This window comes from Pseudomonas sp. RA_15y_Pfl2_54 (assembly GCF_963971015.1).
Classification (GTDB): domain Bacteria; phylum Pseudomonadota; class Gammaproteobacteria; order Pseudomonadales; family Pseudomonadaceae; genus Aquipseudomonas; species Aquipseudomonas baetica_A.
Map to the genome: position 1 here is coordinate 1 of NZ_CAXAPN010000029.1, position 57,671 is coordinate 57,671.

The 57,671-nt window shown below is 56.3% G+C and carries 50 protein-coding genes, 2 tRNA genes and 1 other RNA gene (1 of these 53 running past the window's edge); 17 read left to right on the forward strand and 36 right to left on the reverse strand.

The window, feature by feature from the left end:
- On the forward strand, positions 1 to 96 hold a 96-nt coding region (locus AACY50_RS20090), incomplete at its 5' end, for a transposase domain-containing protein (protein ID WP_221733679.1).
- 137 nt (positions 97 to 233) lie between these two features.
- Here AACY50_RS20090 and pnp read toward each other — a convergent pair.
- The 15 genes from pnp to rlmE form a co-directional block, all read right to left on the reverse strand.
- On the reverse strand, positions 234 to 2,339 hold the full coding sequence (gene pnp, locus AACY50_RS20095) for a polyribonucleotide nucleotidyltransferase (protein WP_221730616.1): 2,106 nt from the start codon (positions 2,337 to 2,339) through the stop codon (positions 234 to 236).
- 195 nt (positions 2,340 to 2,534) lie between these two features.
- Positions 2,535 to 2,804: a 30S ribosomal protein S15 gene (gene rpsO, locus AACY50_RS20100; protein ID WP_003177875.1), complete on the reverse strand. Its 270-nt coding sequence runs from the start codon at positions 2,802 to 2,804 to the stop codon at positions 2,535 to 2,537.
- A gap of 142 nt (positions 2,805 to 2,946) precedes the next feature.
- A complete protein-coding gene (gene truB / locus AACY50_RS20105) occupies positions 2,947 to 3,864 on the reverse strand; it encodes a tRNA pseudouridine(55) synthase TruB (protein WP_339431698.1) in 918 nt (305 codons plus the stop codon).
- A 4-nt stretch (positions 3,865 to 3,868) separates the two neighbouring features.
- Complete coding sequence (gene rbfA / locus AACY50_RS20110) at positions 3,869 to 4,270, reverse strand: 30S ribosome-binding factor RbfA (RefSeq protein WP_095191053.1); 402 nt, start codon at positions 4,268 to 4,270, stop codon at positions 3,869 to 3,871.
- Between the two features lie 159 nt (positions 4,271 to 4,429).
- Entirely contained in the window at positions 4,430 to 6,961 is a 2,532-nt protein-coding gene (gene infB / locus AACY50_RS20115) for a translation initiation factor IF-2 (protein ID WP_339431697.1), read from the reverse strand.
- 27 nt (positions 6,962 to 6,988) lie between these two features.
- Positions 6,989 to 8,470: a transcription termination factor NusA gene (gene nusA / locus AACY50_RS20120; protein ID WP_221730613.1), complete on the reverse strand. Its 1,482-nt coding sequence runs from the start codon at positions 8,468 to 8,470 to the stop codon at positions 6,989 to 6,991.
- 47 nt (positions 8,471 to 8,517) lie between these two features.
- Positions 8,518 to 8,976: a ribosome maturation factor RimP gene (gene rimP, locus AACY50_RS20125; protein ID WP_007915250.1), complete on the reverse strand. Its 459-nt coding sequence runs from the start codon at positions 8,974 to 8,976 to the stop codon at positions 8,518 to 8,520.
- Between the two features lie 139 nt (positions 8,977 to 9,115).
- A tRNA-Met gene (locus AACY50_RS20130) sits at positions 9,116 to 9,192 on the reverse strand.
- Between the two features lie 97 nt (positions 9,193 to 9,289).
- Positions 9,290 to 9,375 (reverse strand) — tRNA-Leu (locus AACY50_RS20135).
- 22 nt (positions 9,376 to 9,397) lie between these two features.
- Positions 9,398 to 9,784 (reverse strand): preprotein translocase subunit SecG, encoded by a 387-nt coding sequence (gene secG / locus AACY50_RS20140; RefSeq protein ID WP_095191056.1) that lies wholly within the window; start codon positions 9,782 to 9,784, stop codon positions 9,398 to 9,400.
- Between the two features lie 4 nt (positions 9,785 to 9,788).
- Complete coding sequence (gene tpiA / locus AACY50_RS20145; RefSeq protein ID WP_339539049.1) at positions 9,789 to 10,544, reverse strand: triose-phosphate isomerase; 756 nt, start codon at positions 10,542 to 10,544, stop codon at positions 9,789 to 9,791.
- Between the two features lie 65 nt (positions 10,545 to 10,609).
- Positions 10,610 to 11,947: a phosphoglucosamine mutase gene (glmM, locus tag AACY50_RS20150; protein WP_339539050.1), complete on the reverse strand. Its 1,338-nt coding sequence runs from the start codon at positions 11,945 to 11,947 to the stop codon at positions 10,610 to 10,612.
- 16 nt (positions 11,948 to 11,963) lie between these two features.
- Positions 11,964 to 12,815 (reverse strand): dihydropteroate synthase, encoded by an 852-nt coding sequence (gene folP, locus AACY50_RS20155; RefSeq protein WP_339465472.1) that lies wholly within the window; start codon positions 12,813 to 12,815, stop codon positions 11,964 to 11,966.
- An 8-nt stretch (positions 12,816 to 12,823) separates the two neighbouring features.
- Positions 12,824 to 14,731, reverse strand: a complete 1,908-nt coding sequence (ftsH, locus tag AACY50_RS20160) for an ATP-dependent zinc metalloprotease FtsH (protein ID WP_221730609.1) — start codon at positions 14,729 to 14,731, stop codon at positions 12,824 to 12,826.
- A gap of 203 nt (positions 14,732 to 14,934) precedes the next feature.
- On the reverse strand, positions 14,935 to 15,564 hold the full coding sequence (gene rlmE / locus AACY50_RS20165) for a 23S rRNA (uridine(2552)-2'-O)-methyltransferase RlmE (protein ID WP_150617091.1): 630 nt from the start codon (positions 15,562 to 15,564) through the stop codon (positions 14,935 to 14,937).
- Positions 15,565 to 15,665: 101 nt separating this feature from the next.
- On the opposite strand from rlmE, the gene AACY50_RS20170 reads away from it, so the two are divergent.
- Positions 15,666 to 15,974 (forward strand): YhbY family RNA-binding protein, encoded by a 309-nt coding sequence (locus AACY50_RS20170; protein ID WP_339431694.1) that lies wholly within the window; start codon positions 15,666 to 15,668, stop codon positions 15,972 to 15,974.
- Positions 15,975 to 15,983: 9 nt separating this feature from the next.
- Here AACY50_RS20170 and AACY50_RS20175 read toward each other — a convergent pair whose 3' ends face one another.
- From AACY50_RS20175 to grpE, 8 genes are all read right to left on the reverse strand, one after another.
- Complete coding sequence (locus tag AACY50_RS20175) at positions 15,984 to 16,388, reverse strand: MFS transporter (RefSeq protein WP_339431693.1); 405 nt, start codon at positions 16,386 to 16,388, stop codon at positions 15,984 to 15,986.
- Positions 16,389 to 16,416: 28 nt separating this feature from the next.
- Positions 16,417 to 16,893, reverse strand: a complete 477-nt coding sequence (gene greA / locus AACY50_RS20180) for a transcription elongation factor GreA (RefSeq protein WP_339431773.1) — start codon at positions 16,891 to 16,893, stop codon at positions 16,417 to 16,419.
- 2 nt (positions 16,894 to 16,895) lie between these two features.
- Entirely contained in the window at positions 16,896 to 20,117 is a 3,222-nt protein-coding gene (gene carB, locus AACY50_RS20185; RefSeq protein WP_339431692.1) for a carbamoyl-phosphate synthase large subunit, read from the reverse strand.
- Positions 20,118 to 20,243: 126 nt separating this feature from the next.
- Positions 20,244 to 21,380, reverse strand: coding sequence for a glutamine-hydrolyzing carbamoyl-phosphate synthase small subunit (gene carA / locus AACY50_RS20190; RefSeq protein WP_339431691.1), 1,137 nt, complete (start codon positions 21,378 to 21,380; stop codon positions 20,244 to 20,246).
- 258 nt (positions 21,381 to 21,638) lie between these two features.
- Entirely contained in the window at positions 21,639 to 22,445 is an 807-nt protein-coding gene (dapB, locus tag AACY50_RS20195) for a 4-hydroxy-tetrahydrodipicolinate reductase (RefSeq protein ID WP_339431690.1), read from the reverse strand.
- A 9-nt stretch (positions 22,446 to 22,454) separates the two neighbouring features.
- Complete coding sequence (gene dnaJ / locus AACY50_RS20200; RefSeq protein WP_221730603.1) at positions 22,455 to 23,579, reverse strand: molecular chaperone DnaJ; 1,125 nt, start codon at positions 23,577 to 23,579, stop codon at positions 22,455 to 22,457.
- Between the two features lie 296 nt (positions 23,580 to 23,875).
- Positions 23,876 to 25,792, reverse strand: a complete 1,917-nt coding sequence (dnaK, locus tag AACY50_RS20205; protein ID WP_339431689.1) for a molecular chaperone DnaK — start codon at positions 25,790 to 25,792, stop codon at positions 23,876 to 23,878.
- A gap of 102 nt (positions 25,793 to 25,894) precedes the next feature.
- A complete protein-coding gene (gene grpE / locus AACY50_RS20210; RefSeq protein WP_339494049.1) occupies positions 25,895 to 26,461 on the reverse strand; it encodes a nucleotide exchange factor GrpE in 567 nt (188 codons plus the stop codon).
- 240 nt (positions 26,462 to 26,701) lie between these two features.
- On the opposite strand from grpE, the gene recN reads away from it, so the two are divergent.
- Positions 26,702 to 28,375 (forward strand): DNA repair protein RecN, encoded by a 1,674-nt coding sequence (gene recN / locus AACY50_RS20215; RefSeq protein ID WP_339539051.1) that lies wholly within the window; start codon positions 26,702 to 26,704, stop codon positions 28,373 to 28,375.
- 75 nt (positions 28,376 to 28,450) lie between these two features.
- Here recN and fur read toward each other — a convergent pair whose 3' ends face one another.
- Positions 28,451 to 28,855, reverse strand: a complete 405-nt coding sequence (fur, locus tag AACY50_RS20220) for a ferric iron uptake transcriptional regulator (RefSeq protein ID WP_339431686.1) — start codon at positions 28,853 to 28,855, stop codon at positions 28,451 to 28,453.
- Between the two features lie 97 nt (positions 28,856 to 28,952).
- Between fur and AACY50_RS20225 the strand changes: the two genes are divergently transcribed.
- A complete protein-coding gene (locus AACY50_RS20225; protein ID WP_339431685.1) occupies positions 28,953 to 29,480 on the forward strand; it encodes an outer membrane protein assembly factor BamE in 528 nt (175 codons plus the stop codon).
- A 61-nt stretch (positions 29,481 to 29,541) separates the two neighbouring features.
- Here AACY50_RS20225 and AACY50_RS20230 read toward each other — a convergent pair whose 3' ends face one another.
- The 3 genes from AACY50_RS20230 to AACY50_RS20240 are packed head-to-tail and all read right to left on the reverse strand — an operon-like array spanning position 29,542 to position 31,694.
- On the reverse strand, positions 29,542 to 29,856 hold the full coding sequence (locus AACY50_RS20230; protein ID WP_339507709.1) for an RnfH family protein: 315 nt from the start codon (positions 29,854 to 29,856) through the stop codon (positions 29,542 to 29,544).
- Entirely contained in the window at positions 29,849 to 30,283 is a 435-nt protein-coding gene (locus AACY50_RS20235; RefSeq protein ID WP_016986510.1) for a type II toxin-antitoxin system RatA family toxin, read from the reverse strand. The genes AACY50_RS20230 and AACY50_RS20235 overlap by 8 nt, the downstream gene beginning before the upstream one ends.
- A 7-nt stretch (positions 30,284 to 30,290) precedes the next feature.
- Positions 30,291 to 31,694, reverse strand: a complete 1,404-nt coding sequence (locus AACY50_RS20240) for a sodium-dependent transporter (RefSeq protein ID WP_339431683.1) — start codon at positions 31,692 to 31,694, stop codon at positions 30,291 to 30,293.
- A gap of 119 nt (positions 31,695 to 31,813) precedes the next feature.
- Between AACY50_RS20240 and smpB the strand changes: the two genes are divergently transcribed.
- Positions 31,814 to 32,296, forward strand: a complete 483-nt coding sequence (smpB, locus tag AACY50_RS20245) for an SsrA-binding protein SmpB (RefSeq protein WP_007915208.1) — start codon at positions 31,814 to 31,816, stop codon at positions 32,294 to 32,296.
- Positions 32,297 to 32,400: 104 nt separating this feature from the next.
- On the opposite strand, the gene AACY50_RS20250 is transcribed toward smpB, so the two are convergent.
- The gene (locus AACY50_RS20250) at positions 32,401 to 33,168 is read right to left on the reverse strand and encodes an FCD domain-containing protein (RefSeq protein ID WP_339431682.1); all 768 of its coding nucleotides are present in this window, start codon (positions 33,166 to 33,168) and stop codon (positions 32,401 to 32,403) included.
- Between the two features lie 262 nt (positions 33,169 to 33,430).
- Here AACY50_RS20250 and AACY50_RS20255 point away from each other — a divergent pair, with 262 nt between their 5' ends.
- From AACY50_RS20255 to AACY50_RS20290, 8 genes are all read left to right on the forward strand, one after another.
- Positions 33,431 to 35,125: a lactate permease LctP family transporter gene (locus AACY50_RS20255; RefSeq protein WP_339431681.1), complete on the forward strand. Its 1,695-nt coding sequence runs from the start codon at positions 33,431 to 33,433 to the stop codon at positions 35,123 to 35,125.
- 162 nt (positions 35,126 to 35,287) lie between these two features.
- The gene (locus AACY50_RS20260; RefSeq protein ID WP_339465469.1) at positions 35,288 to 36,112 is read left to right on the forward strand and encodes a (Fe-S)-binding protein; all 825 of its coding nucleotides are present in this window, start codon (positions 35,288 to 35,290) and stop codon (positions 36,110 to 36,112) included.
- Complete coding sequence (locus tag AACY50_RS20265; protein ID WP_339465468.1) at positions 36,109 to 37,563, forward strand: LutB/LldF family L-lactate oxidation iron-sulfur protein; 1,455 nt, start codon at positions 36,109 to 36,111, stop codon at positions 37,561 to 37,563. The genes AACY50_RS20260 and AACY50_RS20265 overlap by 4 nt, the downstream gene beginning before the upstream one ends.
- Positions 37,563 to 38,234, forward strand: a complete 672-nt coding sequence (locus AACY50_RS20270) for a LutC/YkgG family protein (protein WP_339431678.1) — start codon at positions 37,563 to 37,565, stop codon at positions 38,232 to 38,234. Before AACY50_RS20265 ends, AACY50_RS20270 begins: the two co-directional genes overlap by 1 nt.
- Positions 38,231 to 41,041 (forward strand): FAD-binding and (Fe-S)-binding domain-containing protein, encoded by a 2,811-nt coding sequence (locus AACY50_RS20275; RefSeq protein ID WP_339539052.1) that lies wholly within the window; start codon positions 38,231 to 38,233, stop codon positions 41,039 to 41,041. The genes AACY50_RS20270 and AACY50_RS20275 overlap by 4 nt, the downstream gene beginning before the upstream one ends.
- Positions 41,042 to 41,252: 211 nt before the next feature.
- Entirely contained in the window at positions 41,253 to 41,531 is a 279-nt protein-coding gene (locus AACY50_RS20280; RefSeq protein WP_221730590.1) for a hypothetical protein, read from the forward strand.
- A gap of 96 nt (positions 41,532 to 41,627) precedes the next feature.
- Positions 41,628 to 42,020: a transfer-messenger RNA gene (ssrA, locus tag AACY50_RS20285) on the forward strand.
- 187 nt (positions 42,021 to 42,207) lie between these two features.
- On the forward strand, positions 42,208 to 43,464 hold the full coding sequence (locus AACY50_RS20290; protein WP_339539053.1) for an integrase domain-containing protein: 1,257 nt from the start codon (positions 42,208 to 42,210) through the stop codon (positions 43,462 to 43,464).
- Between the two features lie 167 nt (positions 43,465 to 43,631).
- Here the strand turns inward: AACY50_RS20290 and AACY50_RS20295 are convergent, their stop codons facing one another.
- Genes AACY50_RS20295 through AACY50_RS20310 form a run of 4 tightly spaced genes read right to left on the reverse strand, consistent with a single transcriptional unit; the run spans position 43,632 to position 46,608 of the window.
- Positions 43,632 to 43,901: a hypothetical protein gene (locus AACY50_RS20295; RefSeq protein ID WP_186574449.1), complete on the reverse strand. Its 270-nt coding sequence runs from the start codon at positions 43,899 to 43,901 to the stop codon at positions 43,632 to 43,634.
- On the reverse strand, positions 43,898 to 44,878 hold the full coding sequence (locus AACY50_RS20300; RefSeq protein ID WP_186574447.1) for an integrase domain-containing protein: 981 nt from the start codon (positions 44,876 to 44,878) through the stop codon (positions 43,898 to 43,900). The genes AACY50_RS20295 and AACY50_RS20300 overlap by 4 nt, the downstream gene beginning before the upstream one ends.
- Positions 44,862 to 45,215 (reverse strand): hypothetical protein, encoded by a 354-nt coding sequence (locus AACY50_RS20305; RefSeq protein ID WP_186574445.1) that lies wholly within the window; start codon positions 45,213 to 45,215, stop codon positions 44,862 to 44,864. The genes AACY50_RS20300 and AACY50_RS20305 overlap by 17 nt, the downstream gene beginning before the upstream one ends.
- Positions 45,202 to 46,608, reverse strand: a complete 1,407-nt coding sequence (locus AACY50_RS20310) for a YfjI family protein (protein ID WP_186574443.1) — start codon at positions 46,606 to 46,608, stop codon at positions 45,202 to 45,204. Before AACY50_RS20310 ends, AACY50_RS20305 begins: the two co-directional genes overlap by 14 nt.
- Before the next feature lie 1,170 nt (positions 46,609 to 47,778).
- On the opposite strand from AACY50_RS20310, the gene AACY50_RS20315 reads away from it, so the two are divergent.
- From AACY50_RS20315 to AACY50_RS20325, 3 genes are all read left to right on the forward strand, one after another.
- Complete coding sequence (locus AACY50_RS20315) at positions 47,779 to 48,633, forward strand: deaminase (protein WP_186574441.1); 855 nt, start codon at positions 47,779 to 47,781, stop codon at positions 48,631 to 48,633.
- Between the two features lie 512 nt (positions 48,634 to 49,145).
- Positions 49,146 to 50,339: a hypothetical protein gene (locus AACY50_RS20320; protein WP_186574439.1), complete on the forward strand. Its 1,194-nt coding sequence runs from the start codon at positions 49,146 to 49,148 to the stop codon at positions 50,337 to 50,339.
- A complete protein-coding gene (locus AACY50_RS20325) occupies positions 50,336 to 52,498 on the forward strand; it encodes a hypothetical protein (protein WP_186574437.1) in 2,163 nt (720 codons plus the stop codon). The genes AACY50_RS20320 and AACY50_RS20325 overlap by 4 nt, the downstream gene beginning before the upstream one ends.
- A 260-nt stretch (positions 52,499 to 52,758) precedes the next feature.
- Here AACY50_RS20325 and AACY50_RS20330 read toward each other — a convergent pair whose 3' ends face one another.
- The 4 genes from AACY50_RS20330 to AACY50_RS20345 form a co-directional block, all read right to left on the reverse strand.
- On the reverse strand, positions 52,759 to 53,430 hold the full coding sequence (locus AACY50_RS20330; RefSeq protein ID WP_186574435.1) for a uracil-DNA glycosylase: 672 nt from the start codon (positions 53,428 to 53,430) through the stop codon (positions 52,759 to 52,761).
- Between the two features lie 510 nt (positions 53,431 to 53,940).
- Positions 53,941 to 54,552, reverse strand: a complete 612-nt coding sequence (locus AACY50_RS20335) for an Nmad2 family putative nucleotide modification protein (protein ID WP_186574433.1) — start codon at positions 54,550 to 54,552, stop codon at positions 53,941 to 53,943.
- Positions 54,549 to 54,998 carry a hypothetical protein gene (locus AACY50_RS20340; protein WP_133634532.1) on the reverse strand — a complete coding sequence of 150 codons (450 nt, stop codon included), beginning with the start codon at positions 54,996 to 54,998 and terminating at the stop codon, positions 54,549 to 54,551. The genes AACY50_RS20335 and AACY50_RS20340 overlap by 4 nt, the downstream gene beginning before the upstream one ends.
- Before the next feature lie 148 nt (positions 54,999 to 55,146).
- Positions 55,147 to 56,400, reverse strand: a complete 1,254-nt coding sequence (locus AACY50_RS20345) for a nucleoside triphosphate pyrophosphohydrolase family protein (protein ID WP_186574431.1) — start codon at positions 56,398 to 56,400, stop codon at positions 55,147 to 55,149.
- Positions 56,401 to 57,059: 659 nt separating this feature from the next.
- On the opposite strand from AACY50_RS20345, the gene AACY50_RS20350 reads away from it, so the two are divergent.
- Positions 57,060 to 57,671 carry the 5' portion of a hypothetical protein gene (locus AACY50_RS20350; protein ID WP_339539054.1) on the forward strand. It continues 315 nt past the right edge of the window, so the window shows 612 of its 927 coding nt (coding positions 1-612); its start codon is at positions 57,060 to 57,062; its stop codon lies beyond the right edge, outside the window.

Sequence of the window (57,671 nt, forward strand, 5' to 3'; positions counted from 1 at the left end):
CCGTATGCCTATCTCAAAGATGTGCTGACGCGGTTGCCGACGCAACGGGCGAGTGAGATCGACCAACTGCTGCCGCATCAGTGGGTATCTGTCTGACTTACGCAACGTGAGTTGGGCAGACGCTTACTGAGGTCCGGCAACTCGGGACTTGGTACGGTTGATTTCAACAGACAAAAAAATGCCCCGCCGTTTTCACGGCGGGGCATTTTTATTGCGCTAACGCTGCGGGGTGTTTAAACGCCCGAAGCCTTGGCCGCTGCCACGTCTTTGATGGACAGCTTGATACGGCCGCGGTTATCCACGTCCAGTACCAGCACTTCCACTTCCTGACCTTCTTTCAGAATGTCAGTCACTTTCTCAACACGAGCATCGCTCAGCATCGAGATGTGAACCAGACCATCCTTGCCCGGCAGGATGTTGACGAATGCGCCGAAGTCGACGATGCGCTCAACCTTGCCAACGTAGATCTTGCCAATCTCGGCTTCAGCGGTGATACCCAGAACGCGCTGACGAGCTGCTTCAGCCGCTTCCTTGGTTTCGCCGAAGATCTTGATCGAACCGTCGTCTTCGATGTCGATCGAAGCCTTGGTTTCTTCGCAGATCGCACGGATGGTGGCGCCACCTTTACCGATAACGTCACGGATCTTGTCGGTGTCGATCTTCATCGCAATCATGGTCGGAGCGTTGGCCGACAGTTCGGTACGCGACTGACCGATGATCTGGTTCATCTGACCGAGGATGTTCAGGCGCGCTTCCAGGGCTTGGCCCAGAGCGATTTCCATGATCTCTTCGGTGATGCCCTTGATCTTGATGTCCATCTGCAGTGCGGTAACGCCTTTGGCAGTACCGGCTACTTTGAAGTCCATGTCGCCCAAGTGGTCTTCGTCGCCCAGGATGTCGGTCAGGACTGCGAATTTCTCGCCTTCCTTAACCAGACCCATGGCGATACCGGCAACCGGTGCCTTCATCGGCACACCAGCGTCCATCAGGGCCAGGGAAGCGCCGCAAACGGAAGCCATCGAGCTCGAACCGTTGGATTCAGTGATTTCCGAAACCACGCGAATGGTGTACGGGAACACGTCAGCGGCAGGCAGCATGGCCGAAATCGAACGACGGGCCAGACGGCCGTGACCGATTTCACGACGACCAGCGCCACCCATGCGACCACACTCGCCCACCGAGAACGGAGGGAAGTTGTAGTGCAGCATGAACGGGTCTTTTTTCTCGCCTTCCAGGGTATCCAGCAGCTGTGCGTCACGGGCGGTGCCCAACGTCGCGACGACCAGAGCCTGGGTTTCGCCACGGGTGAACAGAGCCGAACCGTGGGTCTTCGGCAGAACGCCGACTTCGATGTTCAGCGGACGTACGGTACGGGTGTCACGGCCGTCGATACGTGGCTTGCCGTTTACGATGTTTTCGCGAACGGTGCGGTATTCGATTTCACCGAAAGCCGCTTTGACTTCGCTGGCAGAAGGCTGGCCTTCTTCGCCGGACAGCTTGGCAACAACCTGGTCTTTCAGCTCGCCCAGACGTGCGTAGCGGTCAGCCTTGATGGTGATGGTGTAAGCCTGGGAGATCGCTTCGCCGAATTCGGCACGGATCGCGCCCAGCAACTCGGTGGCTTCTAGAGCAGGCGCCCAGGTCCAGGTTGGCTTGGCAGCTTCGGCAGCCAGCTCTTTAACGGCGTTGATCACAACCTGGAACTCGTCTTGAGCAAACAGTACCGCGCCCAGCATCTGGTCTTCGGTCAGCTCTTTGGCTTCCGACTCAACCATCAGCACAGCGTCCGAAGTACCGGCAACGACCATGTCCAGGCTCGAAGCAGCTTGTTGCTCGTAAGTCGGGTTCAGCAGGTAGCCGGTGCTTTCGTGGAAAGCTACACGAGCGGCGCCGATCGGGCCGTCAAACGGGATACCCGAAATGGCCAGGGCAGCCGAGGTACCGATCATCGCAGCGATGTCCGGATCGGTCTTCTTGCTGGTGGAAACGACGGTGCAGACAACCTGCACTTCGTTCATGAAACCTTCTGGGAACAGCGGACGGATCGGACGGTCGATCAGTCGGGAAGTCAGGGTTTCTTTCTCGGAAGGACGGCCTTCACGCTTGAAGAAACCGCCAGGGATCTTACCGGCAGCGTAAGTCTTTTCCTGGTAGTGAACGGACAGAGGGAAGAAGCCCTTGCCCGGATCGGCTTGCTTGGCACCAACAACAGTCACCAATACGCTGACGTCGTCGTCAACGGTGACCAATACTGCGCCGGAGGCCTGACGGGCGATACGGCCAGTCTCGAGGGTAACGGTCGACTGACCGAACTGGAATTTTTTGATTACCGGGTTCACGGTGTCCTACCTTCTTTTGTGGCTCTTGGGGGAACTGGTTTCTTGCGAAATTCTTGGGCAATGTCGGGAGTCGGCCCAACGCCTGTCCAGGGTAAAACGTGTATCCAGATAAAACTTGAGGCTGGGAGCCTGCAAGGCGCCAGCGGTAAACCGCTGACGCCTGACAGACAACCAACCTCATAGCGCAATCGCTGATTAGCGACGCAGACCCAGGCGACCGATCAGAGTCTGGTAACGACCCAGATCCTTGCCTTTCAGGTAGTCCAGCAGCTTGCGGCGCTGGTTAACCATGCGGATCAGACCACGACGGGAGTGGTGATCTTTACCGTTGGCCTTGAAGTGACCTTGCAGTTTGTTGATGTTGTGGGTCAGCAGTGCAACTTGCACTTCTGGCGAACCAGTGTCACCAACAGCTTGCTGGTAGTCAGCAACGATTTGAGCTTTTTCTTGAACGTCGAGAGCCATGAGGCAATCCTTTTATCAGGAAACTGTTTCAAGGAAACAGCTTCAACAGGCCAGGGACAAATCCCTGTATCTATAAATGAGTCGTGACCGTGCCTGTTAACAGCCACACTCGCCGACCTGCTGTTACACAGGCCGGTTCCGGTCATTCTGACCGAATCAAGCGACGTGGCGCGATGCGCCCGTCTTCGCTCACTTCACCGATACCGATGAAGCGACCATTGTGATCCTGTACCCGCACCATGCCGAACTTCGGAGCATCCGGAGCACGAACCGGCTGGCCGTTAAGCCAGTAGAACGCACTCGCTTGCGAGAACTGCAGCAACGGCCAATCCAGCAGGCCGCTGTCCGATGGCATCAGGAAACGGTCGACCGCTTCGTTGCCGCCTTCGGCATGTACTGCTTCCAGCTCTTCGAGAGTCACGGTCTGCGCCAGGGTGAAAGGCCCGGCCTGGGTACGGCGCAATTCTGCGACGTACGCACCACAACCGAGTTGCTCACCGATATCCTCCACCAGGGTGCGAATATAGGTGCCCTTGCTGCAATCCACCGCAAGGCGCGCAGTATCGCCCTCGAAGGCCAGTAATTCCAAGCGCGCAATAGTAACAGAACGCGGTTCGCGCTCCACTACTTCGCCTGCACGAGCCAGCTTGTACAGCGGCTGACCATCTCGCTTGAGCGCCGAGTACATCGGCGGTATCTGACTGATTTGACCGCGAAATTTCGGCAGAACCGCCTCGACATCGGTGCGACCAACGGTCACCGGACGCTCCTGCAAAACCTCACCTTCGGCGTCTGCCGTGGTGGTGGTCTTGCCCAGTTGCGCCAGGGTTTCGTAACCCTTGTCGGAATCGAGCAGATATTGCGAAAACTTGGTGGCCTCGCCGAAGCACAGCGGCAAAACGCCAGTGGCCAGCGGATCGAGACTGCCGGTATGCCCAGCCTTTTCGGCGTTGAGCAACCAGCGAACCTTCTGCAACGCGGCGTTGGAGGTGAACCCCAGCGGCTTGTCGAGCAGGATGATACCGCTGACGTTACGACGGATACGTTTGACCTGAGCCACCGAATTACTCCTTGGTGTCTTCAGGTTCAGCAACTGCCGGGTGCTGATTGTCTTCAGCCACGGCGCGCTCGATCAGGGCCGACAGGTGCGCACCACGCACGACGCTTTCGTCGTAGTGGAAGTGCAATTGCGGCACGCTGCGCAACTTCATTTCGCGGGCCAATTGCATACGCAGGAAACCTGCGGCGGCATTCAGTACCTTGATGCTTTGCGCGATGTCTTCGGCATTGTCCTGCCCCATCACGGTGATGAAGATCTTCGCGTGACCGACGTCACGGCTGACTTCCACAGCGGTAATGGTGACCAGGCCGACGCGCGGATCTTTGACTTCACGACGGATCAGTTGGGCCAGCTCACGCTGCATCTGATCGCCGATACGTTGGGTGCGGCTGTATTCTTTTGCCATGATTTGTTACCTGTTACTGCCCTACGGTGAAACCCGCAAGGTCTGAAAGCGGCAAACGCCCGGCCTGACAGAAGCCAGACCGGGCGTTGCGTTTAGAGTCCGAGTGATGCGCCACACATTGCAGTGCGGCCGACCATCACGGCTCCTGAAGTGCGCGAGTTAGAGGCTGCGAGCAACCTGAACCTTCTCGTAAACTTCGATCTTGTCGCCAGCTTTGACGTCGTTGTAGCTCTTGACGCCAATACCGCATTCCATGCCGGCACGTACTTCGGAAGCGTCATCCTTGAAGCGGCGCAGGGATTCCAGCTCGCCTTCGAAGATAACGATGTCTTCACGCAGTACACGGATCGGACGGTTACGGTGCACAACACCTTCGATCACCATGCAACCAGCGATCGCGCCAAACTTCGGCGAACGGAACACGTCACGCACCTCGGCAACACCCAGGATGTTCTCGCGAACATCGCTGCCGAGCATACCGGTCAGGGCTTTCTTGACGTCTTCGATGATGTCGTAGATCACGTTGTAGTAACGCATATCCAGACCTTCCTGCTCGACGATCTTCCGTGCGCCAGCATCGGCACGCACGTTGAAGCCGAACAGTACAGCGTTGGAGGCCAGTGCCAGGTTGGCGTCGGATTCAGTGATACCACCGACACCGCCGCCGACTACGCGCACTTGCACTTCGTCGTTGCCTAGGCCATTCAAGGCACCGTTCAACGCTTCCAGCGAACCACGGACGTCGGATTTGAGGACGATGTTGAGCGTCTTCTTCTCGGCCTGACCCATGTTTTCAAAGATGTTTTCCAGCTTGCCGGCGTGAGCGCGAGCCAGTTTGACTTCGCGGAACTTGCCTTGACGGAACAGAGCCACTTCACGGGCTTTCTTCTCGTCAGCCACTACGCTCATCTCGTCGCCAGCGTCCGGGGTACCGTCCAGGCCGAGAATCTCGACAGGGATGGAAGGACCGGCTTCCTTGATTGGCTTGCCGTTCTCGTCGAGCATGGCGCGAACGCGACCATAGTTCGAACCGACCAGCACCATGTCGCCTTGGCGCAGGGTACCGTCTTGGACCAGCACGGTTGCAACCGGGCCACGACCTTTGTCGAGACGCGATTCAACCACGACACCACGGCCTGGAGCCGAAGGAGTCGCTTTCAGTTCGAGAACTTCAGCCTGCAGCAATACGGCTTCGAGCAGTTCGTCCACGCCAGTACCGACTTTCGCCGAAACCGGTACGAACGGCGTATCACCGCCCCACTCTTCCGACGTCACACCGTGAACCGACAGTTCGCTACGGATGCGATCAAGATCAGCACCCGGCTTATCGATCTTGTTCACTGCAACCACCAGTGGAACGCCAGCCGCTACAGCGTGCTGAACAGCTTCAATGGTCTGCGGCATTACGCCGTCGTCGGCTGCAACCACCAGAATCACGATATCGGTCGCCTTGGCACCACGGGCACGCATTGCGGTAAACGCGGCGTGACCTGGGGTATCAAGGAAGGTGACCATGCCGCGTTCGGTTTCAACGTGGTACGCACCGATGTGCTGGGTGATACCGCCGGCTTCGCCCGCAGCAACCTTGGCACGACGAATGTAGTCGAGCAGCGAGGTCTTACCGTGGTCAACGTGGCCCATTACGGTCACGACTGGCGCACGGGAGAACGACTCACCTTCAAACTTCAGGGACTCGGCCAGGGAATCTTCCAGAGCGGTGTCGCTGACCAGGGTCACTTTGTGGCCCAGTTCTTCGGCTACCAGTTGAGCAGTTTCCTGATCAAGCACCTGGTTGATGGTCGCTGGAGTACCCAGTTTGAACATGAACTTGATGATTTCAGCAGCCTTGACCGACATCTGATTGGCGAGATCGCCAACGGTGATGGTCTCGCCGATCTGCACATCGCGCACGACAGGGCCGGTTGGGCTCTGGAAACCGTGAGCGTTGCGCTTCTTCAGCTTGGACTTGCCGCGACCACCACGACGGAAGCCATCGCTCTCTTCGTCGGTAGTACGTGGCGCGACACGTGGTGCTGGCGCTTTCTCTTTGACCGATGCGCGATGCGGAGCGTTTTTACGCTCGCCGTCACCACCGCCACTGCGACGATTGTTGTCGTCGGCACGTGGTTTGTCCGGACGGCGCTGTTCGTTCTGCTTGTTACGAACGTCAGCAGACGGTGCTGGAGCAGCGGCGGCCACCGGTGCGCTTTCGCGTACTGGCTGGGCAGCTGCAGCCGGCGCCGAAACGGCGTCGTTGGTAGCGGTTTTGGCAGCAGCAGGCTGGCGACGCGCTTCTTCTTCGGCGCGTTGCTTGGCTTCTTCTTCAGCCTTCTGACGCGCAGCATTTTCTACTGCGCGACGTTCATCCAGTTCACGCTTGCGCTCGGCTTCGATTTCTTCCGGGCTACGCTGTACGAAAACTTTCTTTTTGCGAACTTCAACGCTGATGCTCTTGCTACCAGCCACACGCAGGGTGCTGGTGGTTTTACGCTGCAGCGTGATCTTGCGTGGTTCTTCCACTTTCGCCTTGTGGCTGCTCTTCAAGTGAGTCAGCAAAGATTGCTTCTCACTGTCAGTCACATGTTCTTCGGCGGCGGTGTGCGGCAGACCTGCCTCACGCATCTGCTGCAACAGGCGCTCTACCGGTGTTTTGACCTCATCGGCCAGTTGTTTCACCGTGACTTGCGTCATGCACTTCTCTCCTCAGGCCGCGCCTAATTACTCGAACCAGTGGGCTCGGGCGGCCATGATCAACTTGCCGGCACGATCATCGTCAATGCCGTCGATGTCGAGCAGGTCGTCAATAGACTGCTCGGCCAGGTCTTCGCGGGTAATTACGCCGCGCACCGCCAGTTCCATCGCCAAATCCTTGTCCATACCCTCAAGCGAGAGCAGGTCTTCGGCCGGATGGGCGTCTGCCAGCTTTTCCTCAGTAGCGATGGCTTTGGTCAACAAGCGATCCTTGGCACGAGCGCGAAGCTCGTTGACGATGTCCTCGTCAAAGCCGTCGATGTTGAGCATTTCTTCCAACGGTACGTAGGCAATCTCTTCCAGGCTGGTGAAGCCTTCATCAACCAGCACCTGAGCCAGCTCTTCGTCGACTTCCAGCTCGTCGATGAAGTTGCGCAGGATGTCGCCGGTTTCTGCTTGCTGCTTAGCCTGGATGTCCGATTCGGTCATCACGTTCAGGGTCCAGCCAGTCAACTGGCTCGCCAGACGCACGTTCTGACCACCGCGACCGATGGCCTGAGCCAGATTGTCTGCGCCAACGGCGATGTCCATGGCGTGGGCATCTTCGTCAACGATAATTGCCGCAACCTCGGCCGGGGACATGGCGTTGATCACGAACTGAGCCGGGTTGTCGTCCCACAGGACGATATCAACACGCTCACCGCCCAACTCACCCGACACTGCCTGGACGCGCGAACCGCGCATACCAATGCAAGCGCCCTGCGGGTCGATGCGTTTGTCCTTGGAGCGGACGGCGATCTTGGCACGCGAACCCGGATCACGGGACGCAGCCATGACTTCGATCAGACCTTCGGCAATTTCCGGCACTTCGATACGGAACAGCTCGATCAGCATTTCCGGCGCGGTACGCGACAGGATCAACTGCGGGCCACGGTTCTCGGTGCGGATTTCCTTGAGCAGCGCGCGCAAACGCACGCCGACGCGGAAAGTTTCGCGAGAGATGATGTCTTCACGGGCCAGCAACGCTTCAGCGTTATTGCCCAGGTCGACGATCACGTTATCGCGGGTGACTTTTTTCACGGTGCCGGAGATGATTTCTCCCAGGCGCTCGCGATAGGCGTCGACCACTTGAGCACGCTCGGCTTCGCGCACTTTCTGCACGATGACTTGCTTGGCAGTCTGTGCAGCAATGCGGCCGAACTCGATGGACTCGATCTTTTCTTCAACAACGTCGCCGACATTGGCGCCAGGATGCGTTTCAGCAACCTTGCTCGGCCAAGTTTCGATAGCCGGATCGTCGAGATCGTTTTCTTCGACGACCGTCCAGCGACGGAAAGTTTCGTAAGAACCGGTGTGGCGGTTAATTTCCACACGCAGGTCAACTTCGTCTTCAAAACGCTTTTTGGTAGCAGTGGCCAGAGCCAGCTCCAGCGCTTCAAAAATTACGCTTGCCGGTACGCCCTTTTCATTGGATACCGACTCAACAACCAGCAGTACTTCTTTGCTCATCGTACGCCTCGCCTTTCGCAAGCCATTGGATCCGCGGGATCCGCGTCTCAGTCAAAACTGGGAATAATGTTGGCCTTGTCGATCATATCGATCGGCAACAGGAATTCGTGGTCATCTACCTGCACCACGACATCCTGCTCTTCTACACCGCGCAGAAGGCCCTGAAAGTTGCGTCGACCTTCAAAAGGCGAGCGCAGCTTGATCTTCACTTGTTCACCGGCAAATTTTGCAAACTGCTCAAGAGTGAACAGTGGGCGCTCCATGCCAGGCGAGGAAACTTCGAGGGTGTATTCAACGGAGATTGGATCTTCAACATCCAGTACACCGCTGATCTGACGGCTGACAATGGCGCAATCGTCCACCAGCACGCCACCCTCTTTATCGATATAAACGCGCAACATCGAGTGACGACCTTGAGCCGAAAACTCAATACCCCAGCATTCATAGCCTAGGGCCACGACCACCGGGGCCAGCAAGGCCTGCAACTCTTCTAGCTTGCTCGACACCTGAACCCCCTAGTGCATGATATGTGCATGCTATGCAAAATAAAAAAATGGGCCTAACGCCCATCCTTGAAACGCCGCCGAACAGCGGCGTCGAAAGTATCCAGCTAACAAAAAGCCCCTTAAAAGGGGCTCCTTAAACTGGTTGCGGGGGCCGGATTTGAACCGACGACCTTCGGGTTATGAGCCCGACGAGCTACCAGACTGCTCCACCCCGCGACAAAGCTGGGGCGGAAGTATACGACCGATCCCTTGCAGGGTCAATGTAACCTTCCACCTGCAAGAAAGCCCGCAACAGCGGGCTCTCTTGACTAATTGGTACCGAGAAGGGGACTCGAACCCCTACACCCTATGGGCACAACCACCTCAAGGTTGCGTGTCTACCAATTCCACCACCTCGGCAAAACTACGTTTGAAACCCTTCTTACTTCTGCTCTTGAGCTGGAGGTACGTCAGTCGCTGGAGTAGCCGACTTTTGCTCTTGAAGCACCGGTACATCATCAGAAGCCGGTTGTTGCTGCTTAGGCACTTCCAACACTGCTGGATCTGGCAAACCTGCTTGAGTCAGCTCATGAGCTTTCTCTTTAGCAAAGTAACCTAACCCCAAGCTGGTTATGAAGAAACCGGCGGCAAGTATAGCAGTAAACTTACTAAGAAAGGTAGAGGAACCTTGGCTTCCGAACACAGTATTTGAAGCACCTGCTCCGAAAGACGCACCAGCGTCCGCACCCTTACCCTGCTGCAGCAAAACCAGAGCAACTACGCCCAATGCACCCAGCAGATGAAAAACGACTACGACTGTTTCCAGCATTTTTTCAGTTTCCCGCGGCGCGACAAATCGCACCGAACTCATCTGCATTCAGGGAAGCCCCACCAATGAGCCCCCCATCGATATCCGGCATGCCGAACAGTTCGACCGCATTGGCCGCCTTCACGCTGCCGCCGTATAGAAGCCGCACACCTCGTGCGACCTCAGAATTCTCTGCCGCCAACTGTTCGCGAATGGCTTTATGCACATCCTGAGCCTGTTGCGGCGTTGCAGTCAGTCCGGTACCAATGGCCCAGACAGGCTCGTAAGCGATGACTGCCTTGGCAAAAGCACCTACACCCAGCTCCTCGATGATGCTGCCCAGCTGACGCCCGACAACCTCAAGAGTTTTTCCAGCTTCGCGCTGCTCCAGGGTTTCCCCTATACACAACACCGGAATCAAGCCACATGCCTGTGCCGCTGCGAACTTGCGATTCAGCATCCCGTCTCGCTCGCCCATTATCTGGCGGCGTTCGGAGTGCCCGACAAGCACAAGGAAACAACCTGCATCCACCAACTGACTCGGTGCAATCTCACCGGTCAATGCACCTTGCATGGATTCCACCGCAGAATTCTGCGCACCGACCGAAATCGATTTGCCTTTCAAGCCATCAATCACTTGATTGATATACAAGCAAGGCGGGAATACCGCGACATCAACACCGCTTGGCAAGGCCAGATGACGAAGCCCGTTGATCAGCTCAGCGACGCTGGCGCGGGTACCGTGCATCTTCCAGTTACCAGCTACCATAGGGCGACGCATGCTGTACCTCGTCGGTCAAAGTGGGCGCAGATGTTACCCAACACAATCATGGCTGGCAAGCCGAATCAGGCAGAAACTTCAGTTACCAGTTTTGCCAGCTCTTCGGCATAGCTGCGAACCTGGGTTGCATCCTCCCCTTCAACCATCACACGCACCAAAGGCTCTGTGCCGGACTTGCGCAAAAGCACACGTCCGCGACCGGCCATTGCCTGAGTGACGCGCGCGCTGGCCTCCTTGACAGCCGGATGTTCCAGCGGACTTTCACCTCCACCGAAACGCACATTGATCAGCACCTGAGGACACTTGCGCAAAGCTTGTCGAGCTAACGCCAGACCTTCGTTACGCGTTTTGAGCGCCATCAGCACTTGCAGAGCAGCAATGATCGCGTCACCGGTCGTGGTGTGATTGAAACAGACGATATGCCCTGAGTTCTCACCACCGACCAACCAGTTACGCTCAAGCAACTCAGCAATCACATAACGGTCGCCGACATTGGCGCGAACAAACGGAATCGAAAGATCGGCAAGGGCCAGCTCCAGACCGAGATTACTCATCAGGGTGCCTACCACTCCTCCTTGCAGCTTTCCACGCTCCTGCAGATCGCGAGCAATGATGAACAGCAGGTCATCACCGTCAACAATCGCCCCCGTGTGGTCAACCATCAGGACGCGATCACCATCCCCGTCAAAAGCAATACCCAGATCAGCGTGCTCAGCCAGCACCGCCGCCTGCAACTGCCCCATATGAGTGGAGCCGCAATTGTCGTTGATGTTCAGACCATTTGGCTGGGCTGACAGCACCACGACCTCGGCGCCCAGCTCACGAAAAACACTCGGCGCAACTTTATAGGTCGCACCGTGAGCGCAGTCGATGACGATCTTGAGACCGGCGAAATTGGTACCGGTTGGCACACTGCTTTTGCAGAATTCAATGTAACGACCAGAGGCGTCATTGATCCGCGACACCTTGCCGATCTTGCTCGACTCGACCACGGTCATTGGTGTGTCGAGCAACTCTTCGATCATCAATTCCAGCTCATCCGGCAACTTGGTGCCTTTACCTGAGAAGAATTTGATGCCGTTATCATCATGCGGGTTGTGCGAAGCACTGATCACGATGCCGGCTTCAGCCTGGAACGTGCGCGACAGATAGGCAATGGCCGGCGTCGGCATCGGACCAAGCAGCATTACATCCGCCCCCGCCGAAGTCAGTCCAGCTTCAAGCGCCGATTCAAACATATAACCGGAGATGCGCGTGTCTTTGCCAACCAGCACTTTGCAGGCGCCCATCCTGCGGAACGCCATGCCAGCAGCCCAGCCGAGCTTGAGCATGAAGTCAGGAGTAATCGGATATTCCCCGACTCGACCACGAATGCCGTCAGTACCGAAGTATTTCTTGCTCATAACTGCTCCATCGTTCTTATTCAGCCGACTCAACGGCCGCGATCATCCGCACCACGTCTACCGTTTCCGCCACATCATGGACGCGCAATATACGTGCGCCCTTGATTGACGCGAGCGCAGCCAGTGCGAGACCACCATGCAGACGCTCGCCCACAGGACGATTCAAGGCGTGACCAATCATGCTTTTCCGAGATACACCAACCAACAAAGGTCGACCTAGCTTATGCAGAGCCTCCATATGCTTGAACAAGCTTAGGTTGTGCTCCAGGGTTTTGGCGAATCCGAAACCAGGATCAAGTATGACACGCTCGGCAGCAATACCTGCCAACGCGCATTGAGCCATCCGCTCAGCGAGAAATTCGCTCACTTCCCGAGTGACATTCTGATAGCGCGGATCATCCTGCATATCACCAGGCTCACCCAGCATATGCATCAGACACACCGGCAACCCCGTAGCCGCCGCCGCATCCAATGCACCATCGCGCCGCAGTGACCGCACATCATTGATCAATCCGGCACCCAGTCTCGCAGTTTCGCGCATCACCGCCGGAGTCGACGTATCGACCGAGATGATGACATCAAGTTCGCGATTGATCAGCTCGACGATTGGCGCCACGCGCTCAAGCTCTTCCAGCGGCGAAACCGTACGAGCGCCAGGACGGGTGGACTCGCCACCCACATCGATCAGCGTCGCACCTGCGGCGACCATGGCTTCAGCGTGGCGCAAGGCCGCGTCGAGCTGGCTGTAACGGCCACCGTCAGAGAAGGAATCGGGAGTTACATTGAGAATACCCATGACATGCGTCTGGGAAAAATCAAGAACCCGGTTGCCGCAAGGCAACCGGGTCAGGGACTGTACAGAAGTCATTTCAAACCTTAAACATCAGCAGCCGGACCGCCAATCGGTTTTTCCGGACGCTCATCCTGAACGACAGGAGGCGGCGGCGTACCCGCACCACCCGACCAATCGCGAGGCTCGCGAGGCGTGCGACCGGCCATGATGTCGTCGATCTGCTCAGCATCAATCGTTTCATACTTCATCAGCGCGTCAGCCATTGCATCCAGCTTGTCACGATTATCCGTGAGGATCTGCTTGGCCGTGCCGTAGCACTGATCAATGATGCTGCGCACTTCGGAATCGATAAGCTTCGCAGTCTCACCAGAGAAACTGGCGCCCTGACCGCCACCACCACGCCCGAGGAACACTTCACCCTCTTCTTCGGCGTACATCAACGGACCGAGTTTTTCCGAAAGACCCCACTTGGTCACCATGTTCCGTGCAATCTGACTGGCACGCATGATGTCGTTGGAAGCACCAGTGGTTACACCGTCGAAGCCCAAGGTCATTTCTTCAGCGATACGGCCACCGTACAGCGAGCAAATCTGGCTGATCAGCGCACGCTTGGACAGACTGTAACGATCTTCTTCCGGCAGGAACATGGTCACACCCAACGCACGACCGCGCGGGATAATCGAAACCTTGTAGACCGGGTCATGCTCAGGCACAACACGACCGACAATGGCGTGGCCAGCTTCGTGATAAGCAGTGTTCTGCTTTTCTTTCTCGGACATGACCATCGATTTTCGCTCGGCGCCCATCATGATCTTGTCTTTGGCCAGCTCGAACTCTTTCATCTCGACGATGCGTTTGCCGCTACGAGCAGCGAACAGCGACGCTTCGTTGACCAGGTTGGCCAAGTCGGCACCGGAGAAGCCCGGAGTACCGCGAGCGATAACGGCCGGAGCAACGTCGTCACCCATTGGCACTTTGCGCATGTGAACCTTGAGAATCTGCTCGCGACCACGAATATCTGGCAGGCCGACCACAACCTGACGGTCGAAACGGCCCGGACGCAGCAATGCCGGATCGAGTACGTCAGGACGGTTGGTTGCAGCAATCACAATGATGCCGTCATTCATTTCGAAGCCGTCCATCTCAACCAGCAACTGGTTGAGGGTCTGCTCACGCTCGTCGTGACCACCCCCCATGCCGGCGCCACGGTGGCGACCGACAGCGTCGATTTCGTCGATGAAAATGATGCAAGGCGCATGTTTCTTCGCCTGCTCGAACATGTCACGCACACGGCTTGCACCGACACCGACGAACATTTCGACGAAGTCAGAACCGGAAATGGTGAAGAAAGGCACTTTGGCTTCGCCAGCGATAGCCTTGGCCAGCAAAGTCTTACCGGTACCCGGAGGCCCCACCATCAGCACGCCACGAGGGATACGACCACCCAGACGCTGGAACTTGCCCGGATCACGCAGGAACTCTACCAACTCACCCACTTCTTCCTTGGCTTCGTCGCAACCGGCAACGTCAGCCAAAGTAGTCTTGACCTGATCTTCGGAGAGCAGGCGCGCCTTGCTCTTGCCGAAGCTCATCGGTCCGCCCTTGCCGCCAGCGCCGCCCTGCATCTGGCGCATGAAGAACATGAACACCGCGATAATCACCAGGATCGGGAAGCTGGCTACCAGAAGCTGGGTCCAGATGCTCTGCTGCTCAGGTTGCTTGCCCTCAACCACAACGTGGTTATCGACCAGATCACCGATCAGGCCATTGTCCTGAATAGCGGGACGAATGGTCTTGAAGCTGTCGCCGTCGTTGCGCTTGCCGGTAATCACATAGCCATCAACCGCTACGCGCTCGACCTTGCCATCCTTGACCTGCTGGATGAAGTCGGAATAGTTGAGGGTCTGCGGCTCGTTAGGGCTGGAGAAGTTGTTCATCACCGTCACCAGGACAGCCGCGATGATCAACCACAGGATCAAATTCTTTGCCATATCGTTCAATTAACTACCCTCTGAAGCAAGCTCCGCTACTGGCGCGCGCTTCGCATGATATTCACCGGCCTAACTTACTACATTACCTACAACTCTGGCAGGCGCCGTCTGTAACCCTTTGTGAAACACTTTCTACACAATATTCGCTAAAGCGCTCGGGGCAAAATACGAAAAACCTATCACCCCCGTGAAAAAAACCCGTTTTACTCACTACGCCCGCGATAACCCCAAGCCAGCATGTACTGCTCGCGGGAGCTGCCACGAGAAGAATCCGGTTTGATCATCTGGATCTTGTCGAACTTCTTGCGGGCATCCTTCAGGTAAACATCAAACCCTTCGCCCTGAAAAATCTTGATTACGAAATTACCACCCGGCTTGAGTATCCGCTCCGCCAGATCAAGCGCCAACTCGCAAAGGAACATGGCTTTGGGCATGTCCACTTCAGGTGTACCACTCATATTGGGGGCCATATCGGAAATCACAAGGTCTACCTGCGAATTACCGACGGCATCCAGGATCTGCGCGAGTACTGCGTCCTCGGTGAAGTCGCCCTGAATGAAGGTCACGTCCGGAATACTGTCCATTTCCAGGATGTCCGAGGCAATCAGACGCCCCTGACCACCGATCAGCCGGCTAGTAACCTGCGACCAGCCACCAGGCGCAGCCCCCAGATCGACAACACTCATGCCCGGACGGATCAGCTTGTATTTCTCTTGAACCTCCAGAAGCTTGTAACTCGCACGCGAGCGGTAGCCATCCTTCTGCGCTTGCTTCACATAGGGATCATTGACATGTCTTTTCAGCCAACCAAGGCTTGTCTTGGAACGCGCCATTGGGCACCTCGATGATAAGGGTCGTGATTAATTGGGCGGATCCACGAACCCTCGGGTAAAATGGCCGCCATTTTACAGAATCCAGACGAAAGGGTCAGATTATGCCGCTCACTCAAGAGCAGAAGAAACAGTACAAATCCATTGGCCACCATCTGAAACCAGTCTTGACTGTGGCTGACAACGGTTTGACTGAAGGTGTTATAGCCGAACTTGAACGCGCATTGGCGGATCACGAGCTGATCAAAATCAAGCTCAACATCCTTGATCGCGAGTCGCGCCTGGCGCACATCGCAGAACTGTGCAAGGTCGGCAAGGCTGACCTGGTACAGGTCATCGGCAAGATGGCACTGGTTTACCGCAAGAACTTCAGCGTCAACAAGCAGCTGTCGAACGTTCATCGCTTCAAGTGATGACAAGGGTCAAGGGTGTGCTTCGCGCACCCTGCCACTCCATCCAGGTACCGGCTGCAGCACCAGCACCAACCCGGAAAACCCCAGAACCAGATAACTGAATACCTGCCAGCGCTGAGCATCCGGCCAGCCGATACGCACGGCGACAAACATCGCACACGCATTCAACGCCATCAACAGCACCTGCCCGCGAAAATCTTGCCATAGACTGCCAAGGCCCTCGGCCTGCACCAGCACCAAGGCCTGAAAAATCAAGCATGCGGCGGAAAAGCCCACCACCAGCACTTCAAATGCACTGGCGATTTCATCAATCAGCAACTGCGCCAGGCCAATCTGGCCCAACGCCGGCTGCAAACCAAAATGAATCAACCAAAGACCACCGACCCACAACATCTGGGTCAGCTGCCAAAGCATGGCGCCCGCGCGTAGCGGGCGCCCGGTTTCAGATGTGACGGACTTCGACAATCTCATACTCGATAACGCCACCTGGCGTTTTCACAGCAACCACATCACCCTCTTCCTTGCCGATCAAAGCACGAGCAAGAGGAGAACCGACTGAAATCTTGCCGAGTTTGAAGTCAGCCTCATCCTCACCCACGATGTGGTAAGTGACGCTTTCATCAGTTTCGACATTAGCGATTTCAACGGTGGTGCCGAAAATCACTTTACCGGTATGGGGAATCGTCGTGACATCGATGATCACCTGATTCTGAATCCGGCCCTCAATATCACGAATCCGCGCTTCGACCATGCCTTGCTGTTCACGAGCGGCATGGTATTCAGCGTTTTCCTTCAAGTCACCCAACTCGCGGGCCGTACCGATGTCCTGGCTAAGCTTTGGACGAACGACCTTGGTCAGGTGAGTGTGCTCTTCTTCCAGGGCGCGAGCGCCCTGAACAGTCATTGGGTACTTGATTATGCTCATGCCTTCAATCCTGCGTGTAGATCCTGCAAGCGGCGCACGGTTTTTTCAGGACCGAATTTCAGCGCTTCACAGATAGCTTCGCCAGCAGCAATGGTGGTGGTGCAGTAAATCTTGTGCTGCAAGGCATTACGACGAATGGAGTAGGAGTCGGCGATCGACTGACGACCTTCAGTGGTGTTGATGATCAGAGTGACTTCGTCATTCTTGATCATGTCGACCACGTGCGGACGCCCCTCGGTCACCTTGTTCACACGGCGCACTTTCAGGCCCGCAGCTTCGATCAGCTTGGCAGTGCCGGCAGTCGCGACCACTTCGAAGCCCAAGTTGATCAGATCACGGGCTACGCCTGCAACCAGTGGCTTGTCGTCGTCACGCACGCTGATGAATGCAGTACCGCCGGTCGGCAGCACTTCGCTGGCACCCATTTGGGCCTTGGCGAAAGCTTCGCCGAAGGTGTCGCCGACACCCATCACTTCACCAGTGGACTTCATCTCTGGGCCGAGGATCGGGTCAACGCCAGGGAATTTGGCGAACGGGAAGACCGCCTCTTTCACGCTGTAGAAGTTCGGGATGATTTCCTTGGTGAAACCAATTTCTTTCAGGGTTTTACCGGCCATCACGCGAGCCGCGATCATCGCCAGGGAAACACCGATGCACTTGGAGACGAACGGTACGGTACGGGAAGCGCGCGGGTTCACCTCGATGACGTAGATGTCTTCTCCTTGCAGCGCCAACTGCACGTTCATCAGGCCGACAACACCCAACTCCAGGGCCATTTTCTTGACCTGTTCGCGCATCTCGTCCTGGATGTGCGCCGGCAGCGAGTAAGGCGGCAGCGAGCACGCGGAGTCACCGGAGTGAACGCCAGCCTGTTCGATGTGCTGCATGATCGCGCCGATCACCACGTCCTTGCCGTCGCAGACCGCATCAACGTCCATCTCGATGGCGCAGTTGAGGAAGTGATCGAGCAGCACCGGGCTGTCGTTGGACACCTGCACCGCGTCACGCAGGTAACGCTTGAGCTCGTCTTCCTTGTAGACGATCTCCATTGCGCGACCGCCCAGCACGTAGGACGGGCGCACCACCAGCGGATAACCGATCTTCGCAGCAGCGCGAACAGCTTCGTCTTCGCTACGCACGGTGGCGTTTGGCGGCTGACGCAAGTTCAGACGCTCAACCATTTGCTGGAAGCGCTCACGGTCTTCAGCGCGGTCGATGGCGTCAGGGCTGGTGCCGATGATCGGTACGCCGGCAGCTTCCAGAGCACGAGCCAGTTTCAGCGGAGTCTGGCCGCCGTACTGGACGATCACACCTTTGGGCTTCTCGACGCGGCAGATTTCCAGCACGTCTTCCAGCGTTACCGGCTCGAAGTACAGACGGTCGGACGTGTCGTAGTCGGTGGACACGGTTTCCGGATTGCAGTTGACCATAATGGTCTCGTAACCGTCTTCGCGCAGAGCGAGGGCCGCGTGAACGCAGCAGTAGTCGAACTCGATACCCTGACCGATACGGTTCGGACCGCCGCCCAGAATCATGATTTTGTCGCGACCGGACGGCGCCGCTTCGCACTCTTCCTCGTAAGTCGAGTACAGGTAAGCAGTGTCGGTGGCGAACTCGGCCGCGCAGGTGTCAACGCGCTTGTAGACCGGGAACACTTCCAGCTTGTGACGGTGAGTGCGCAGGTTTTTCTCGGTAACGCCCAGCAACTTGGCCAGACGCTGATCGGAGAAGCCTTTGCGCTTGAGCTTGAACATCAGGTCGCGGTCGATAGCGGACAGACCGAGGGTCTTGACCTTCTCTTCGTCCTTGATCAGATCTTCGATCTGCACCAGGAACCACGGGTCGATCATGTTCATGCCGAAGATGTCTTCGACAGTCATGCCCGCACGGAAGGCGTCTGCCACGTACCAGATACGCTCGGCGCCCGGCACAGTCAGTTCGCGCTTGAGCACGCTCATGCTTTCCGGATTGCTCAGGTCGAGCTTCTCGTCCAGACCGCAAACACCAACCTCCAGACCGCGCAGGGCTTTCTGCAGGGATTCCTGGAAGGTACGGCCGATAGCCATGACTTCGCCGACCGATTTCATCTGCGTGGTCAGGCGTGCGTCAGCCTTGGCGAATTTCTCGAAGGCGAAGCGGGGCAGCTTGGTCACGACATAGTCGATGGACGGCTCGAAGGACGCCGGGGTCTTCCCACCGGTGATGTCGTTCGACAGTTCGTCGAGGGTGTAACCCACAGCCAGTTTGGCCGCGACTTTGGCGATCGGGAAACCGGTGGCTTTCGAAGCCAGCGCCGAGGAACGCGATACACGCGGGTTCATTTCGATCACGACCATACGGCCAGTGTTCGGGCAGATACCGAATTGAACGTTGGAACCGCCGGTCTCGACGCCGATCTCGCGCAGTACCGCCAGGGAGGCGTTACGCAGGATCTGGTATTCCTTGTCGGTCAGGGTCTGAGCCGGGGCGACAGTGATCGAGTCACCGGTGTGCACGCCCATCGGGTCGAAGTTTTCGATCGAGCAGACGATGATGCAGTTGTCCTTTTTGTCGCGGACAACTTCCATTTCATATTCTTTCCAGCCGATCAGGGATTCGTCGATCAGCAGCTCTTTGGTTGGCGACAGGTCCAGACCACGGGCGCAGATTTCTTCGAACTCTTCACGGTTGTAAGCGATACCGCCACCAGTGCCGCCCATGGTGAAGGACGGACGGATGATGCACGGAAAACCCAACGTCTCGAGGACTGCGTTGGCTTCTTCCATGCTGTGGGCGATACCGGAACGCGGGCAGGCCAGGCCGATGGATTTCATCGCCTTGTCGAAACGCGAACGGTCTTCAGCCTTGTCGATGGTGTCGGCGTTGGCACCGATCATCTCCACGCCGAACTTCTCCAGAACGCCTTCGCGCTCCAGATCCAGGGCGCAGTTCAGAGCAGTCTGGCCGCCCATGGTTGGCAACACTGCATCGGGACGTTCTTTTTCGATGATCTTGGCAACAGTCTGCCACTTGATCGGTTCGATGTACGTGGCGTCAGCCATGTCCGGGTCGGTCATGATGGTGGCCGGGTTGGAGTTCACCAGGATGACGCGGTAACCCTCTTCGCGCAGGGCCTTGCAGGCCTGGGCGCCGGAGTAGTCGAATTCGCAAGCCTGGCCGATAACGATCGGGCCAGCGCCAAGAATCAGGATGCTTTTAATGTCTGTACGTTTTGGCATGGGTTTGTCACTCAAATCCGCAGGTCAGTCGGCAAGCCGTCTTGATCGATTTCTGAAGTCTCGAGGGGGCCGCCGGTGTCGGGGCCGCCCTCGAAGGGCTTCTCTCTACAGTCTCAAGGCGAACGCTTAGCGTCGCTTGGCCATCTCGTTGATGAAGCGGTCGAACAGTGGCGCGACATCGTTCGGGCCCGGGCTCGCCTCAGGGTGACCCTGGAAGCTGAACGCGCTTTTGTCGGTGCGCTCGATGCCTTGCAGGGTGCCGTCGAACAGCGATTTGTGAATCGCGCGGACGTTGGCAGGCAGGGTTTCTTCGTCTACCGCAAAACCGTGGTTCTGGCTGGTGATCATCACGACGCCCGTGTCCAGGTCCTGCACCGGGTGGTTGGCACCGTGGTGACCATGGCCCATTTTCAGGGTCTTGGCACCGGAGGCCAGCGCCAGCAACTGGTGACCGAGGCAAATGCCGAATACCGGAGTTTCGGTTTCCAGCACGTCCTTGATCGCCTGGATCGCATAGTCGCACGGCTCCGGATCACCAGGGCCGTTGGACAGGAACACACCGTCCGGCTTCAGAGCCAGTACGTCAGCGGCCGGAGTTTGCGCCGGGACCACGGTAACGCGGCAGCCGCGCTCAACCAGCATGCGCAGAATGTTCAGCTTGACGCCAAAGTCGTAGGCAACGACGTGGTAAGGCAACTCGGAAGCTTCGATGGTCGCGTGGCTGTCGGTTTTCAGATCCCAGACAGTGGAGCGCCATTCGTATTGAGCCTTGGTGCTGACGACTTTCGCCAGATCCATTCCCTTGAGGCCCGGAAAGCCTTGCGCGGCAGCAATGGCGGCTTCTTCAGAGATGTTGTCACCGGCCATGATGCAGCCGTTCTGTGCACCTTTTTCACGCAGGATGCGGGTCAGACGACGGGTGTCGATACCGGCGATCGCCACAACATTGTTGGCTTTCAGGTAATCAGACAGGGACATCGTGTTGCGCCAGTTGCTCGCCACCAGCGGCAAGTCACGGATGACCAGACCAGCGGACCAGACGCGGTCGGACTCGGCGTCTTCGGGCGTGGTGCCGGTGTTGCCGATGTGCGGGTAAGTCAGGGTAACGATCTGTTGGGCGTAGGAAGGATCGGTAAGGATTTCCTGATAGCCGGTCATTGCGGTGTTGAACACCACCTCACCAACGGTTTGACCGTCGGCTCCAATGGCTTCGCCGCGAAAAATGCTGCCATCAGCAAGGGCAAGTATGGCTGGCTTAGTCAAGAAGACCTCCCGTAAATAACGCATGAAAGGGCGATCGCAGGTTGTAAAAAAGCGGAGTGACGTATGGACACGTCACCCCGCTTCTTCACTGAATTATTCTGCTCGCTTTTAGTGGACACACTAAAGCTGTAGCTTACAGAAAAAGGCTTTTTGGGTCCACCGCTAATGAGCCTAAAAGGCCGGAGAATGCGACAGGACGTCGCTCGGCGGAGAAAATCCAGCGCAAACAGGGCGTTTGCGCCGGGTTCAAACGATCAATCAACGCAGGTCGAGCACGTCTTGCATGTCGTACAGGCCCGGTTCGCGACCGTCCAGCCACAACGCCGCACGCACCGCGCCCTTGGCGAACGTCATGCGGCTCGACGCCTTATGGGTGATCTCCAGACGCTCACCCTCACAGGCGAACAGCACCGTGTGATCACCCACCACATCCCCACCACGAACCGTGGCAAAACCGATGGTTTCGCGCTCGCGGGCACCGGTATGGCCTTCACGACCGTAGACCGCAACTTTCTGCAGATCACGATCCAGCGCACCGGCAATCACCTCACCCATGCGCAACGCCGTACCCGACGGCGCATCGATCTTGTGGCGGTGGTGAGCCTCGATGATTTCGATGTCGGCATCATCACCCAACACGCGCGCCGCCATGTCCAGCAGCTTCAGCGACAGATTGACCCCGACGCTGAAGTTGGACGCGAAGACGATAGGAATGTCCTTGCCCGCCTCGACCAGCAATTGCTTTTGCGCCGCATCCAGCCCGGTGGTGCCGATGACCATGGCCTTGCCTGCCTTACGACAGAACGCCAAATTTTTCAGCATCACTTCCGGCAGCGTGAAGTCGATCAATACATCGAATTCATCAGCGACCGCTTCCACATGACCGGAGAGCGGCACGCCAATTCGCCCCAGCGAAGCCAACTCACCGGCATCCACCCCGATCAGCGTGCTGCCAGGACGGACGACAGCGGCAGTCAACCCGGTCAGTGGCGCGCGCTGCTGCACGGCCTCCACCAGAATTTTACCCATGCGCCCGGCGGCGCCCATCACTGCAATACGTCGCATGCCCACTCCTTACAAGTCGCCGAAGAAGCGCTTCACACCGTCAAACCAACCCGTGGTTTTCGGCGAGTGGCTGTTGTCATCGGCCAGGGAGCTGCGGAACTCTTCCAGCAATTCGCGCTGACGACGATTCAGGTTGACCGGCGTCTCGACCGCTACACGGCACATCAAGTCGCCCGCACCACCGCCACGCACAGGAGCCACACCCTTGCCGCGCACGCGGAACTGCTTGCCGGTCTGGGTACCTTCAGGGATTTTCAGTTTGACGCGACCGTCGAGGGTCGGAATTTCCAGCTCGCCGCCCAGCGCTGCATCGACAAAGCTGATCGGCACTTCGCAGAACAGATGTTTGCCGTCACGCTGAAAGATGTCGTGCTCTCGCACGTTGATGACGACATACAGGTCACCAGTCGGACCACCCTGAGTACCCGCCTCGCCTTCGCCAGACAGACGAATGCGGTCGCCAGTATCGACGCCGGCCGGCACTTTGACCGACAGGGTTTTGTACTCTTCAACGCGGCCGTCACCGTGGCAGGAGTCGCACGGATCGGAAATGATCTTGCCCTGGCCATGGCAACGCGGGCAGGTCTGCTGCACCGAGAAGAAGCCCTGCTGCATGCGCACCTGACCAATGCCGCCACACGTCGGGCAAGTCGAAGGTGACGAGCCTTTTTTGGCACCCGAACCATCGCACGGCTTGCAATTGACCAGTGTCGGAACGCGGATATTCACGGTTGTGCCGCGCACCGCTTCTTCCAGATTCAGTTCCAGGGTGTAGCGCAAGTCGCTGCCACGCTGAGCGCCGCCACGGGAACCACCGCGACCGCCACCGAAGAAGTCACTGAAGACATCGCCAAAGATGTCGGAGAAGTTCTGACCACCGAAACCGGCACCGCCTCCCCCCATGCTTGGGTCGACACCGGCATGACCATACTGGTCGAACGCCGCGCGCTTGCTCGAGTCGGACAATACTTCGTAGGCCTCATTAGCCTCTTTGAACAGCTCTTCCGATGCTTTGTCATCGGGATTACGGTCCGGGTGATGCTTCATCGCCAAACGGCGATAGGCCTTTTTCAGGTCTGCGTCGCTCGCGCCACGCTCAACACCCAACACCTCGTAATAGTCACGCTTTGCCATAAGTCTTTGCACTCTTAAGGACGTTCGGCAAACCCCTCCTGAGCCTCGCCAAACTCGTTGAGCCCCAATACAGGCCCGGACCCAACTCACGTCAATTCAACGATCCTGGTCTGTGATTCATGCGGTACTTTCGACGTGAAAAGCAGGAGCATTTTCAGCCATACCGCCAGCATCCGAACGCTGTCGCATGCTGTAAAAATTCGCGTATTCCAGATACACCAACGCGGGAGCAAGCTCCCGCGCGGCGACATCCTACCAGTCACCGCCGAAAGGCAGTCAACCGGCCGACCAACAACTTACTTGTGGTCTTTGACTTCTTCGAACTCTGCATCGACCACGTCTTCAGGTTTCTCAGCCGATTCGCCTTGCGGGGCTGCACCATCAGCTGGCTGAGCCTGGTCGGCGTACATCTTCTGAGCAACCGGAGCGGAGAGTTTCGACAGCTCTTCAACCCTGGCTTCGATGGCAGCCTTGTCGTCGCCTTTAACAGCGGCTTCCAGAGCGACCACAGCGGCTTCGATCGCAGTCTTCTCTTCGGCGCTGACCTTGTCGCCAGCTTCGGAGACCATTTTGCGAGTCGAGTGAACCAGTGCATCACCTTGGTTACGGGCGACGGCCAGTTCTTCGAACTTGCGATCTTCGTCAGCGTTCGCTTCGGCGTCACGCACCATGCGCTCGATTTCTTCGTCGGACAGACCGGAGTTGGCCTTGATCACGATCGACTGAGTCTTGCCGGTGGCCTTGTCTTTCGCACCAACGTGCAGGATGCCGTTGGCATCGATGTCGAAAGTCACTTCAATCTGCGGCACGCCACGTGGAGCGGGTGGAATGTCGGCCAGGTCGAACTTGCCCAGGGATTTGTTTTGTGTGGCTTGCTTACGCTCACCTTGCAGAACATGAATGGTCACAGCGCCCTGGTTGTCGTCGGCAGTCGAGAACACTTGCGATTTCTTGGTAGGAATCGTGGTGTTTTTCTCGATCAGCGCGGTCATCACGCCACCCATGGTTTCGATACCCAGGGTCAGCGGGCTGACGTCGAGCAGCAGAACGTCTTTCACGTCGCCAGCCAGAACAGCGCCCTGAATCGCAGCACCCATGGCAACCGCTTCGTCCGGGTTAACGTCTTTACGTGCTTCTTTACCGAAGAAATCGGTTACCAGCTTCTGTACCAGCGGCATACGAGTCTGACCGCCGACCAGGATCACGTCGTTGATCGCGCCAACGTCCAGACCAGCGTCTTTCATGGCGATGCGGCAAGGTTCGATGGTGCGCTGAACCAGGTCTTCAACCAGAGCTTCGAGCTTGGCACGCGATATCTTGACGTTCAGGTGCTTAGGACCGGTGGCGTCTGCAGTGATGTACGGCAGGTTCACGTCGGTCGACTGAGCGGACGACAGCTCGATCTTGGCTTTCTCAGCGGCTTCTTTCAGGCGCTGCATGGCCAGCGGATCACCTTTGAGGTTCATGCCGCTTTCTTTCTTGAATTCGTCCACGAGGTAGTCGATCAGACGAATGTCGAAGTCTTCACCGCCCAGGAACGTGTCACCGTTGGTGGCCAACACTTCGAACTGGTGCTCGCCGTCAACTTCAGCGATCTCGATCACCGAAACGTCGAAAGTACCGCCACCCAGGTCGTAAACGATCACGGTGTGATCGCCCTTGGCCTTGTCCATACCGTAAGCCAGAGCGGCGGCGGTTGGTTCGTTGATGATACGTTTTACGTCCAGACCGGCGATGCGGCCGGCGTCTTTGGTCGCCTGACGCTGGCTGTCGTTGAAGTAAGCCGGAACGGTGATTACCGCCTCAGTCACTGGCTCGCCGAGGTAATCTTCGGCGGTCTTCTTCATTTTCTTCAGAATTTCAGCCGAGATTTGTGGCGGGGCCATTTTCTGGCCGTTTACTTCAACCCAAGCGTCGTTGTTGTCAGCCTTGACGATCTTGTAAGGGACCATCTGAATGTCTTTCTGCACAACTTCTTCGTCGAAACGACGACCGATCAGACGCTTTACGGCGTACAGAGTGTTGTGCGGGTTGGTAACAGCCTGACGCTTGGCCGACTGACCTACCAGAATTTCGCCATCGTTGGCGTAAGCGATGATCGACGGCGTGGTACGCGCGCCTTCAGCGTTTTCAATAACTTTTGCTTTGCCGTTTTCCAGCACGGAGACGCAGGAGTTGGTAGTCCCCAGGTCGATACCGATAATTTTGCCCATGTTAACTCTCCCGAAACTTTGGATTTGGATGCCGCAGCAGTGGTGGCTAACTGCGGTAGCACTTAAACGCTTGACTTCTAAATGGGGGCCTTGCGGCTAATTTCAAGCCTGCTCATCAATAGAAGGCGAAACTGGCGCAGGCGCCTTGCTGACCACGACCATGGCCGGGCGCAACAAGCGGCCGTTGAGCTGGTAGCCCTTCTGGAACACCTTCAGAACGCTGTTCGGCTCTACGTCGGCGCTTTCCTGCATGGCCATCGCCTGATGGTGAACGGCATTGAACGGTTCGCCATGCGGATCGATCGCTTCAAGCTGATAACGCTTGAGGGTGTCGTGGAACATTTTCAGCGTCAGCTCGATCCCCTCGCGCATCGGACGAATACTTTCGTCGTCCGGGTTCGACAGCTCGAGGCCGCGCTCCAGGCTGTCGACAATCGGCAACAGATCGCTGGCGAATTTTTCCAGCGCAAACTTGTGCGCTTTCTCGACGTCTTGCTCGGCACGACGACGGACGTTCTGCAGATCAGCGGCAACACGCAGAGACTGATCCTGCGCGGCGGCCAGTTGCTCTTCGAGCACTTGTACACGGGTCGCCAGGTCGTCACCCGAACCCTCGGGCGTTGGATTGGCTTCTGGGTTTTGCTTATCTACTGTCTGTTCGTCAGCCATAGAATTCTCCTTTCAATATCGTCCGCGAGTTCGACTCGCGCTTCTGTCCCGATATATGGGGCCGCAAAATCAGGCTTCAAGGGGCTTCAATGATTAACCCTACAAAAAAGTGCCGCTTTCTCATTCCTCAATGCACTAAGAAATTTTTCCGTTCAAGCGAATCGAGCTAAGAGGGGGCATTGTCAGCCCGAAACAAAACACTGTATAAATAACCAGACCTAAAGCCTGGGAGCGGCCTTTATGCTGGTGCACCTGTCTGTACACAACTACGCCATCGTTGAACATCTCGATCTCGAACTCGATCGCGGGATGAGCGTGATCACAGGGGAAACCGGCGCAGGCAAATCGATCATGCTCGACGCCCTGGGCCTGACCCTTGGCGATCGCGCCGACAGTGGCGTAGTGCGCCCGGGCGCCGACAAGGCCGATATTCTGGCGACTTTCGACCTGATCGATATCCCCGAAGCCCGCGCCTGGCTAGCCGAACGCGACCTGGACATTGACGGCCCCTGCATCCTGCGCCGGGTCATCACCTGCGAAGGTCGTTCGCGCGGCTATATCAACGGCACGCCCAGCCCGCTGGGTGATCTCAAGGCTCTCGGCGAATTGCTGATCGATATCCATAGCCAGCATGAACACCAGTCCCTGCTGAAAACCGACACCCATCGCCGACTGCTGGACGAATACGCCGGCGCTACCGACCTGGCGCGCCAAGTGCATCTGGCCGCGCAGCGTTGGCGCCAGACACGCCAGGAGCTGGAGCGCCTCTCCAATTCCGGCGACGAACAACGCGCGCGCCATCAACTGCTCAGCTACCAGCTCGAAGAACTGGAAAATCTCGGCCTCGGCGATAACGAACTCGAGCAGTTGGAACAGGAACACAAAAACCTGACCAACGCCGAAACCTTGCTGGGTATTTGTCGACAAGTGGTCGAGCAATGCAGCGAAAGTGATTCCGGCAACGTGCTGAATGCGCTGACCGCCAGCCTCAATCGCTTATCGAGTGTGAACAATTCGGTCGGCGCACTGGGCGAAGCAAGCAGCTTGCTGACCAGCGCGCAGATCCAGGTTGAAGAAGCCGTTGGTGAACTCAATCGCTTCCTTGATAACTTCGATGCCGACCCGGCTCGCCTGCAATATCTGGAAGAGCGACTGGATGCCATTTACACGCTGGCGCGCAAGCACAGGATTCAACCAACCGAAGTCAGTGAAATGCAGCAGAAACTGCTGGATGAAATCGAAACGCTCAATGCCAACGACGAATCCATCGAGCGCTTGAGCGAAGAGCTAGCCTCCTATGCTCGCCATTATCAGGAGAAGGCCCGCGAGCTGAGTGATTTGCGCCATCAGGCCGCCGGCAGCCTCGCCAGCGCGGTAGAGCAGGAAATTCAACGCCTGGGCATGCCGGGCGGGCGGTTCACCATTGAGTTGCGCGCCAATAGCAGCGAAGAACTTCTGCCCAACGGGCTGGAGCAAGTCGAACTGCTGGTCAGCGCCAACCCCGGCCAACCCCTGAAGGCACTGGCGAAAGTGGCGTCCGGAGGCGAACTGTCACGTATCAGCTTGGCAATTCAAGTGATTACCGCGCAAACCTCCCGCGTACCCACACTGGTATTCGACGAGGTGGACGTAGGCATTGGCGGTCCGACCGCTGAAATTGTCGGCCAATTGCTTCGCCGTCTGGGTGAACGCGGACAGGTTCTGACAGTGACGCACTTGCCACAAGTGGCGGCGCAAGGTCACCAACACCTGTTTGTACACAAGGTACGGGGCGAACAGGCAACCCATACTGCTGTCTCCAAGCTGAGCAAGAACGACCGAATAGAAGAAGTGGCACGCATGCTGGGCGGCATCGACCTGACCAAGGAATCCTTGGCGCATGCGAAAAAGATGGTCGTCACCGCCAAAGTTTAAAGATGACACAAAGCACGAAGGCGACCCTTGGGTCGCCTTCGCTCGTTTCGCGAACCTGAAATTCGCGCGACATGCTTACTTTTTCTTGCGTACGTACAGCACCAGGTTGTGATCCACCAACTCGACACCGTGCTCCTCGGCAATTGCATTCTGGAGTTTTTCGATTTCCACGCTGATGAACTCGACGACTTCACCGGTTTCAACGTTAACCATATGGTCGTGGTGCCCACCGTCGGCCAATTCGAATACCGCGTGGCCACCGTCGAAGTTGTGACGGACCACGAGACCAGCCGCTTCAAACTGGGTCAGAACACGGTAAACCGTGGCCAGACCGACGTCCTCGCCAGCTTCCATCAACGCCTTGTAGACGTCCTCGGCACTCATGTGACGCTGCTCGGTAGAGTCGAGCATTTGCAGGATCTTGACCCGTGGCAGGGTCACTTTCAGACCGGCTTTGCGTAGTTCGCTATTTTCAACCATGGTTAGCTTTCTCGCGATGCTGCTTCGCAGCTTCTCTTAATGCGGGTATGATCGGCGTTTACGTTGTCCCAGCCAAGATAGTGGAAGTCGCCCACCGATGCAAAACACCAAGCTCTTGCTAACCAGTTTCACCTTTGTGGGACTGCTCGCACTCGCCGGTTGTTCATTCCCCGGGGTTTACAAAATCGACATCCAGCAGGGCAATGTCGTCACGCAGGACATGATAGACCAGTTACGCCCGGGAATGACCCGGCCGCAAGTACGGTTTATCATGGGTAACCCCCTGCTTACCGACACGTTCCATGCCAATCGCTGGGATTATCTGTACAGCCTGCAACCGGGTGGCGGTGAACGCCAACAGGAACGCATCAGCGTTATTTTTAACTCAAACGACCAGCTTGTCAGCCTGTCTGGTGACTTCATGCCGGGCGTAAGCCGTGACGAAGCCATTCTCGGCAAGGACAGTGGCACTACTGTGACCGCTCCTGCTGAAAACGCCGAGAAGCCAAAACCGGAAAAACCGGTCAAGCCAGGTTCCATGCTGGATCAGATCCAGAAGGAAGTCGATGGTGTAGAAACCGTTCCGGTTCCGACACCAGAGCCGCTGGACACCTCGCCGCAATAATTGGCGAGGCAATAAAAAACCCGGGAATTCCGGGTTTTTTATTGCCTGCAGATTGGCTTGCTTACTGATTTCGAGCTTTGGCTTCAGCTGCTTTAGCCGCACGCAAACGCCGAACCTCTTTGGGGTCGGCGAGCAGCGGCCGGTAAATCTCGATTCGATCCCCCGCCTGAACCAGCCTTGCATCCGGATCAGAAACCACTTTGCCAAAAATCCCCAGAGGACACTCAGACAGATTCAACTCGGGAAACTCGATAGCGATACCCGAGGCAAACACCGCCGATCGCACGGTCGCCCCCTCAACCAAGCTGACCGTACGCAGCACCTGACGATCAACGGCCGCAAATACGACCTCTATCTCGATCATCGATTCAACCATGCATCTGCTTGGCACGCTGGCAGAACGCATCCACCAGGGTATTCGCAGCCTGATTGAACAGCGGCCCCAGCGTGGCGCGCACTAGCGGCCCCGCGTAGTCGAAGGACAGATCCAAACTGATCTTGCAGGCCTTCTCGTTCAACACCTTGAACACCCATACGCCGTGCAACTGATTGAAAGGGCCCTCTTCGAGATTCATTTCGATCGATTGCCCAGGTACCAGCGTGTTGCGCGTCACGAAATGCTGACTGAGGCCACCCTTGGCCACGCCCACGCTGGCACGCATATGCTCGGGCGAGCTTTCCAGCACTTCAGCCGACGAGCACCACGGTAAAAACTCCGGATAACGCGCCACGTCGTTGACCAGGTCGTAAAGAAATTGCGCCGGGTACGGCAGCAGCGCCGATCGTTGAATATGTGTCGTCATGTAAGCGTCACTTCCAGAGCTGGGTGGCAAACACTACAAGAATGCCGATGGGCGCCACATAGCGCATCAAGAACAAAGACAGGGCAAACAGCGCCGGGTTACGAGTCGACAACTCGTCACGCACCGCATCACGCCCCATCACCCACCCGGCAAACAGCACGAAACACAACCCACCCAGCGGCAACATGATCCGCGAGGTGAAGAAATCGATCACACCGAAGAAATCAAGGCCACTCTGCGCGCCCCATTGGTAGAGATGGAACATCCCGCCTTCGCTCACGAAAAACTTGGCTTCCTTCCAGATATTGAAGGAGAACACCGTGCCCAAACCGACGAACCAGCAGGTGAATGCCAGCCAGAATGTCACCCAGGCACGCCTGACTTTCGTGCGTTCCACCAGGTAGGCAACCATGGGCTCAAGTAACGAAATTGCCGAACTCCAAGCCGCAACCGCCACCAGAACAAAGAACACAACGCCCATCAACTGACCGAAAGCCACATTACCAAAAGCGAATGGCAGACTGACGAACATCAGGCCTGGCCCCTCGCTAGGGTTCAGTCCGCCGGCGAACACAATAGGAAACAAGGCCAGACCGGCCACCAGCGAAACAAACGTGTCGAGCAATGCCACGCCGACAACCGTGCCGGACAATGACGCACTCTTGGGCATGTAGGCGCCGTAGATCATGATCGAGCCAACGCCCACGCTCAAAGAGAAGAACGCGTGGCCCATGGCGGGCAGCAAACCGTCGAGGACTTTTTCCGGGTGAAAGTCGAACATGAAATGCACGCCTTCCATGAAATGCCCAGTGGTCATGCTGTACCCCAGCAGCACCAGAATCATCACGAACAGCAGCGGCATCATGATCCGCAGGCTGCGCTCAAGCCCTGCAACCACGCCCTTGGCGATGACGAGCGCGGACAGCAGCATAAAAATCGTGTGCCAAAGTGTCAGACGCCAAGGATCGGCAATGACATTGCCAAAATAGGCACCGACCTGATCAGCCGTAGCACCCTGAAAGTCGCCGCGTCCCATGTCGATGATGTAATCCAGCGACCAGCCACCGACCACACTGTAGAAAGACAGAATCAGCAATGCCGTGATCATCCCGGCAAACGCCCCCCACGACCACTTGGGCGAGTGCCCAGCCTCAAGCGCCAGCACCTTCAGGGCATTCGCCGGACTTTGCCGGGCGCGCCGGCCTATCAGGGTTTCAGCGAGCATGACAGGGATGCCGATCAGTGCGATGCACACCAGAAACATCAACACGAACGCGCCGCCGCCGTACATCCCGACCATGTAGGGGAATTTCCAGATACTACCCAGTCCCACGGCCGAACCGGTCGCGGCGAGTATGAATACCCAGCGGCTAGCCCAACTGCCGTGGACAGAAACCTTGTCTGTCGACATCGTTTATCACGCCCAAGCGTTAGAAAAAGAGGCCGCATTGTCCGGCATTCACTCAACCTGCTCAAGCACGCAGCATCACCGTAGCCGACGGCCATTTATCTCCATATAATGCCGCCCCTATGGCTAAACAGAAGAAACACCCAACAGGGACCATCGCGCAGAACAAAAAAGCGCGACACGATTACTTCATCGAGCATAAGTTCGAGGCCGGTCTGGTCCTGGCCGGCTGGGAAGTAAAAAGTCTGCGGGCAAGCAAGCTGCAACTGGTCGACAGTTATGTGCTGCTCAAGGATGGCGAGGCGTGGCTGCTCGGCAGTCACATCACGCCTCTGATGACCGCCAGCACCCACGTCATCGCTGACCCGGTGCGCACTCGCAAATTGCTGCTCAATCGCCGCGAGCTTGAAAAACTCGCCGCCGCTGTGCAGCAAAAGGGTTACGCCTGCGTATGCCTGTCCTGGTACTGGAGCAAGCACATGGTCAAGTGTGAGATCGCTCTGGGTAAGGGCAAGAAGGAATACGACAAGCGTGACACCGAGCGTGAACGCGATGCAGGTCGTGAGTTGCAGCGTGCCGTGCGCAACAAGGGCAAGGAAGACTGAGTCTTTCTGCCTGAAAAGATCGCAGCCGGCGGCAATTCCTACAGGGAAATACATCTCCCACACGCAGGAACTGCCGCCGGTGCGATCTTTTGCTTTTAAAAAAGCTACTTCCCCTTTCGCCGCTCCGCTCGCGCCATGCGCTGAACCTCTTGCCGCACCTCTTCCAGCACTTCCTGCACATACAGAATGTGTCGGCTGGAAACTTCCCGCGCCTGCTCCGCGCGCCCCTCAATAATCGCCAGATACAATTCCCGATGCTGAGTGATCAGCATGTCGCGGGTTTCCGTGCGCTGCTTGTACATGCCGCCAATATTAGTCACGACGTTGCGCTTGAGCAGATCGAACAGCCCGCGAATGGTGTGCAGCAACACGGCGTTGTGACTGGCCTCGGCAATCGCCAGGTGAAATTTCGCGTCCGCAGCGCCCTCCTCCGCACGACTGATTTCGTCGTGTCGCGAATAGCAGTCCTGCAGCTCATCGAACGCAGCGGTCAATCGTTCACGATCAACGTCGGTAGCACGTAATGCAGCGTAATAGGCACACGATGCCTCCAGAGTGTGGCGAAATTCCAGCAGATCGCGCTGCGCCTCAGGGTTGCTTTCAAGCAATTGCAACAGCGGATCGCTGAACGTTGAACCCAGACTCTCAACCACATAGTTGCCGCCGCCCTGGCGACTGACCAGCAGACCTTTGGCCGCCAGTTTCTGAATCGCCTCGCGCAGCGACGGGCGGGATACGCCAAATTGTTCGGCCAGCGTGCGCTCCGCCGGAAGCCGTTCACCGGACTTCAACGTGCCCTCGAGAATCATCCCCTCAAGTCGCTCGACAATATCGTCAGACAAACGGCGCTGACGTATCTGATCAAACCCCATAACTCATTTCTCCACGACCCCGACCGATCGCCGGGCTCTCTATTCTGGCCTATCGGCGCCTTGCCGACACCTATCAGACGACATTGGCCCGAACCGGATCAGATGCGATCTGCACCGCTTGTTCGACAAAAGTTTCAGGGCGACAAATTGACACACCGATATAAAGGCTTTTACCCTAGCCAACAGCGATTGTAAATTGGTCTTACCAATTATCCAAGAACGCTGACAGTGCCTGACCAACAACAATTAGGGGCCACCCCATATGCAAACCTGGCAACAGCTCTACAGCCCGCTCGGCAGTCTCGGCGTGTCCGCACTCGCGGCCGTCATTCCCATCGTTTTCTTTTTCCTCGCCTTGGCGGTATTCCGCCTCAAAGGTCATATAGCCGGCAGCATCACGCTCGCCCTGTCGATTGCCGTGGCGATCTTCGCGTTCCAGATGCCGGTCGACATGGCCTTCGCCGCTGCCGGGTATGGCTTCGCCTACGGTCTATGGCCGATTGCCTGGATCATTGTCGCGGCGGTATTCCTCTACAAACTGACCGTCAAAAGTGGTCAGTTCGAGGTTATTCGCAGCTCGGTGCTGTCGATCACTGACGACCAGCGCTTGCAGGTGCTGCTGATCGGTTTCTGCTTCGGTGCATTCCTCGAAGGGGCCGCCGGTTTCGGCGCGCCGGTGGCGATTACCGCCGCCCTCCTCGTCGGACTGGGTTTCAACCCGCTGTATGCCGCAGGTTTGTGCCTGATCGCCAACACAGCCCCCGTCGCGTTCGGCGCACTGGGGATTCCGATCATCGTGGCCGGCCAGGTCACGGGGATCGACGCATTCAAGATCGGCGCCATGGCCGGTCGCCAACTGCCATTGCTGTCGTTATTTGTACCGTTCTGGCTGGTGTTCATGATGGATGGCCTGCGCGGCGTCCGTGAGACCTGGCCAGCTGCGCTGGTTGCGGGCTTGAGCTTTGCCGTCACCCAGTACTTCACCTCCAACTTCATTGGCCCGGAACTGCCGGACATCACGTCGGCCCTGGTCAGCCTGATTTCCCTGACCTTGTTCCTGAAAGTCTGGCAGCCGAAACGCAGCGCCGACGCGCAAATCGCCGGCGCCACGTCGAGCGCAACCATCACCGCCAGCGTCGGCGGTTTCGGCCAGAAGCGCACCACCGTACCTTCGCCCTACAGCCTGGGGGAAATATTCAAAGCCTGGTCGCCGTTCCTGATCCTCACCGTGCTGGTGACCATCTGGACCCTCAAGCCATTCAAGGCGATGTTCGCCGCCGGCGGCTCGATGTACAGCTGGGTATTCAACTTCGCAATTGCGCACCTCGATCAACTGGTGATCAAAACCGCACCGATCGTGGCAACGCCCACGGCGATTGCGGCGGTGTTCAAATTCGACCCGATTTCCGCGACCGGCACGGCGATCTTCTTCTCCGCACTGATCTCGATGCTGGTACTTAAGATCAACGTTAAAACTGGTCTTACCACTTTTAAAGAGACACTGTTCGAGCTGCGCTGGCCCATTCTGTCGATTGGCATGGTGTTGGCGTTTGCTTTCGTCACCAATTACTCCGGCATGTCTTCCACCATGGCGCTGGTATTGGCCGCGACCGGCGCTGCATTCCCGTTCTTCTCGCCGTTCCTCGGCTGGCTTGGTGTGTTCCTCACCGGCTCCGATACCTCGTCCAACGCCCTGTTCAGCTCGTTGCAGGCCACCACCGCCCACCAGATCGGTGTCAGCGATGTGTTGCTGGTAGCCGCAAACACCAGCGGCGGCGTGACCGGCAAGATGATCTCGCCACAATCGATCGCCGTGGCCTGCGCCGCGACGGGCCTGGTGGGCAAGGAGTCGGATCTGTTCCGCTTCACCCTCAAGCACAGCCTATTCTTTGCAACGATTGTCGGCCTGATCACTTTGGCTCAGGCCTACTGGTTCACTGGCATGCTGGTGCACTAAAACCGGCAAGAAGCCTACAAGCGACATGGAAATAACCGACGCCGGTTCGTGATTCCGGCGTCAGCAATTCACAACCCGGTCTGTAAGGCTGCTGAAAGCAACGCGCTCTATATTCAGCAGCCTCAGCGGACGGATAACCGGGATCACCCGGAGACACGCCTGATGAGCGAGCTTTTTTACAACGCGGTGCCGAACGCAACCCGCGTTGCACCGCCACTGCCCGAACCTCGGCAATACCCCAGCGAGAAACCCTCGCAGGTCTACCTGTTCGGGACGTGTGTAGTCGACCTCTTCTACCCGGAAGCCGGGATGGACGCGATCCATTTGCTGGAGCGCGAAGGGATCCGGGTCGAGTACCCGCAAGGGCAGAGCTGCTGCGGACAACCGGCCTACACCTCGGGTTACACCGAGCAGGCACGGACGGTGGCGCGCTCACAACTGGCGCTGTTTGCCGGGGATTATCCGGTGGTCGTGCCGTCGGGCTCCTGTGCCGGCATGCTGCGAGAACATTACGCCGACTTGTTCAAGGACGAGCCGGACACACTCAAACAGGTCCAGGCCCTCGCGGCCCGTACCTATGAGTTAGCGGAGTTTCTGCTGTTCGTCTGCAAGGTGCAGCTCAAGGACAGCGGCGCACCGGTGAAAGTCGCGCTGCACACCTCGTGCTCAGCGCGCCGCGAGATGAACACTCACCTGCATGGCCGAGAGTTGTTGGCGCAGTTGAGCAACGTGGAACGGGTCAATCACGACCACGAAAGCGAATGCTGTGGCTTCGGTGGGACATTCAGCGTCCGTATGCCAGACATTTCCGGCGCGATGGTGGCTGACAAGACCCGAGCGCTGAAGGAATCCGGCGCACACAAGGTGTTGAGTGCGGACTGCGGCTGTTTGATGAACATCAACGGTTCGCTGGAAAAACAGAAAGAAGCGCTGCGCGGCCAACACCTGGCGAGTTTCCTCTGGCAACGAACCGGGGGTGCGCAATGAGTACCTCGGCGATTATTCCGACGATCACCGTAGAAGAAGATTTCCGCACCCGGGCGCACAACGCCTTGGGTGATCCGCAGCTACGGAACAACTTCCGTACGGCGATGGATTCACTGATGACCAAACGGGCAGCGGCTTTCAGCGATGCCCACGAAAGAGAACACTTGCGTGCTCTGGGCAACTCGATCAGAGCCCGCGCGCTCTCCAAGTTGCCCGACCTGCTCGAGCAACTGGAACAAAACCTGACCCGCAACGGTGTGACAGTGCACTGGGCGGAAACGGTGGACGAAGCCAATGGCATCGTCTTGTCGATCATCCGCGCTCACGAGGCGCGGCAAGTGATCAAGGGCAAATCGATGGTCAGCGAAGAGATGGAGATGAACCATTTCCTCGAGGCTCAAGACATTGAATGTCTGGAGTCCGACATGGGGGAATACATCGTCCAGCTCGACCACGAGAAGCCTTCACACATCATTATGCCGGCGATCCACAAGAATGCCGGTCAGGTCGCGTCCTTGTTCCACGACAAACTTGGCGTGGAATACACCAAGGACGTTGACCAACTCATTCAGATCGGTCGCAGAGTCCTGCGGCAGAAATTCTTCGAAGCGGACATCGGCGTCTCCGGCGTCAACTTCGCCGTGGCCGAAACCGGCACCTTGCTGCTGGTGGAAAACGAAGGCAACGGGCGCATGACCACCACCGTGCCCCCCGTCCACATCGCCGTCACCGGTATCGAAAAAGTCGTGGAAAACCTGCGCGACGTGGTCCCGCTGCTATCGCTGCTGACCCGCTCGGCGCTGGGCATTCCAATCACCACTTACGTCAACATGATCTCCGGTCCACGCAAGGAACATGAACTCGACGGCCCGCAGGACGTGCATCTGGTGTTGCTCGACAACGGTCGCAGCCAAGCCTTCGCCGACAGTGAACTGCGCCAGACCTTGAACTGCATCCGCTGCGGCGCGTGCATGAACCATTGCCCGGTCTACACCCGGGTCGGCGGTCACACCTATGGTGAGGTGTATCCGGGGCCAATCGGCAAAATCATCACCCCGCACATGGTCGGTCTGGCGAAGGTTCCAGACCACCCGAGCGCCTCGTCGTTGTGCGGCGCGTGCGGCGAAGTGTGCCCGGTAAAAATTCCTATCCCGGCATTGCTGCGTCGCCTACGCGAAGAGAACGTCAAAGCCCCCGACAGCCCTCATCAAGTGATGCGCGGTCAGGGCAGCAAGTACTCGCGCAAGGAACGTTTCATCTGGAACGCCTGGGCGAAACTCAACAGCTCGCCGACCCTGTATCGGTTATTCGGTTTCTTCGCCACGCGCCTGCGCGCCCTGGCGCCGAGCAATGTCGGCCCATGGACGCAGAACCACAGTGCACCGAAACCCGCCGCCCGCTCATTGCATGACATGGCCCGCGAGCATCTGGCCAAACAGGGAGATCGCTGATGAGTGCCAAGCAAAATATCCTCGGCAAACTGCGCAAAAGTCTGACCGGCACCACGCCGATTGCTGACGACTTCGACGTCGATCTGGTGACTCAGCCTTACACCTACAGCGCCGAACAACGCATCCCGCAACTGCGCAAGCTGATGGAAGCGGTGCACACCGAAATCCATCTGACCTCAGACGCAGAGTGGCCGGCACTGCTCCAGCAATTGCTGCGCGACCGTCAATTGCCCAGCCTGTTGATCGCACCGACGACAGCGCACGGGCAACGAGTCACACAGCACTGGGCGAACAATCCTGACCTGCCAACGCTGAAATCCTACAACCGGCCGATGGAAGAATGGAAAGCCGAGTTGTTCAACGACACCCCGGCCAGCCTCACCGGCACCCTCGGCGCCATTGCGGCAACAGGTAGCCTGATTCTCTGGCCGACCCGCGAAGAACCGCGCCTGATGAGCCTGGTGCCGCCGGTGCATTTCGCTCTGCTCAAGGCCAGCGAAATCCGCGACAACTTCTATCAGGTGCAGCAAGAATTTGAATGGGCTCAGGGCATGCCGACCAACGCGCTGCTGGTGTCCGGCCCATCGAAAACCGCTGACATCGAACAAGTGCTGGCCTATGGCGCCCACGGCCCGAAAGACCTGGTGGTATTGATTCTGGAGGACCGATGAGTCTACCGGCGGCTTTCCTGCGCGATGCGCAGCAACTGATTCCGGCTGATCGACGCTTTGACGATCCGCTATCGACCCTGGCTTTTGGCACCGACGCGAGTTTCTATCGGCTGATCCCCAAACTGGTGATCCGCGTCGAGTCCGAAGACGAAGTGGTGACCCTGCTGAAACTGGCTCAACGCGACCGTGTACCGGTCACGTTCCGCGCCGCCGGCACCAGCCTGTCGGGGCAGGCGATCAGCGATTCGGTTTTGATCGTGCTTGGGGATAACTGGAACGCTCGCGAAATTCGTGGCCAGGGCACGCAAATCCGTCTGCAACCGGGCGTGATCGGTGCCCAGGCCAACGCCTGGCTGGCGCCATTCGGACGCAAGATCGGCCCCGATCCCGCCTCGATCAATGCCTGCAAAATTGGCGGCATCGTGGCCAACAATGCCAGCGGCATGTGCTGCGGCACCGCGCAAAACACCTATCACACCCTGGCCGGCCTGCGCCTGGTTCTGGCCGACGGCACGCGCCTTGATACTGAAGATGCCCACAGTGTGGCGGCGTTTCGCGCGAGCCACGGCGATCTGCTCGAACGTTTGGCGACGCTCGGTCGCGAGACTCGCGCCAATGCCGAACTGGCCGCGAGAATCCGCCACAAATATCGTCTGAAAAATACCACTGGCCTGTCGCTCAACGCCTTGGTGGACTTCGATGAGCCTGTGGATATCCTGAGCCACTTGCTGGTCGGTTCCGAAGGCACTCTCGGCTTTATCAGCGCGGTGACTTACGACACCGTTATCGATCATCCGAACAAGGCCTCGGCGCTGATCGTGTTCCCGGATGTGGAAACCTGCTGCAACGCGGTCACCGTACTGAAAAGCCAACCGGTGTCGGCGGTGGAACTGCTGGATCGGCGCAGCCTGCGTTCGGTGCAGAGCAAACCGGGTATGCCTGCTTTCGTACAGCAACTGTCGAACAATGCCTGTGCGTTATTGATCGAATCCCGCGCGGCTTCTTCCTCATTACTGCAGGAACAACTGGCGCAGATCATGGCGTCACTCAGTGGTTTCCCGGTGGAGAAACAGGTCGACTTCACTGAAGACCCGGTCGAGAACGCCCGCCTCTGGGCAATCCGCAAAGACACCTTCCCCGCCGTCGGCGCCGTGCGCAAAACCGGTACCACGGTGATCATCGAAGACGTGACCTTCCCGGTCGAGCAACTGGCAATCGGTGTGAACCGCTTGATCGAACTGTTCGACAAACATGCCTACGACGAAGCGATCCTTTTCGGACACGCACTGGAAGGCAATCTGCACTTCGTTTTCACCCAAGGCTTCAACAGCGCGGAAGAAGTCGCACGCTACCAAGCGTTCATGGACGACGTCGCGCAATTGGTGGCCGTGGAGTTCGGCGGCTCGCTCAAGGCCGAACACGGCACCGGGCGCAACATGGCGCCGTTCGTTGAGCTGGAATGGGGCAGCGACGCGTATCAACTGATGTGGCAGCTCAAACGCCTGCTCGACCCCAACGGCATCCTCAACCCGGATGTGGTACTCAGCGAAGACCCGCAGATCCACCTCAAACACCTGAAACCGCTGCCGGCGGCCGACGAGATTGTGGACAAGTGCATTGAGTGCGGCTTCTGCGAACCGGTCTGCCCGTCGAAAGGCCTGACCCTCAGCCCACGCCAGCGCATCGTGATCTGGCGCGACATTCAGGCGAAAAAACGTGCCGGCATCGACACCACCGAACTGGAAGAAGCCTACGAATACCAAGGCATCGAGACCTGCGCCGCGACGGGTTTGTGTGCGCAACGATGCCCTGTAGGCATCAACACCGGCGAACTGGTGAAAAAGCTTCGCGGTCGACACGCAACGCATCAGAAAACTGCCGACTGGATCGAAGGAAATTTCGCCAAGACCCTGCAAGGGGCACGCTTCACCCTGCACGTAGCCAACGGCGCGCGAATGCTGCTCGGTGCGCCGCGTCTGACCAAGCTTTCGGCAACGCTGACGCGCCTGTCCAAGGGCCAAGTGCCTCTGTGGACGAGCGCGATGCCGCAACCGGAGAAAGCCATCCGCTTCAGCCCGAGCGTGTCGGACGAACGCCCACGCGTGGTGTATCTGGCGGCGTGTGTGTCGCGGGTCATGGGCCCGGCGGCGGGCGATAAAGAGCAGATGTCGCTGCATGACAAAACCCGTGGTTTGCTGGAAAAGGCCGGTTACCAGGTCGTCTTCCCGGACAATCAGGACAACCTCTGCTGCGGTCAGCCCTTCGCTTCAAAGGGCTATGCGGAGCAGGCCGAACACAAGCGGCAAGAACTCATCAGCGCCTTGCTCCACGCCAGTCGCGGCGGGCTTGATCCGATCTATTGCGATACCAGTCCGTGTACGTTGCGACTGGTGCAGGACGTCGCCGATGTGCGTCTGGATCTGTACGACCCGGTGCGTTTCATCCGTACGCACCTGCTTGATCGGCTGGACTTCACGCCTCAGGACGCACCGATTGCAGTGCATGTGACGTGCAGCACTCAGCATCTGGGCGAAAGCCAGGCGCTGATCGATCTGGCGCGCAAGTGCAGCAAAACCGTGGTGATTCCGGAGGGTATTCATTGCTGTGGCTTTGCCGGCGACAAGGGCTTCACCACACCGGAACTGAACAGCCACTCGCTGCGCACACTCAAGGACGCAGTGCAGCATTGCAGTGAAGGGATTTCCACCAGCCGCACGTGCGAAATCGGCCTGACGCAGCATGGCGGGATCGACTATCACGGCTTGGTTTATCTGGTCGATCGAGTCACACGAGCCAAATCTGCCTGATCCATTTGTATTGAAAAGGGGCTATTTCGCCCCTTTTCAAGGCGAGCAGAGAGGTGTTTCGGCTTTTTCATACCGAACGTAAAAAAAAACGAATTCCTCTGCGCAGCCGCAGTCGATTAATCAAGCCCTAAACGAACGTGGCTTGTTCCGACCTCGGCAGAGCCGCCAGATCGTCCGGCAGCACCGAGACCAACTGTTCAAGGAGATACCCATGAAACGCACTGCTTTTGCTGGTTTGTTTATTTCCGCCGCACTGCTGGCCTCCCCCGTGTTTGCTGCGGACAACGATCTGTGCACCTCAAAACTGCAAGAACTCAAAGACAAGGTCACGTCCCTCCCGGCCACGTCGGAAAACACCACCATGGACATCAAGCGCATGCAGGGCGACGCGGAGATGGCGCAAAAAGCGGGTGATGACAAGAAATGCATCGCCTCGGCCACGCAAGCGCTGCAACGCGTAGACAATCTGGCCAACGAACCCGCCAACTAATGACAGCGTGGCCAACCTTCGGGTTGGCCTTCCCCTGTCGTTTGGCGTACACTGCGCAGGCTTGTTGCTCATCAAGATGTACAGAGCAATGAGTTCGGGGCCGTTTAGGATTCGACGCCGGTTGCGAAACTTTAGGTGCATGCCGAGTTGGTAACAGAACTCGTAAATCCACTGTTGCAACTTCTTATAGTTGCCAATGACGAAACCTACGGGGAATACGCTCTCGCTGCGTAAGCAGCCTTAGCCTTCCCTTCTGGTACCTTCGGGTCCAGCAATCATCAGGGGATGTCTGTAAACCCAAAATGATTGTCATATAGAACAGAATCGCCGTGCAGTACGTTGTGGACGAAGCGGCTAAAACTTACACAACTCGCCCAAAGCACCCTGCCCGTCGGGTCGCTGAGGGTTAACTTAATAGACACGGCTACGCATGTAGTACCGACAGCGGAGTACTGGCGGACGGGGGTTCAAATCCCCCCGGCTCCACCACTTCATCATCTAAAGACGTCCACGGACGTCTTTTTTTGTGCCTGAAATCCAGTGAATACGGGGGTTTCAGGGCTGCGGGGGGCGCTCCAGGTTTTTTGAGTTCCAGGCGGTTTGGTATTCCCAATGGTATTCCCGGCTACCCGGCGCTAATCTTGGGAATACCAAAAGGTGTCATGGAGTACTTCTCATGTGCGCTCAAACCACCCGCCTCTCCGACCGCCAGCTCAAGGCGGTCAAACCGAAAGACAAGGATTACGTCCTCACCGATGGCGACGGGCTCCAGCTGCGAGTCAGGGTCAATCGCTCGATGCAGTGGAATTTCAACTACCGGCATCCAGTAACCAAGAACCGAATCAACATGGCACTCGGCTCCTATCCCGAGGTTTCTCTTGCGCAAGCCAGGAAGAAAACCGTTGAGGCCAGAGAGCTGCTTGCACAGGGCATTGACCCCAAAGCTCAGCGTAATGAATTGCAGGAAGCCAAACGAGCGGAAACGGAACATACGTTCGAGAACGTAGCCACCGCGTGGTTCGAATTGAAGAAGGATTCTGTCACCCCAGCGTATGCCGAAGACATCTGGCGCTCACTCACGCTGCATGTATTTCCGAGCATGAAATCAACGCCGTTATCAGAAGTGAATGCCCCGATGGTCATCAAGCTCCTTCGGCCGATTGAGGCCAAAGGTAGCCTCGAGACCGTGAAGCGGGTAAGCCAGCGCCTTAACGAGATCATGACCTACGGGGTCAATTCCGGAATGATCTTTGCCAACCCTCTCAGCGGCATTCGAGCGGTCTTCAAGAAACCCAAAAAAGAGAACATGGCCGCGCTACCAGCTGATGAGCTTCCCGAACTCATGATGGAAATCGCGAACGCCAGCATCAAGCGGACGACCCGCTGCCTGATCGAATGGCAGCTGCACACCATGACCCGCCCCTCCGAAGCGGCGACCACCCGATGGGCAGATATCGACTTCGACAAACGCATCTGGACCATCCCTCCGGAGCGAATGAAAAAGCGTCGTCCGCACACAATCCCGCTGACCGAACATGCACTCTCGTTATTGGAGACACTTAAGCCCCATAGCGCCCACAGAGAATATGTGTTCCCGTCAGATAGAAACCCGCGCACCCACGCGAATAGCCAAACAGCCAACATGGCGTTGAAACGAATGGGTTTTCAGGACCGCTTGGTCAGCCACGGAATGCGCTCCATGGCCAGCACAATCCTGAACGAGCATGGATGGGATCCGGAGCTGATCGAAGTCGCGCTAGCGCATGTCGATAAAGACGAAGTTCGAAGCGCCTACAACCGGGCGGATTACATCGAACGCCGGCGCCCGATGATGGCCTGGTGGAGTGAACATATCCAGAAGGCAGCCACCGGCAGCCTGTCGGCATCCGCCATCAATCAAACCAGGGACCGCAACGTCGTGCCGATACGCTGAGCATCCAAAGGTTGGCGACGCCGGCGACAATCCGTGTCGTGCTGCAGGGCGACAGAAGTGACGACTCTCGTTAAATCTATCGCATGCCTGCGCTTCTTCGGCCAAGCCCCTGAGTATGGGAAGGCTCCGCATTCCCATACTCAGGGGCTCCCGCTTAAAAGCGTCTATCAGACAACCACGAGTTGCGCCTTTCTGCGGCGGATCAACCCTGCTGTTAACTCATAGTAATAGACCGTCGCTGGTGCTGAACTACGCAGATAGTGCTCTAAAAACCATCTGGTGTGCTTTTCCTTCCAGGACCAGGGGGTCGCACAACTCCAGCGCTCACGAATCGCATCGCGCATCCTTTCTGCCTGCCTGATATGTCGCTGCCGCGTGGCATGCGCACCTTTGAGCACGGGACTCAGAAACAACGCTATATCGAACTCGGACTTCATCGCCGACCTCCGATGTAGGCACTCACCACATCGCTGCGGTTATGTCCCAATTCGTGGCTGATCTGTTGTCGTGCACGCTGATCAAGCTCTCGATCTTCTCGATGAACACGACCGCCATTGACGGGTGTATCGAAGCCAGTCAGTTGCTCATAACGCTCACAGGCGTAAGCCGCCCTCAGCTCATGAAAGCCTTTCAATCCATGCTCGTGCAGGAGGTCCCGTGCCGGTCGCACAAATGATTGCATAAAGTCTTTGTAGCTCTCGTTGGGTGCTAATAGGTTCCGACTGCCCTTGGGTGAAACCTCGCTAGCCCTGTCGAGGGCGTCGCGGACTTTATCCGTGACAGCAATCCAACGCGATGCCGATGCGCCTGACCGCCCACCTTTGGTGCCATCCTGGATGTTGATCTTGCCCAGTTGCCCGGCCTCACGTTGCAGTCGGGGCAGATCCGCCAAGATCGCCTCACGCAAGCGCATGCCGGTCTCCCGGGCGAGGAGCAAAATGGCCCCCACCCTTGCCTGCTGACGGTCTGAAAGCGCTTGCGCAATCAGCCTGACCAGCACACGGTCTTGACCTTGCGGTACCTCACTACGAACGTTTGAACGCTGTAGGCCTAACGCCTTACTCGGACTTGGGATTTTTACGTACTGATCACCGCGCAGCGCGGCCATCGTTCGGTTCACACTGGACAGGCGATTCTGCGCGGTGGCGATGCCGACGTTGCCCTGATCAACCTGCTCCTTCATATAAGTGGCGTACCGCATCAGGATCTCGCGGTCGATCTGTCGCGCGTCATTAAGCCTCGGCCCTTCCTCGGATCGACACCAACGCACGAAGGCATGCCAGCGATCGCTATGGGCTTTGACGGTAGCAAAATGACCGTCGCCAAACAGATCTTTCAGGGCTTGCGGTCCGGCATAGCTGAGCTGGCGACCGAAGCCAAAATTACGCCCAGCTCGCTTACCGACCCGAGCCATTTTTCTGCTCCTGATCGACTGCAGTGAGAGCATGCAAAAGAGCTCGCCAGTGCGCACTCATGATGGCGAGCTGATCCCAGTCAGTCGGGCGAAAATACAGCGAATTGTTCACGACGTAGAGCTGCGCGCCCTCTTCTTTCAACCATTGAATGATGGCTGTCGTCGAGGTGATAGTTCTACGGAGGCTGGCGACATCGGCGACAGCGGCGACAACCCTTGCCCTGCCTGGCTTTGAGCGTGGCGACAATGTGGCGACAGTAGCGGCGACAAATCGCACTTTCGGCTGCTTTTGGCGCTGAGCCAGATGGTTGCGCAGCGCTTCATCAAGATTGAACATGGCGCACCTCGAAGGTGTGGCCGTCGGTGATCAGCCAATGATGATCAAGCAACTCGACCAGTAGCTTGGTGGCATGGCGACTGCTCTTACGAGCAAAGCGAGGGCCATTGCGATTCAGGTCTCGAATACTGAAACGCTTCCAATCTTTGACCTGTAGCCAACGCAGCAGCCGGTCAGCCTCCTCTTTTACCCGGCACACCGGTTCCTGTTCGGTCAGGCGCTGGATCTCGGTGAGGTAGTAGCCGATTAAGGCCGAGGCCCGTTGGATATGGTCGACCTCCACGACGCTGCTCTCCTCCACCACTGCCAGGATGCTGGCGACACGCAGCAGGTTGTCGGCAGCCTTCGATCCGTTGGGCCGTACGCTGGCCAGCTCGCCAAACTCACCCAACTGAGCTTCGATGGCATCGTGTAAATCAATCCAGCGACGACGAGCCAACGGACTGAGGGTCAGCGGTGATAGCTGCAGAGCACCATCAGGAGACAGTGACCACGGCTGATAAAACAGGGCCGAAAGGCGGTGGTGATAGCGCTTTAGGGCAGCGTCTTTGGACAAGTCGACAGCCTGGTAACTGCGTTGTCCGGCCAGGCTGGTAGGCCAGGTCATGAGGCAGCGACCGAGGATGCCTTGCCCCTGCAGCAACGGGTCACTGAGCAACTGCATGGCCAAGTACGGTTGCAGCATCAGGTGCAGACTCACGCGTCGGTCATACGCTCGCAGACTTTCGCCGGCCATGGAGCGCGCGCGATCTATCGGACTGCCATCCCAGAGTGACGATAAGGTCGTGACCGCTTTCAAACGGTTATCCCGACTCATGGTGCTGCTGCCGAGGAATTGCCCCCCTTCATCGCAGAACAACCCCATGCTCGGCAGGTCGTGACAGAGGCCTTTGATCAGGGCCTCGATAGTCGGGTCCGTGGTGATCAACCGAGGGGCCGAAGGCTCCGCTTCGAGCGGTGCGCTTTTTGTGGGGTCGGGATCGGCAGGATTGATACGCTGCGCCTGTCGCTGTGCGGCACGGTAACGGACAAGTTGTTCGCGATAGCGCTGCCACTGCTCACGCTCCCATTGCCGTGCTGGCAGCAATGCACATCGGTCTGCTGCGGTCTTGCGATCACCAGATGCGGCCACTGTGATCAGGTACAGCGACAGCGGATAGTTTCTCCCGTCGAGCTGTAAGCCTGCATGACCTTGGGTGGCCAGTGCCGAGGCGGACAATACCGATTGCGCGGCCAGTGCCCGGGGCACGCCGATGACCTCGGCCATGCGCTCAACCGCGGGCCCAAGAATTCCACCCAGTGCCTGGACAGGATAGGGCTCAGCCACAGGCTTCGCCTCGATTAACGGTCGGGGGGACCGTGGGAGTTCAAGCTTCGGATCTAACTGCTGCATGGGCCCTCTCCTCGTTCATTGCTAGTTGTCCTCACGTAGTCCCGCCACGGCTGTTGAGTGTTATCAGGGATCAAGGCCCCTGCGGCCTGTGAGGTGTTCACTGACGCGGAACGAACGGCTCCTTACGACCGGGAGCAAGGGCATGAACCCATGAATCTGGCCTCCTTAGACGCATCCGAAAATGCGGGCGGGTGGAGGCTGTGCCGACTGACGAGTTCGGCAGCTAGAGATCCTGGGGGGAGAAGGCAAAGACCTAGACACCTGGGGCATGCCTGACTGTCAGTCAGGTGCAGCCTTTCCATTGGCTGCGGCACCGGTGCCTGTGTCGTTGCGGATGGCGACGAATCGGATTTGTCAGGCCGATTGTCACGAGGAGAGTTGCGGCAGTGCCCTGTACGACGTGGCTTGCAGCAGTGGTACGAGCGCCCGTCTCTTTCCAGGAGAAAGAGACGGGCGCAGTCTGGCGCAGCGAAGTGTGCCGAAAGGTGAGGTTGCTGCAACGCAGCGAGGTAGGTCCATCGTCTGCCGCAGTGGGCAGATAGGTCGAGTGAGCACCCATCACTCTTGGGGAGTGACCGTGCGAGCCGCCGGACGCTAATCGCACTTCGGGAGAACCACCACGCAAGTGACGTAGCCTTGAAGGTTCTGGCTACCTGGGCTGGTGCTGTCAACGACAGCGATCCGTGCGCCAATTGTTATACCCACTCGAAAACACGGTCAAGCATTACGGCCAAAGCGCGACAGAAGTGGCGACTGTCGCCACGCGCAAGACCCCGTTCTGCGTGGGTTGTCGCCGGTGTCGCCGCTGTCGCCACCTCTCTAGCCATAGGCCTACGACAAGCTCCGCTCTGACGCTGAAACTGCATTGCGCTCGATAGAGATCGCGGGCAATTACTCGGGTTAAAGAAGATGTGGCGCTAATCACATTTGAAATGGGAGGGTGGAATGAGTCGGCTTCGAGAAAGAGCGGGTGAACCCTCCGATCGGCGCGATCAAAGATCGCTGGATCGGAGGGTTTGGCTACGGCCGACTCAGAGGCAAACACACGCCGAATGATTGATGGATAGACAGTCTGCCTGGCAATCACAACCGATTTTGACGCGTAGTATTGGCGGCGGATGCTGATGGATAATCAGCCTCACCTGAACGGAGCTATTAGAGAGCAATAATATGAAGGACGAAATAATCCCCTCATTTCATCGGCAGTCCGAAGATCGTGAATTCATGGAGCAGGCGATTGAAGAAATGCAGCGGTGCGAGGGGACCCCAAAGGTAGGGGCTGTAGTAGTTAAAAACGGGGAAATACTTTCAGTTGGTCATCGCCGCGACCGTGTCCACGCCGAAAGAGTTGCTGTTGAGGCAGCTACGGCCAAAGGCCTATCTCTGGCCGGCGCGACTATCTATACGACTCTGGAGCCATGTGTAGAGGTAAGATCAAAAAAACAGCCGTGTTCTGCCTTGCTGGCAGATTTGAATGTGCACAGCGTCGTCATCGGATCGTACGACCCCAATCCGCAAATAAACCGGAAAGGCTGGTTGGCCCTTATCGAAGCGGGTGTCACCCTACGAGACTTTGATCCAGACCTGAGAAAGATAATCGATGATTTGAACTCCGGGTTCGTTGAAAATTTTAGACGGGGAGTAGGCCCCACTGGACGGCATAGGTTCGACTACACGCTTCAGGATGGCGAATTTGAAATTTTCTTCAGCGCCACTGATCCAAGGAGTATTAGGACCCGATGGACACTCATAGGTATAAAGCAAATAAATGCTTACGCATGGCGCGGATATAAGGTTGCCATTGCTAGATACGCTAGTAACTTCAGTCAAATTGATGATGCGACTGCTTTAGACTACCAGCAACAAGTGATTGTTCCAGAAGGAGGAATCGTGTCGTTTCTTTCAGATCAAGGTTGTGTTTTGGTGAAAGTCATCGAGGTGCAAAGCGGGGTGAAATATGGATCATCTTGCACCTCTGTGAAATTGGAGTTTCAAGTTAGAGCCGATAATGTAACTCCGGCATAAACGCTGGCGGCGTATGCACAGTTGATGACGGTAGGGCGTTAAAATCTATCCTTTCGATGGAAGGGGGGGAGTTTACTCCCGCTATCAACGGCGCTTAGCAATGGATTGTTGATGCTGATTTACGGTTCCAAGGGAGTGAAGATTTTCTAGGAGCCGGATTCCCAGAAGGTTAATCAGCTGATCGATTCCCTCGGCCGAGGTATTACCGGGAAGTACTTGTGTCCTATCCAGCAAAGGCGGGTCAAGCATTTTCTTCAAGGGGAAGTGATAGCCTTCAAATTACCGGTTTTCGCCTGCGGCATCCGATGCTCCGCAGCACGCCCAGTTACCCCCTGATATCGCTGACACGATTGTTCCTGATGACGGCCCAGATCCCGATGATCATGGGCCCAAGTCCTAGCTTTCCATCCCGACACCGCCCATGCTGGATAGAGCCGTTACCCTTTCCAACCACGGACCAAACCTACGGACCCGCTCAATCGAGCTATTTCCCAAATAGATCAGAGGTACAGATGGCGCTGAATTTTTCCACAGACCTGACGATTGATAGCTGCGAGGAGTTCATCGCTAAGCTCGCGGATGCACCCCAAGAAGCCCCTCTATACCTCCCGGTCGAAGTCAGTAACTCACATTTCGGCGGTGTCGCTGCCGCTATCCAAGCCATTAATACCTGGGGCCGATCCCGTGAGTACAGAGAAATTATTGTTGGTGGTAACCCGGCAGATGCGGATGATCTGGTTAGAGAAGCGGTAAGCAAACCACACAAATTTTGTGCATCTATGCTGAGTAAAAGAATAACTGACTCTAACGCTTCAACAGACTTACGCCCTATAGTAAACAGGGCCGCCAGCGAGATTATTGAGGGGCAAGGCAAGAGTAAGTTCGGCCAGCAGCGTGGGCCGCTTTGCTGGTTTGCCTTTGTGGATCACAGTACAAAAGGGTTCGACAAGAATTTCTATACACACCCACAGAATGAGAAACCACAACCACGACAACTTGCCCAAATAGAAACAGTAATTCGATCTATGGTCAACAAATCTATAGATATTATGGGCGCAACCAAACAGCTAGCTGAAGAAGACATGAGCCATCTTGGCAGAATCTTTTTCGAACTATTCATGAATAGCCATGAACACGGCACTAAAGACAAAACTCGTAGCGATTGGCTAAAGCCTGGGCAGCGCGTAATTTATAGTAACGGGATAAATCTACCCAAGGCAGCGATAGATAAAAGAGCCCAGTCAGAGAAAGGACTATCGCTTTACCTGCAATCTCAAAACAATCAAAACAATAGAAGACGATTTATTGAGATTAGCATTATTGACTCAGGGCTCGGCTACTATAAGCGCTGGTGCGCTGATCAGTCCGACCAGTCCGATCAAGAAACAAACGACAACATCAATCATGAGTACTCTATCTTGAAGAGGTGTTTTACTTCACGACAAACATCCTCAGCCAATGTAAACAAAGGGCATGGACTTCCTGTAGTTATGGATCGGCTAACCAAGCTAAATGGATTCATGCGAGTTAGAAGCGGACGACTTTCACTTTACCGTGATTTTGTCACTCAGCCTTATGTGCCCGACGACCCTTGTGAATTCTTTGACTGGACAACAGAACAGCCTGCACAGGCTGAACTCACACCAATGCTACCAGTGGTCGGCGTATCGGTGACATTTCTGATACCGCTGGAGGAAAAGCAATGAGCCAGTGCTTTGCATTTCGCTTTGAACACAGAGAATCCAGACCGGCGCTATTAATCTCCTGCACGACAACTGTAGTTCCAGATCAAATCATTAAAACAATTAAAGCAGATGTAGAAAACAATCTGCTTCCGAGTGCTGTATACGTGCTTAGTACAGATTCGCAGCGGAACACATTGCTCAGCTTGCTTAACGATACATCACTTATGAGTGAGTTCGACTCGTTTGTAGGCGATCCAGCGCAAAAATTTATACCCATATTTTTTAATCCCTCGGGCGAGTTTTTCTTCTGCAGGGATGAAAGCCCCGTCTCCCTTACCTTGAAGAACAACATTCTTCAGGCAGGAATGCTAAGAATTTTCAAGACAAGGCAAGGCCTTATTTCATCCTCACCAAACTTTCACTTTTTAAAGCCTTCTAACGACCACTGCAATGCATTCATTCGCGCATCAAATTTACTAGTAGCTGGTGAAGAAGTCGCCTTTTTAGCTATATCTTTACTCCCATTACTTAAACCACAACCAAATAGAATATACGTTGACACATCCTCCATTTCTTATTTAGTTTGCAAAGCCGTTCTTATGTCAGGCCGATACGGTGGGCGCGTGCCTCTGATCGAGAGTTATGAGTCATACACTGCCGTAAATCAAAGCTTCGATTTCGTAGAGGCTCCTGAAAGTCTGGTTTTGATTTCCGCAACTACCAGCGGTGGCTTAGCTTCAAAAATATTGAACGGAACAACATTTCCGAACAGTCAAGTAGTGACCCTATTCTACAGCAAGCTTATCGGAGATCAGATCGGCATATACGATGTTAAAGATGCCATTCCCGCTGAGGCATCATCAGCCAAACCTGAAGATTGCGCTGATTGCGCTCGCGGTTCTAGGCTCATAAAAATCGTAGGCGATCAGTTTCTTCCTGAGACTCCCACAAATGCTCAGCTGATAATAAAGAAAACCGATTTCACAGGCAAACGGGCTAAATTTTTCGAGGATTTTGCCGCGAAAGGGTTGCTCCAGTGGAGGAAAGCTTCAGATATTAGAGCCGACTCCAAGGAACACTTTTATGTAGATGTTGGCTTGTATCTTCAAGCCCCAACAGAAGAATTCAGCGGCGAATTTGAAAAAGCCATAAAAAAATACTTTTCCCGTGACGTTGGAAAAGTCATTGCTTTAGATGATCCTGGCTCGACCGCACTTATGGAGTCACTAAAATCAATCGTAAGTAACAACGAAAACATTACCTGGAGTAGGATGGCAGACTTAGTTGGGGACTCCTTAAACGATGCCGCATCTGTGGTGGTCGTAGCTGGAGCGATCACTTCTGGCCGCAAGCTCTTGGACGCGTCTCGCAGGCTTCGTTGTATTGCCAAATCCTCGTCGATCCTTTACCTAGTGGGCTTTTCCAAAGTACCAAGCATGGACATATTGGATCAATTGCGAAAAGACCTACAGCTTGGCGGGCACACCCTAATTATCCTACGCGAATGCCCACTACCGCGCATTGTCGCCCAAATCAAAACGGCTTGGGATGCCGAGGAGTTCCACCTTAGTAAATTTGCAGGTGATCAGCTTTCGGGGGAAACCGTAGAGTTACCAGCAGCTCTGACAGAAAGGGTCGTCGCCTTAACGGGAGAGGCAGAAGGCTCAAACGACTTGTTCTTGAAAACCACTTCTGGTGACACACTTAAACTCAGAAATACGTTCGCATTTTGGTCGGGCCTGAATATTGACAATCAACAAGCAACGCAAGCTGACGTTTACTGGACAATTCAATCTATTCTGCATGATCTAAGAGCCAAACCAGACGAGAATGGATTGGCAAGCATCTATCATTCTACCGTTATTAGTCCAGCCTGCTTTGACAGATATAACGATGGTGTGATTCAAGCCTGCCTGCTCCGCGCTGCCACACCTACAGAGCTAAACTATTCAATAGATAACGATTTCAGCCAAAAGATGACTGACGTACTCATTTCCGTCATAGAGAATCACGAAAACGATCAAGGTGAAGCCGCTCTAGAGTTTCTTATGGCACTATGGATCGACAGGTTACAAATAACGAAAGACCACCTGCGTAACATTACTTGTAAATTCAAATCGTCTCAAATGCCTGAGGATATTCGCTTCCTTCTCGATCAAATCGAGCTAAAACTACAGTAGATCGTTAGTTCGCCCCTCCCTAGTGCACTTAATAAAAGTGCGCTAGGGCCAACTTAAATGTCTTTACTTACAAAAACCTCGTCCACATTCATACAAGCAGCGCCAGTTCCGGCCACAGTTCTAACCCACCGATTTGTGAGAGTCGAGTCAGGCTTTGATTGCAGGATGCTGACGTGTACTGCCCCCCATCCTCCCCGGATGTGAACAGCCTGATAGCACTCGTTCTACTAAAAAATACTCAAGATGCATGCTGACCAGCTTCAGAAAAGTGAAGCCTGACGCTTGGGATTGAGCACCTCGATCGGTATATCGTAGAGTGCGCTCATTCCATTGCGAAAGTCCTTGATGCCGCCGTAGCTGGGATGACGAATCGCAACCACCTCAACACCGAACCGGCTGGCGTAATTGAATGCATCCTGCCCAATCGCAACCACGCGGCGTACCTTCAGCCACTTGATCAGCATTTCATTCAGTACGTCAACCTGCTGGAGTTCACGGGCCGTGAACTTGCGGTTGGTGAACGGATTTCCTGGCTCATGGGGATGAAAAGGGAAGACGTTCCACAACAGGGGCGGGAGATCAACCGCTCGCAATACTGACCAGATTTCAGAGGCCGTACGTTCTGCGAGCGCCGGACCAACGGTCGCTTGCTTAAAATTTGAGCCCGGATATCTCTGTGTCATCTCGGAGAGATGGTATTCATCCGTAAGTGCAAGTCCTGTCCGTCGCCCGCCACGGTAGCCGAGGTCGCGCCCCATCCAAATCGTGTCCACGCCAATCTCTACGGCGGCGTTCAAATAGCCACGAAGATTGCAACGACGCGCCGATACGGCGTCAGAGCGGTCGTGGACCGGACACTTGTCAGCGTATGGATTGAATACGTTGTCCAGCTTCAATTTAGACAGGGCATTCACAAAGGCTGTAGGGGTCATTGCTGCTCGTTCTTTACAGGAGGTTCAAAACGCATGATGTGCGGAATCACGCCGACGAACACAATGCCGCCGCAGTGTGTTTATAAATTTCGGGAGATCTAAAAGCCTGTCAGTATGGCTTTTTCCCACAGCCAGAGCTCGAATTTCTCAATCTCATAGCAGTCCGCCATGCTTTTGATCAGCTTGAGGATGCCGTAACCACGAGTGCCTTATCTGATTCGGACATAGATGATGTGAGCCTTAACGTGGTTAAAAAGCCAGGTTGCAAAACCTTCCTCAATGATCATCGAGCGAGCTCCGTCCTCATTACTCAAGAGATGAGACATCACTCACGACCACACCAGCGAATTTCCTTCGCACCGACGACGGTGTGCAAGCAGCGCTAGAGCTTGCACGTGCTGATTCGACGTTACAGTTACGGTGAAGTACACCTCAGTTTCAGCCTGCAACGCATATGATTGTCAGCGAAGGGCGGCGGGATCGAGCTCGATTTAGCGTTCCCCCCGAGCGTTATCGCCATGAGGCTGGCCGGCTTCGAAAGCCTCGGGTAGGAAGCGATTTAAACCAGGTGTCCACCTCAACCCTAAACGCTTCCGAAAACGTGCATCGGTAGTTCCGTGCTGGAGGGTACAGATCTTCGCCCTGGAAGTTACGCAGGTAAGCGGGTATCTCCACCGCATTGGCTCCCCAATAAACGAACTCTTCTCCGATAAGCACATTGTCGGAGCCAAGATCCCTTACCAGGTTAGCTTGGTTGATGAGTCCGCCGTCAAAGCTGTGATGGGAGTCTTCCTGGACCCATGAATCGTTCACGACGTGATAAATGTTGTCCCCATACGCCATGCTATTGCTTGAGTACAAATCGGGCCGTTTTATTCTGAACCTCTCGTCCTCCCAGTATTCCTGAAACGAAAGCTTCTGAGAGACCCTCATTACAAAAATGAGTTTTTCCGGCAGGTTCAGTCCTACGCTGCCACAGCCAACCACAATATCGCCTACTCGGGCAGCCTTCCTGATTTGAGGTTTGCATGTTCCCAGCGTGCAGATGCCATGAAATGGGTTTGGTGCGAAGCCATAATCCCTCACCAGCTTGTACGAGAAGACCTTTGGGACTGGGCTCATTGACACTTGACCCGGTTAATATCTCGTTTAGGACTCGGGGAGCCATCAGCCTGCTCCCAGACCTGCTTGCCCTGGATCACATCTTTCAATTGCGGGCTGTCGATGGTGAGTACAGAACTGGCGATGTCATCGAATATTTGCGGTAGGGATTCAACATTTTCGGCGACAGCAACAATTTTTTTACCTGACGCCCCTGCGTGGCCCGCTGCGGCTGTCAGGCAGTCAGAGCCTTCTTCCGGGATCAGAAAAATGCAGATGGCTGCATTGTCGATGCAACTTTTGATTTCTTCGGGTATAGCCCCTGCCGCCTGCGCTGCTTCCACGACTTCCTGCTCAGCCTCGGCTGTGCAAACGTCAAAACCTTCCTCGAAAAGCTGCTGAGAGACTGACTGCGCTTCCGCGTCCATTCCTGTAGTGAATACGACGCACGCTTTTTGACTGCTCATGATTGGCCCCCCTTCTACTGCCCGGTATCGGTTGTTTTTATTTCTGATCAACAGTGATCGGTGGTCGGGGCCCGAGTTTGGTTCGTAGCCGACGACTTGGGACCGGCATGCCGTAATGCCGCTCAATCAGCCCACCTGACGACTTTCACTATTCGTCGTCACCCTCGCGAAAGCTGATCGTGTGATTGTCGAAGTCGGCGGTGATGTACCCTTTCCGGGAGGTAGAGAGCTTCCGGAAAATATCAAACCCTTCCAAGATCGCTTTCTCCCATTGCCACAAGGCGCATCGCTCGACTTCGTAACCCCTTACGAACTCTTGAATCGATTTCAACAGGTCGTAGTCGATGTGATCGACATCCTCAAACAGATCGCACTCAAGACCGCGGCCAAAAATGAACGTGGCCACGCCTTCTTCTATGAGGATGGCCCTAGCGCCGTCTTGGTTTTCGTCTAGGTCAGGAACACTTTTGCGCTTGAGGTGAAGAAGAGCTCTTAGGACAGGCGACCAGCCTAGATGCACGGCGAATGCGATATGGAAAACATCGTGAAAACGATAGTCATCACGCTCCATTTTGTTGTCGGTAAGGCGATCGCCAATGATGATCTTGTTGCACTTTTGAATGACGTACTGCTTACCGCCAATGTTCTCTTCGGCGATGAAAAACTCTAAATGCGAGGGCAGCCTTTCATTTTTTGGCATGTCCGCATCAATTTTTGGGGGATAGGTAATCTCCCCAGGCCAGCGGCTGAACGTTTTTTTGAGGTTCCCAAGGGCGGCCGCATCCATATCCACCCCGGCAGAGTCTGCAGCAGCAACCAGTGCTCGGAAAATGTCCACCAGATGCGCCGAAAGCTTGTCCCGATTTCTAGTGAACGTGTCGTTCTTGAAATCGTTTAGCAGGTCGCCTACGCATCCCGCGAGCGTTAGAACTTGGGCGCTAAAGGCCTCTTCCGAGACAGGCTTCTCAACCTGACTTTGCATGTCACCAAATACAAGGTTTGGCTCCGAAGGCTCAACGATGTCCCAGTCTTCGATTTCTCGGAAGACCCGTTGAGAAAGCGTGGATAAATCGAGTTGAGCACGGGATGCGAGGTTTGAAAAGTACCAAAGCACATCGCCAAGCTCCTCGAGAATGATGGCGTTGTACCTTTTGAACGCCGCCCGATCACGCTGTCGTTTTTTAAGTGCGCTCAGCAGACTACCTACCTCGCCGAACAAGCCTAGGATCGTAAGCTCCAAGCCCGTATCCGGGAGTTTGTCCGTCGTCTTAGCGATTTTTTGATAGGTGCTTATGCTCATGGTCCAGTCGTCGCTCACTTCAGGAGGAAGGACTACGAACTGTTCAGGCACTTGAAGGGGGTCGTGGCAATTGCCCAATTGAGGAGTAGTGTTCGCGTCCATGCGGCCCTCCGGCCAGAAGTCTCAGTACAAAACCGTGAGAAACTTTAAAGCTGTCTCTTTGCTACCATCATCATGAGGTATCGAAACTGATTTGCACAACCCCCCAGAACGGGCCGAGTGGGTTGGGCCATAACGCGGCAGAGACTTCTGTGCGGTATCTATTTCGTTCCCACGTCCGTAGGACACTCATCGTAACGCCCCTTTACTTGAATCGGCCGATTTCTGCCTGTCGCCACCGGCACGGTATGGGCAGCCCACCCAATCATAGCTATAACGCGTGCTGCTCCACTCTGACGCAAACGGAATGGTCAAGTTGAATGCCATTTGCGTGGTATTCCAATTGGTATTCCAACTAAAAAAAAGAACCGTCATTAATCTTATAAATCAATATCCTACTGAACCGATTCAAATTACCCCGGCCCACCAACTCTCAACGACAAAGCCCGCCCCGTGCGGGCTTTGTCGTATCTGGGCATCTGATTCAAGCCAGTTTTTACGGTTTCCCAGCAACGCTTGCGCGGTGTTCTGCCGATCACACCTCAGCACCGTTTCAATAGCTCATCACCGACTCACTAGTGCAGCTTAGGTGCCAGGTTGGACGGGTGTGCGGCGCCGGATCTATGCTTCGGGGCACAGAGGCAATTACCCGAAGGACGCTCATGAATATCTGGCTCGGCGCCGTACTGGCGGCCCTCGTTTCACTGACTGCCCACGCTGCCACCACCGACAGCGCGCCTAGGATCCAGCAGGTCGTCTACAAAAGCGGCCATGGCAGCGTGCAGTTCAAACAATCGATCAAGGGCTACAAGACGGCGCAGTACAGGCTCAATGCCAAGGCCGGGCAGCTCCTGACGGTGGACTTCAAGCCCTCCAACACCTCCGCCTACTTCAACATCACTGCCAAAGGCGCCGATTACGCGCTGTTCAACGGTTCGATGATGGGCAATCACTTTCTCGGCTCGTTACCCGCCGATGGCGAATACACGGTGCAGGTCTATCTCATGCGCAATGCCGCTCGGCGCAATGAAGTGGCCGACTACAACCTCTCGCTGATTCTCGCCAACGGCGACGCTGTGGATAACCACGCGCTCTTTGACCAGAACCTGGCGTTGCAGGGCATCCACTTTCATGTGCAGGCGACTACTGTCGACGGCAAACCCACGTTGCGCATCGAACCCAAGGGGTTGGAAATCGACAACTCGGCGATGACCCGACCGCTTAACGGCGAGATCGTCCGTGCCGAAGTCGCCGACCTCAATAACGACGGCTCA

Excerpts from the sequence above, each read along its gene's own strand:
- rpsO (WP_003177875.1), bottom strand. The coding sequence starts at position 2,804 with ATGGCTCTCGACGTTCAAGAAAAAGCTCAAATCGTTGCTGACTACCAG.
- rbfA (WP_095191053.1), bottom strand. The coding sequence starts at position 4,270 with ATGGCAAAAGAATACAGCCGCACCCAACGTATCGGCGATCAGATGCAG.
- infB (WP_339431697.1), bottom strand. The coding sequence starts at position 6,961 with ATGACGCAAGTCACGGTGAAACAACTGGCCGATGAGGTCAAAACACCG.
- nusA (WP_221730613.1), bottom strand. The coding sequence starts at position 8,470 with ATGAGCAAAGAAGTACTGCTGGTTGTTGAGTCGGTATCCAATGAAAAG.
- secG (WP_095191056.1), bottom strand. The coding sequence starts at position 9,784 with ATGCTGGAAACAGTCGTAGTCGTTTTTCATCTGCTGGGTGCATTGGGC.
- tpiA (WP_339539049.1), bottom strand. The coding sequence starts at position 10,544 with ATGCGTCGCCCTATGGTAGCTGGTAACTGGAAGATGCACGGTACCCGC.
- glmM (WP_339539050.1), bottom strand. The coding sequence starts at position 11,947 with ATGAGCAAGAAATACTTCGGTACTGACGGCATTCGTGGTCGAGTCGGG.
- folP (WP_339465472.1), bottom strand. The coding sequence starts at position 12,815 with ATGACTTCTGTACAGTCCCTGACCCGGTTGCCTTGCGGCAACCGGGTT.
- ftsH (WP_221730609.1), bottom strand. The coding sequence starts at position 14,731 with ATGGCAAAGAATTTGATCCTGTGGTTGATCATCGCGGCTGTCCTGGTG.
- rlmE (WP_150617091.1), bottom strand. The coding sequence starts at position 15,564 with ATGGCGCGTTCCAAGACAAGCCTTGGTTGGCTGAAAAGACATGTCAAT.
- AACY50_RS20170 (WP_339431694.1), top strand. The coding sequence starts at position 15,666 with ATGCCGCTCACTCAAGAGCAGAAGAAACAGTACAAATCCATTGGCCAC.
- AACY50_RS20175 (WP_339431693.1), bottom strand. The coding sequence starts at position 16,388 with ATGCTTTGGCAGCTGACCCAGATGTTGTGGGTCGGTGGTCTTTGGTTG.
- carB (WP_339431692.1), bottom strand. The coding sequence starts at position 20,117 with ATGCCAAAACGTACAGACATTAAAAGCATCCTGATTCTTGGCGCTGGC.
- dapB (WP_339431690.1), bottom strand. The coding sequence starts at position 22,445 with ATGCGACGTATTGCAGTGATGGGCGCCGCCGGGCGCATGGGTAAAATT.
- dnaJ (WP_221730603.1), bottom strand. The coding sequence starts at position 23,579 with ATGGCAAAGCGTGACTATTACGAGGTGTTGGGTGTTGAGCGTGGCGCG.
- dnaK (WP_339431689.1), bottom strand. The coding sequence starts at position 25,792 with ATGGGCAAAATTATCGGTATCGACCTGGGGACTACCAACTCCTGCGTC.
- grpE (WP_339494049.1), bottom strand. The coding sequence starts at position 26,461 with ATGGCTGACGAACAGACAGTAGATAAGCAAAACCCAGAAGCCAATCCA.
- recN (WP_339539051.1), top strand. The coding sequence starts at position 26,702 with ATGCTGGTGCACCTGTCTGTACACAACTACGCCATCGTTGAACATCTC.
- fur (WP_339431686.1), bottom strand. The coding sequence starts at position 28,855 with ATGGTTGAAAATAGCGAACTACGCAAAGCCGGTCTGAAAGTGACCCTG.
- AACY50_RS20225 (WP_339431685.1), top strand. The coding sequence starts at position 28,953 with ATGCAAAACACCAAGCTCTTGCTAACCAGTTTCACCTTTGTGGGACTG.
- AACY50_RS20230 (WP_339507709.1), bottom strand. The coding sequence starts at position 29,856 with ATGGTTGAATCGATGATCGAGATAGAGGTCGTATTTGCGGCCGTTGAT.
- AACY50_RS20235 (WP_016986510.1), bottom strand. The coding sequence starts at position 30,283 with ATGACGACACATATTCAACGATCGGCGCTGCTGCCGTACCCGGCGCAA.
- AACY50_RS20240 (WP_339431683.1), bottom strand. The coding sequence starts at position 31,694 with ATGTCGACAGACAAGGTTTCTGTCCACGGCAGTTGGGCTAGCCGCTGG.
- smpB (WP_007915208.1), top strand. The coding sequence starts at position 31,814 with ATGGCTAAACAGAAGAAACACCCAACAGGGACCATCGCGCAGAACAAA.
- AACY50_RS20250 (WP_339431682.1), bottom strand. The coding sequence starts at position 33,168 with ATGGGGTTTGATCAGATACGTCAGCGCCGTTTGTCTGACGATATTGTC.
- AACY50_RS20255 (WP_339431681.1), top strand. The coding sequence starts at position 33,431 with ATGCAAACCTGGCAACAGCTCTACAGCCCGCTCGGCAGTCTCGGCGTG.
- AACY50_RS20260 (WP_339465469.1), top strand. The coding sequence starts at position 35,288 with ATGAGCGAGCTTTTTTACAACGCGGTGCCGAACGCAACCCGCGTTGCA.
- AACY50_RS20265 (WP_339465468.1), top strand. The coding sequence starts at position 36,109 with ATGAGTACCTCGGCGATTATTCCGACGATCACCGTAGAAGAAGATTTC.
- AACY50_RS20270 (WP_339431678.1), top strand. The coding sequence starts at position 37,563 with ATGAGTGCCAAGCAAAATATCCTCGGCAAACTGCGCAAAAGTCTGACC.
- AACY50_RS20275 (WP_339539052.1), top strand. The coding sequence starts at position 38,231 with ATGAGTCTACCGGCGGCTTTCCTGCGCGATGCGCAGCAACTGATTCCG.
- AACY50_RS20280 (WP_221730590.1), top strand. The coding sequence starts at position 41,253 with ATGAAACGCACTGCTTTTGCTGGTTTGTTTATTTCCGCCGCACTGCTG.
- AACY50_RS20290 (WP_339539053.1), top strand. The coding sequence starts at position 42,208 with ATGTGCGCTCAAACCACCCGCCTCTCCGACCGCCAGCTCAAGGCGGTC.
- AACY50_RS20295 (WP_186574449.1), bottom strand. The coding sequence starts at position 43,901 with ATGAAGTCCGAGTTCGATATAGCGTTGTTTCTGAGTCCCGTGCTCAAA.
- AACY50_RS20300 (WP_186574447.1), bottom strand. The coding sequence starts at position 44,878 with ATGGCTCGGGTCGGTAAGCGAGCTGGGCGTAATTTTGGCTTCGGTCGC.
- AACY50_RS20305 (WP_186574445.1), bottom strand. The coding sequence starts at position 45,215 with ATGTTCAATCTTGATGAAGCGCTGCGCAACCATCTGGCTCAGCGCCAA.
- AACY50_RS20310 (WP_186574443.1), bottom strand. The coding sequence starts at position 46,608 with ATGCAGCAGTTAGATCCGAAGCTTGAACTCCCACGGTCCCCCCGACCG.
- AACY50_RS20315 (WP_186574441.1), top strand. The coding sequence starts at position 47,779 with ATGAAGGACGAAATAATCCCCTCATTTCATCGGCAGTCCGAAGATCGT.
- AACY50_RS20320 (WP_186574439.1), top strand. The coding sequence starts at position 49,146 with ATGGCGCTGAATTTTTCCACAGACCTGACGATTGATAGCTGCGAGGAG.
- AACY50_RS20325 (WP_186574437.1), top strand. The coding sequence starts at position 50,336 with ATGAGCCAGTGCTTTGCATTTCGCTTTGAACACAGAGAATCCAGACCG.
- AACY50_RS20330 (WP_186574435.1), bottom strand. The coding sequence starts at position 53,430 with ATGACCCCTACAGCCTTTGTGAATGCCCTGTCTAAATTGAAGCTGGAC.
- AACY50_RS20335 (WP_186574433.1), bottom strand. The coding sequence starts at position 54,552 with ATGAGCCCAGTCCCAAAGGTCTTCTCGTACAAGCTGGTGAGGGATTAT.
- AACY50_RS20340 (WP_133634532.1), bottom strand. The coding sequence starts at position 54,998 with ATGAGCAGTCAAAAAGCGTGCGTCGTATTCACTACAGGAATGGACGCG.
- AACY50_RS20345 (WP_186574431.1), bottom strand. The coding sequence starts at position 56,400 with ATGGACGCGAACACTACTCCTCAATTGGGCAATTGCCACGACCCCCTT.